The sequence below is a fragment of the Mesorhizobium sp. P160187 genome (assembly GCF_057766425.1).
The window spans coordinates 223,314-277,257 of sequence record NZ_JBYMDX010000003.1; the positions used below are offsets into that span (position 1 = coordinate 223,314).

General features: G+C 63.0%; 61 protein-coding genes (1 of these 61 running past the window's edge). 35 read left to right on the top strand and 26 right to left on the bottom strand.

The features are described from left to right. The first annotated feature begins 20 nt into the window (after positions 1 to 20). The gene (locus tag AC3CCE_RS04355; protein WP_023672020.1) at positions 21 to 446 is read left to right on the top strand and encodes a BA14K family protein; all 426 of its coding nucleotides are present in this window, start codon (positions 21 to 23) and stop codon (positions 444 to 446) included. A gap of 65 nt (positions 447 to 511) precedes the next feature. On the opposite strand, the gene AC3CCE_RS04360 is transcribed toward AC3CCE_RS04355, so the two are convergent. From AC3CCE_RS04360 to AC3CCE_RS04370, 3 genes are all read right to left on the bottom strand, one after another. Continuing rightward, positions 512 to 1,150, bottom strand: coding sequence for an MBL fold metallo-hydrolase (locus AC3CCE_RS04360; RefSeq protein ID WP_023711154.1), 639 nt, complete (start codon positions 1,148 to 1,150; stop codon positions 512 to 514). Between the two features lie 230 nt (positions 1,151 to 1,380). Continuing rightward, positions 1,381 to 1,695, bottom strand: coding sequence for a hypothetical protein (locus tag AC3CCE_RS04365; RefSeq protein WP_023672022.1), 315 nt, complete (start codon positions 1,693 to 1,695; stop codon positions 1,381 to 1,383). Positions 1,696 to 1,840: 145 nt separating this feature from the next. Then, positions 1,841 to 2,734: a branched-chain amino acid aminotransferase gene (locus AC3CCE_RS04370; protein ID WP_488377105.1), complete on the bottom strand. Its 894-nt coding sequence runs from the start codon at positions 2,732 to 2,734 to the stop codon at positions 1,841 to 1,843. Positions 2,735 to 2,977: 243 nt separating this feature from the next. Here AC3CCE_RS04370 and AC3CCE_RS04375 point away from each other — a divergent pair, with 243 nt between their 5' ends. The 4 genes from AC3CCE_RS04375 to AC3CCE_RS04390 all read left to right on the top strand — a co-directional run bounded on the left by AC3CCE_RS04375 (position 2,978) and on the right by AC3CCE_RS04390 (position 6,967). Continuing rightward, positions 2,978 to 3,511, top strand: coding sequence for a MarR family winged helix-turn-helix transcriptional regulator (locus tag AC3CCE_RS04375; RefSeq protein WP_023683723.1), 534 nt, complete (start codon positions 2,978 to 2,980; stop codon positions 3,509 to 3,511). Continuing rightward, positions 3,498 to 4,217 (top strand): response regulator, encoded by a 720-nt coding sequence (locus AC3CCE_RS04380; RefSeq protein WP_023672025.1) that lies wholly within the window; start codon positions 3,498 to 3,500, stop codon positions 4,215 to 4,217. Before AC3CCE_RS04375 ends, AC3CCE_RS04380 begins: the two co-directional genes overlap by 14 nt. An 89-nt stretch (positions 4,218 to 4,306) precedes the next feature. Continuing rightward, entirely contained in the window at positions 4,307 to 5,722 is a 1,416-nt protein-coding gene (locus tag AC3CCE_RS04385; RefSeq protein WP_023672026.1) for an ATP-binding protein, read from the top strand. Positions 5,723 to 5,944: 222 nt separating this feature from the next. Then, a complete protein-coding gene (locus tag AC3CCE_RS04390; RefSeq protein WP_023683722.1) occupies positions 5,945 to 6,967 on the top strand; it encodes a glycosyltransferase family 4 protein in 1,023 nt (340 codons plus the stop codon). A gap of 10 nt (positions 6,968 to 6,977) precedes the next feature. Here the strand turns inward: AC3CCE_RS04390 and AC3CCE_RS04395 are convergent, their stop codons facing one another. The 3 genes from AC3CCE_RS04395 to AC3CCE_RS04405 form a co-directional block, all read right to left on the bottom strand. Continuing rightward, positions 6,978 to 7,337, bottom strand: coding sequence for a tRNA-binding protein (locus AC3CCE_RS04395; protein WP_352626096.1), 360 nt, complete (start codon positions 7,335 to 7,337; stop codon positions 6,978 to 6,980). Between the two features lie 6 nt (positions 7,338 to 7,343). Beyond that, entirely contained in the window at positions 7,344 to 7,844 is a 501-nt protein-coding gene (locus AC3CCE_RS04400) for a type III secretion system chaperone family protein (protein WP_006202532.1), read from the bottom strand. 316 nt (positions 7,845 to 8,160) lie between these two features. After that, the gene (locus AC3CCE_RS04405; RefSeq protein WP_352626095.1) at positions 8,161 to 8,463 is read right to left on the bottom strand and encodes an accessory factor UbiK family protein; all 303 of its coding nucleotides are present in this window, start codon (positions 8,461 to 8,463) and stop codon (positions 8,161 to 8,163) included. A gap of 154 nt (positions 8,464 to 8,617) precedes the next feature. Here AC3CCE_RS04405 and AC3CCE_RS04410 point away from each other — a divergent pair, with 154 nt between their 5' ends. From AC3CCE_RS04410 to AC3CCE_RS04460, 11 genes are all read left to right on the top strand, one after another. Continuing rightward, positions 8,618 to 8,776 carry a hypothetical protein gene (locus tag AC3CCE_RS04410; RefSeq protein WP_352626094.1) on the top strand — a complete coding sequence of 53 codons (159 nt, stop codon included), beginning with the start codon at positions 8,618 to 8,620 and terminating at the stop codon, positions 8,774 to 8,776. Between the two features lie 85 nt (positions 8,777 to 8,861). Continuing rightward, positions 8,862 to 9,101 carry a BrnA antitoxin family protein gene (locus tag AC3CCE_RS04415; RefSeq protein WP_023683720.1) on the top strand — a complete coding sequence of 80 codons (240 nt, stop codon included), beginning with the start codon at positions 8,862 to 8,864 and terminating at the stop codon, positions 9,099 to 9,101. A 103-nt stretch (positions 9,102 to 9,204) separates the two neighbouring features. Next, a complete protein-coding gene (lgt, locus tag AC3CCE_RS04420; protein ID WP_023686116.1) occupies positions 9,205 to 10,089 on the top strand; it encodes a prolipoprotein diacylglyceryl transferase in 885 nt (294 codons plus the stop codon). Then, positions 10,086 to 11,150: a class I SAM-dependent methyltransferase gene (locus tag AC3CCE_RS04425; RefSeq protein ID WP_352626093.1), complete on the top strand. Its 1,065-nt coding sequence runs from the start codon at positions 10,086 to 10,088 to the stop codon at positions 11,148 to 11,150. Before lgt ends, AC3CCE_RS04425 begins: the two co-directional genes overlap by 4 nt. A gap of 151 nt (positions 11,151 to 11,301) precedes the next feature. Then, positions 11,302 to 12,096 (top strand): peptidoglycan editing factor PgeF, encoded by a 795-nt coding sequence (gene pgeF, locus AC3CCE_RS04430; RefSeq protein WP_023695793.1) that lies wholly within the window; start codon positions 11,302 to 11,304, stop codon positions 12,094 to 12,096. Continuing rightward, complete coding sequence (locus AC3CCE_RS04435) at positions 12,096 to 13,247, top strand: M24 family metallopeptidase (RefSeq protein WP_023683716.1); 1,152 nt, start codon at positions 12,096 to 12,098, stop codon at positions 13,245 to 13,247. Before pgeF ends, AC3CCE_RS04435 begins: the two co-directional genes overlap by 1 nt. A gap of 55 nt (positions 13,248 to 13,302) precedes the next feature. Next, positions 13,303 to 13,899 carry a hypothetical protein gene (locus AC3CCE_RS04440; protein ID WP_023713943.1) on the top strand — a complete coding sequence of 199 codons (597 nt, stop codon included), beginning with the start codon at positions 13,303 to 13,305 and terminating at the stop codon, positions 13,897 to 13,899. 141 nt (positions 13,900 to 14,040) lie between these two features. Continuing rightward, positions 14,041 to 14,976 carry a ribose-phosphate pyrophosphokinase gene (locus AC3CCE_RS04445; RefSeq protein ID WP_023686119.1) on the top strand — a complete coding sequence of 312 codons (936 nt, stop codon included), beginning with the start codon at positions 14,041 to 14,043 and terminating at the stop codon, positions 14,974 to 14,976. A gap of 93 nt (positions 14,977 to 15,069) precedes the next feature. Beyond that, a complete protein-coding gene (locus AC3CCE_RS04450) occupies positions 15,070 to 15,318 on the top strand; it encodes a hypothetical protein (RefSeq protein ID WP_488377106.1) in 249 nt (82 codons plus the stop codon). Then, entirely contained in the window at positions 15,315 to 15,584 is a 270-nt protein-coding gene (locus AC3CCE_RS04455; RefSeq protein ID WP_488377107.1) for a hypothetical protein, read from the top strand. The genes AC3CCE_RS04450 and AC3CCE_RS04455 overlap by 4 nt, the downstream gene beginning before the upstream one ends. 146 nt (positions 15,585 to 15,730) lie before the next feature. After that, entirely contained in the window at positions 15,731 to 16,702 is a 972-nt protein-coding gene (locus AC3CCE_RS04460; protein ID WP_023683714.1) for a Bug family tripartite tricarboxylate transporter substrate binding protein, read from the top strand. Between the two features lie 35 nt (positions 16,703 to 16,737). Here AC3CCE_RS04460 and AC3CCE_RS04465 read toward each other — a convergent pair whose 3' ends face one another. After that, on the bottom strand, positions 16,738 to 17,610 hold the full coding sequence (locus AC3CCE_RS04465) for an AraC family transcriptional regulator (RefSeq protein WP_023825359.1): 873 nt from the start codon (positions 17,608 to 17,610) through the stop codon (positions 16,738 to 16,740). Positions 17,611 to 17,814: 204 nt separating this feature from the next. Here AC3CCE_RS04465 and AC3CCE_RS04470 point away from each other — a divergent pair, with 204 nt between their 5' ends. Together AC3CCE_RS04470 and AC3CCE_RS04475 are read left to right on the top strand one after the other, a co-directional pair. Next, entirely contained in the window at positions 17,815 to 19,059 is a 1,245-nt protein-coding gene (locus AC3CCE_RS04470; RefSeq protein WP_023670046.1) for an MFS transporter, read from the top strand. A gap of 141 nt (positions 19,060 to 19,200) precedes the next feature. Next, entirely contained in the window at positions 19,201 to 20,115 is a 915-nt protein-coding gene (locus AC3CCE_RS04475) for an alpha/beta fold hydrolase (protein ID WP_023817450.1), read from the top strand. A gap of 98 nt (positions 20,116 to 20,213) precedes the next feature. On the opposite strand, the gene AC3CCE_RS04480 is transcribed toward AC3CCE_RS04475, so the two are convergent. Further along, on the bottom strand, positions 20,214 to 21,056 hold the full coding sequence (locus AC3CCE_RS04480; RefSeq protein WP_155923213.1) for an alpha/beta fold hydrolase: 843 nt from the start codon (positions 21,054 to 21,056) through the stop codon (positions 20,214 to 20,216). A gap of 150 nt (positions 21,057 to 21,206) precedes the next feature. Here AC3CCE_RS04480 and AC3CCE_RS04485 point away from each other — a divergent pair, with 150 nt between their 5' ends. Continuing rightward, the gene (locus tag AC3CCE_RS04485; protein ID WP_023828119.1) at positions 21,207 to 21,638 is read left to right on the top strand and encodes a MarR family winged helix-turn-helix transcriptional regulator; all 432 of its coding nucleotides are present in this window, start codon (positions 21,207 to 21,209) and stop codon (positions 21,636 to 21,638) included. Between the two features lie 22 nt (positions 21,639 to 21,660). Here AC3CCE_RS04485 and AC3CCE_RS04490 read toward each other — a convergent pair whose 3' ends face one another. The 4 genes from AC3CCE_RS04490 to AC3CCE_RS04505 form a co-directional block, all read right to left on the bottom strand. Continuing rightward, positions 21,661 to 22,422, bottom strand: coding sequence for a glutamine amidotransferase (locus AC3CCE_RS04490; RefSeq protein WP_352626092.1), 762 nt, complete (start codon positions 22,420 to 22,422; stop codon positions 21,661 to 21,663). A 79-nt stretch (positions 22,423 to 22,501) separates the two neighbouring features. Continuing rightward, entirely contained in the window at positions 22,502 to 23,503 is a 1,002-nt protein-coding gene (locus tag AC3CCE_RS04495; RefSeq protein WP_023701576.1) for a rhamnose ABC transporter substrate-binding protein, read from the bottom strand. 46 nt (positions 23,504 to 23,549) lie between these two features. Further along, the gene (locus AC3CCE_RS04500) at positions 23,550 to 24,539 is read right to left on the bottom strand and encodes an ABC transporter permease (protein WP_352626091.1); all 990 of its coding nucleotides are present in this window, start codon (positions 24,537 to 24,539) and stop codon (positions 23,550 to 23,552) included. Continuing rightward, positions 24,536 to 27,097 (bottom strand): ATP-binding cassette domain-containing protein, encoded by a 2,562-nt coding sequence (locus AC3CCE_RS04505; protein ID WP_352626090.1) that lies wholly within the window; start codon positions 27,095 to 27,097, stop codon positions 24,536 to 24,538. The genes AC3CCE_RS04500 and AC3CCE_RS04505 overlap by 4 nt, the downstream gene beginning before the upstream one ends. Before the next feature lie 240 nt (positions 27,098 to 27,337). Between AC3CCE_RS04505 and AC3CCE_RS04510 the strand changes: the two genes are divergently transcribed. The 7 genes from AC3CCE_RS04510 to AC3CCE_RS04540 all read left to right on the top strand — a co-directional run bounded on the left by AC3CCE_RS04510 (position 27,338) and on the right by AC3CCE_RS04540 (position 33,615). Then, on the top strand, positions 27,338 to 28,570 hold the full coding sequence (locus AC3CCE_RS04510; RefSeq protein WP_352626089.1) for an ROK family transcriptional regulator: 1,233 nt from the start codon (positions 27,338 to 27,340) through the stop codon (positions 28,568 to 28,570). Positions 28,571 to 28,833: 263 nt separating this feature from the next. After that, a complete protein-coding gene (locus AC3CCE_RS04515; RefSeq protein WP_023686131.1) occupies positions 28,834 to 29,478 on the top strand; it encodes a 50S ribosomal protein L25/general stress protein Ctc in 645 nt (214 codons plus the stop codon). 21 nt (positions 29,479 to 29,499) lie between these two features. After that, positions 29,500 to 30,240, top strand: coding sequence for an aminoacyl-tRNA hydrolase (pth, locus tag AC3CCE_RS04520; RefSeq protein WP_023741063.1), 741 nt, complete (start codon positions 29,500 to 29,502; stop codon positions 30,238 to 30,240). A gap of 95 nt (positions 30,241 to 30,335) precedes the next feature. Continuing rightward, on the top strand, positions 30,336 to 31,439 hold the full coding sequence (gene ychF / locus AC3CCE_RS04525) for a redox-regulated ATPase YchF (RefSeq protein ID WP_023686133.1): 1,104 nt from the start codon (positions 30,336 to 30,338) through the stop codon (positions 31,437 to 31,439). A gap of 200 nt (positions 31,440 to 31,639) precedes the next feature. Next, positions 31,640 to 32,614: a magnesium/cobalt transporter CorA gene (gene corA, locus AC3CCE_RS04530; protein ID WP_352626088.1), complete on the top strand. Its 975-nt coding sequence runs from the start codon at positions 31,640 to 31,642 to the stop codon at positions 32,612 to 32,614. 78 nt (positions 32,615 to 32,692) lie between these two features. Beyond that, on the top strand, positions 32,693 to 33,154 hold the full coding sequence (locus AC3CCE_RS04535; RefSeq protein WP_023670033.1) for a MaoC family dehydratase: 462 nt from the start codon (positions 32,693 to 32,695) through the stop codon (positions 33,152 to 33,154). Then, positions 33,151 to 33,615, top strand: coding sequence for a MaoC family dehydratase (locus tag AC3CCE_RS04540; protein ID WP_023828124.1), 465 nt, complete (start codon positions 33,151 to 33,153; stop codon positions 33,613 to 33,615). Before AC3CCE_RS04535 ends, AC3CCE_RS04540 begins: the two co-directional genes overlap by 4 nt. Positions 33,616 to 33,815: 200 nt before the next feature. Here AC3CCE_RS04540 and AC3CCE_RS04545 read toward each other — a convergent pair whose 3' ends face one another. The 5 genes from AC3CCE_RS04545 to petA all read right to left on the bottom strand — a co-directional run bounded on the left by AC3CCE_RS04545 (position 33,816) and on the right by petA (position 38,518). After that, entirely contained in the window at positions 33,816 to 34,361 is a 546-nt protein-coding gene (locus AC3CCE_RS04545; protein WP_013529989.1) for an adenine phosphoribosyltransferase, read from the bottom strand. A gap of 9 nt (positions 34,362 to 34,370) precedes the next feature. Next, a complete protein-coding gene (locus AC3CCE_RS04550) occupies positions 34,371 to 35,516 on the bottom strand; it encodes an alpha-hydroxy acid oxidase (protein ID WP_352624343.1) in 1,146 nt (381 codons plus the stop codon). Between the two features lie 185 nt (positions 35,517 to 35,701). Beyond that, positions 35,702 to 36,574: a cytochrome c1 gene (locus tag AC3CCE_RS04555; protein WP_023670029.1), complete on the bottom strand. Its 873-nt coding sequence runs from the start codon at positions 36,572 to 36,574 to the stop codon at positions 35,702 to 35,704. A gap of 23 nt (positions 36,575 to 36,597) precedes the next feature. Beyond that, positions 36,598 to 37,941 (bottom strand): cytochrome b, encoded by a 1,344-nt coding sequence (locus AC3CCE_RS04560; protein ID WP_023670028.1) that lies wholly within the window; start codon positions 37,939 to 37,941, stop codon positions 36,598 to 36,600. Between the two features lie 16 nt (positions 37,942 to 37,957). Continuing rightward, the gene (petA, locus tag AC3CCE_RS04565; protein WP_023670027.1) at positions 37,958 to 38,518 is read right to left on the bottom strand and encodes a ubiquinol-cytochrome c reductase iron-sulfur subunit; all 561 of its coding nucleotides are present in this window, start codon (positions 38,516 to 38,518) and stop codon (positions 37,958 to 37,960) included. Positions 38,519 to 38,832: 314 nt separating this feature from the next. On the opposite strand from petA, the gene AC3CCE_RS04570 reads away from it, so the two are divergent. Beyond that, entirely contained in the window at positions 38,833 to 39,177 is a 345-nt protein-coding gene (locus tag AC3CCE_RS04570) for a cupin domain-containing protein (protein ID WP_023683696.1), read from the top strand. A gap of 20 nt (positions 39,178 to 39,197) precedes the next feature. Here the strand turns inward: AC3CCE_RS04570 and AC3CCE_RS04575 are convergent, their stop codons facing one another. Genes AC3CCE_RS04575 through AC3CCE_RS04595 form a run of 5 tightly spaced genes read right to left on the bottom strand, consistent with a single transcriptional unit; the run spans position 39,198 to position 44,212 of the window. After that, positions 39,198 to 39,506: a DUF6665 family protein gene (locus AC3CCE_RS04575; protein ID WP_023670023.1), complete on the bottom strand. Its 309-nt coding sequence runs from the start codon at positions 39,504 to 39,506 to the stop codon at positions 39,198 to 39,200. A 1-nt stretch (position 39,507) separates the two neighbouring features. Next, positions 39,508 to 39,984, bottom strand: a complete 477-nt coding sequence (locus tag AC3CCE_RS04580; RefSeq protein WP_023733361.1) for a GNAT family N-acetyltransferase — start codon at positions 39,982 to 39,984, stop codon at positions 39,508 to 39,510. 3 nt (positions 39,985 to 39,987) lie between these two features. Then, positions 39,988 to 41,871 (bottom strand): ABC transporter ATP-binding protein, encoded by a 1,884-nt coding sequence (locus tag AC3CCE_RS04585; RefSeq protein ID WP_352510478.1) that lies wholly within the window; start codon positions 41,869 to 41,871, stop codon positions 39,988 to 39,990. Positions 41,872 to 41,881: 10 nt separating this feature from the next. Continuing rightward, complete coding sequence (locus AC3CCE_RS04590) at positions 41,882 to 43,777, bottom strand: ABC transporter ATP-binding protein (protein WP_352510477.1); 1,896 nt, start codon at positions 43,775 to 43,777, stop codon at positions 41,882 to 41,884. A gap of 27 nt (positions 43,778 to 43,804) precedes the next feature. Then, complete coding sequence (locus tag AC3CCE_RS04595; protein ID WP_023728260.1) at positions 43,805 to 44,212, bottom strand: hypothetical protein; 408 nt, start codon at positions 44,210 to 44,212, stop codon at positions 43,805 to 43,807. Between the two features lie 445 nt (positions 44,213 to 44,657). Between AC3CCE_RS04595 and AC3CCE_RS04600 the strand changes: the two genes are divergently transcribed. Together AC3CCE_RS04600 and soxR are read left to right on the top strand one after the other, a co-directional pair. Then, positions 44,658 to 45,116 carry a tRNA (cytidine(34)-2'-O)-methyltransferase gene (locus tag AC3CCE_RS04600; RefSeq protein WP_352510476.1) on the top strand — a complete coding sequence of 153 codons (459 nt, stop codon included), beginning with the start codon at positions 44,658 to 44,660 and terminating at the stop codon, positions 45,114 to 45,116. A 146-nt stretch (positions 45,117 to 45,262) separates the two neighbouring features. After that, positions 45,263 to 45,709 (top strand): redox-sensitive transcriptional activator SoxR, encoded by a 447-nt coding sequence (gene soxR, locus AC3CCE_RS04605; RefSeq protein ID WP_023691595.1) that lies wholly within the window; start codon positions 45,263 to 45,265, stop codon positions 45,707 to 45,709. On the opposite strand, the gene AC3CCE_RS04610 is transcribed toward soxR, so the two are convergent. Further along, the gene (locus tag AC3CCE_RS04610; protein ID WP_023683688.1) at positions 45,706 to 45,963 is read right to left on the bottom strand and encodes a hypothetical protein; all 258 of its coding nucleotides are present in this window, start codon (positions 45,961 to 45,963) and stop codon (positions 45,706 to 45,708) included. The two genes, soxR and AC3CCE_RS04610, sit on opposite strands and share 4 nt — an antisense overlap. Positions 45,964 to 46,238: 275 nt before the next feature. Between AC3CCE_RS04610 and hemF the strand changes: the two genes are divergently transcribed. From hemF to AC3CCE_RS04625, 3 genes are all read left to right on the top strand, one after another. Continuing rightward, positions 46,239 to 47,153 carry an oxygen-dependent coproporphyrinogen oxidase gene (hemF, locus tag AC3CCE_RS04615; RefSeq protein ID WP_023695814.1) on the top strand — a complete coding sequence of 305 codons (915 nt, stop codon included), beginning with the start codon at positions 46,239 to 46,241 and terminating at the stop codon, positions 47,151 to 47,153. A gap of 215 nt (positions 47,154 to 47,368) precedes the next feature. Next, on the top strand, positions 47,369 to 47,629 hold the full coding sequence (locus tag AC3CCE_RS04620; protein ID WP_023686144.1) for a DUF1344 domain-containing protein: 261 nt from the start codon (positions 47,369 to 47,371) through the stop codon (positions 47,627 to 47,629). A 233-nt stretch (positions 47,630 to 47,862) separates the two neighbouring features. Next, entirely contained in the window at positions 47,863 to 48,048 is a 186-nt protein-coding gene (locus AC3CCE_RS04625; protein ID WP_023670013.1) for a DUF1059 domain-containing protein, read from the top strand. Positions 48,049 to 48,054: 6 nt separating this feature from the next. Here AC3CCE_RS04625 and AC3CCE_RS04630 read toward each other — a convergent pair whose 3' ends face one another. From AC3CCE_RS04630 to AC3CCE_RS04640, 3 genes are read right to left on the bottom strand one after another with little or no spacing between them, the layout of a single operon-like run. Then, the gene (locus AC3CCE_RS04630; protein ID WP_352510475.1) at positions 48,055 to 49,326 is read right to left on the bottom strand and encodes a CCA tRNA nucleotidyltransferase; all 1,272 of its coding nucleotides are present in this window, start codon (positions 49,324 to 49,326) and stop codon (positions 48,055 to 48,057) included. Then, positions 49,323 to 49,955, bottom strand: a complete 633-nt coding sequence (locus tag AC3CCE_RS04635) for a CoA pyrophosphatase (RefSeq protein ID WP_023683684.1) — start codon at positions 49,953 to 49,955, stop codon at positions 49,323 to 49,325. The genes AC3CCE_RS04630 and AC3CCE_RS04635 overlap by 4 nt, the downstream gene beginning before the upstream one ends. After that, on the bottom strand, positions 49,955 to 50,584 hold the full coding sequence (locus AC3CCE_RS04640; RefSeq protein ID WP_023670010.1) for a DUF1285 domain-containing protein: 630 nt from the start codon (positions 50,582 to 50,584) through the stop codon (positions 49,955 to 49,957). Before AC3CCE_RS04640 ends, AC3CCE_RS04635 begins: the two co-directional genes overlap by 1 nt. Positions 50,585 to 50,728: 144 nt before the next feature. Between AC3CCE_RS04640 and AC3CCE_RS04645 the strand changes: the two genes are divergently transcribed. The 3 genes in view from AC3CCE_RS04645 to AC3CCE_RS04655 are tightly spaced (each overlapping or abutting the next) and all read left to right on the top strand, a layout consistent with a single transcriptional unit that may run on beyond the window. Further along, complete coding sequence (locus AC3CCE_RS04645; protein WP_352624138.1) at positions 50,729 to 51,733, top strand: AAA family ATPase; 1,005 nt, start codon at positions 50,729 to 50,731, stop codon at positions 51,731 to 51,733. Next, the gene (locus tag AC3CCE_RS04650; RefSeq protein ID WP_023683683.1) at positions 51,733 to 52,647 is read left to right on the top strand and encodes a DUF58 domain-containing protein; all 915 of its coding nucleotides are present in this window, start codon (positions 51,733 to 51,735) and stop codon (positions 52,645 to 52,647) included. The genes AC3CCE_RS04645 and AC3CCE_RS04650 overlap by 1 nt, the downstream gene beginning before the upstream one ends. Further along, positions 52,644 to 53,944: the 5' portion of a DUF4159 domain-containing protein gene (locus AC3CCE_RS04655; RefSeq protein WP_352624140.1), read on the top strand. The gene runs 1,525 nt beyond the window's last position; the window shows 1,301 of its 2,826 coding nt (coding positions 1–1,301); it begins with the start codon at positions 52,644 to 52,646; its stop codon lies off the right edge, out of view. The genes AC3CCE_RS04650 and AC3CCE_RS04655 overlap by 4 nt, the downstream gene beginning before the upstream one ends.

Genomic DNA, 53,944 nt, shown 5'->3' on the forward strand with positions numbered 1-53,944 from the left:
CCGGCACGAAGGAGACCAAAATGAATCGCATTTTCAAGACCGCCATCCTGGGCGCCGCTCTCGCCGCGACCACCCTCGCCACCTTGCCTGCCGCCAATGCCAAGGACTGGAACCGCTGGCATCATGGCCATGGTCGTCATCATAATGGCGACGCGCTTGCGGCCGGTGTCGTCGGCCTTGCGGCCGGCGCTCTGATCGCCGGTGCGCTGAGCAACCCGCAGCCGCGCTACAGCAGCTATGACGACGACTATGACTATCGCGAAGTGCGGCCGGCGCCGGTGCGCCGTTACTATGCCGAACCGCGGGTCGTCTATGCCGACCGCTATGCCGAGCCGTGGACCCGCGACTGGTACGAATACTGCTCGGACCGCTACCGGAGCTTCAATGCCCGCAGCGGCACGTTCACCGGCAATGACGGTGAGCAGCATTTCTGCGTCGCGAATTGAGCTTCCCTGTCCCACAAAAAGCGCTGACCGCAAGGCCAGCGCTTTTTTTTGGCAGAAAGACATCGCTAAGTCAGGAAGGGATTGGTCCGCCTCTCCTCGCCAAAGCGGCCACCCGGGCCGTGGCCGCAGATGAAGCCGATCTCGTCACCGAGCGGCAAAAGCTTGTTCTTAATCGAGGCGATCAGCGCCGCATGGTCGCCGCCCGGCAGGTCAGTGCGCCCGACCGAGCCGCGAAACAGCACGTCGCCGACATGAGCGAACTTCGCCGCGCGATTGTAGTATACGACATGGCCGGGCGCATGGCCGGGGCAGTGCAGCACCTCGAACATATGTGAGCCGAACGAAACCGTCTCGCCCTCTGCGAGAAACCGGTCGGGGACGCAGTTGCGCACCCCGGTAATGCCGTAGCGCTGGCCCTGGTTCTCGAGATTGTCGAGCAATAGCTTGTCGGCTTCGTGCGGGCCGACGATCTCGATGCCGAGTGCTTCCTTTAGCTCCATGGCGCCGCCGGCGTGATCGATGTGGCCATGGGTGATCCAGATCGCAGCGGCGGTGATCGCATTGTCCTTCAGCACCGCCAGCACCTTGTCGATGTCGCCGCCCGGATCGACGACGACGCCATGCTTGTCATCCATGTCGAACAGGATGGTGCAGTTCTGCTGGAAAGGCGTGACCGGCACGATGCCGGCATTGAGCTGACCCATGATTGTCCTTTCGCTGTTCCAGCGTGATGTAGAGGCGCGGGCGAAGGCCGTCCACTGCTGAAAGGCAAACAGTCCGTCCCAAAACAGAAATGGGCGGCCCAACGGCCGCCCATTTGACGAAGCCTGAGTCTCGAGCAATTCCAGGAAAAGTGTAAAGCGGTTTTCCGTCCGGAATTGGGTAAAACAACAAACTAGATCATTCGCCGTGAAACGGTGAATGATCTAGAGGCTTACTTCTTCATCGCGCCCATGACCGCACCGATGATGCCGGTCAGGATGGCGCCGCCGCCGGCGCCGCCGAGCAGGTTTTTGAGGTTCAGCGTATCGCCCAATCCGCCCGCTGCCGTTGCAGCCGCTGCCGGGTCGGCCGTGCCGCCGAGCAGGCTGCCGAGGATCGCCGCCCCGCCAACGCCGCCAACCGCGCCGCCGAGGATTTTGGTCAACTGGCCCATCGCCGCATTCTTCAGCGCAACGCCGACCGCCTGACCACCGACAACACCTGCAATTACCTGTACAACGAGCGCAATGAGCGTATTCGTATCCATGTACCTAGTCCCTCCATAGCTGCCAGCCTCCCGGGCCGACACCATCATGAGACGCTGAATTGTACGAAAGTCAAATGCACAGATGCTGAAATAAAGGGGCCGGCCTCAAAACCGCCCCTGCTTGCGAAAAAAGCTGTGACTTTCGTTATTCTGCGGCTATCGCATGCTTAGGTTGCACCGCAGCAGAATAGTCGTTCATCAAAGTCTTGGCGATCTCGCCAACCTCGAATCGGTACGGACCGATCTCGGAGACCGGCGTCACTTCCGCTGCCGTTCCGGTGAGGAAGCATTGTTCGAAGCCTTCGAGTTCCTCAGGCATGATGGCGCGCTCGACGACTTCAAGGCCGCGGTCCTTGGCGAGGCCGATGACGGTGCGGCGGGTGATGCCGTCGAGGAAGCAATCGGGCTTCGGCGTGTGGATCTTGCCATCCTTGACGAAGAAGATGTTGGCGCCCGTTGCTTCGGCGACCTGGCCGCGCCAGTCGAGCATCATGGCATCGGCATAGCCCTTGGCCTCGGCGGCATGCTTGGACATGGTGCAGATCATGTAGAGGCCGGCGGCTTTCGACTTCGACGGCGCGGTACGCGGATCGGGCCGGCGCCATTCCGCCAGATCGAGACGGATGCCCTTGAGCTTCTGCGCCGGGTCGAAATAGCTCGGCCATTGCCAGATGGCGATGGCGCAGTTGATGCGGCTGTTCTGCGCCGACACCCCCATCTGTTCGCTGCCGCGCCAGGCGATCGGCCTGACATAGGCGTCCTGGAAACCCTGCTTCTTCAGAAGCGTGGTCGAGGCGTCATTGAGCTCGGCCACGGAATGGGGAATATTGAAGCCGAGCAGGCGCGCCAATTCATGCAGACGCTCGGTGTGCTCATTGAGCTTGAAGATGGCACCGCCATAGGCGCGCTCGCCCTCGAAGACGGCGCTGGCATAGTGCAGGCCGTGGGTCAGCACGTGGATCTTGGCGTCGGCCCATTTGACGAACTCGCCGTTGATCCAGATGAAGCCGTCCAGTTGGTCGAAGGGAACGGATGCCATGGAAACCTCCCGCGGGCGGCGACCCGCATATCATTGGTGTTGTTTTTGTTGCGCGACAGCCGCGTCGGGCGGCCCTTGAAGCGTAAGCGGAGAATCGAACTCTGGCAAACTCAGGAAGTTCCGGAAAAACCGCACTCCCTTCCCTTTTCGTTCGCAATCCGCCCAAAAGCTTGCCAAAAATTACCATTGCAGGGGAATTACGTCAATAGTACTGACATATTTCCCTCTATGGACGGAGAAATGATGACGGATCGAAGCCCAGCTGCCGGAAAACCGATCAAGACGCCGATCACCGACGAGGACGGCATCGACTTCGCCATCATCGAACTGTTCTTCTTTGCGTATCGCGATTTCACTTCCGATCCGGACCAGATCCTGGCCGATTACGGCTTTGGCCGCGCCCATCACCGGGTGCTGCATTTCGTCAACCGCCGGCCGGGACTGACGGTCGCTGAACTGCTCGACGTGCTCAAGATCACCAAGCAGAGCCTGGCGCGGGTGCTCAAGCAGTTGATCGACACCGACCATATCGTGCAATTGCAGGGTCCGCGCGACCGCCGCCAGCGGGAGCTCTATCCGACAGCCAAGGGGCGCGCCCTGGCGCTGGCCCTGGCGCGGCCACAGTCACGCCGCATCCGTGCTGCATTGGAAGATTCCGGAGCCAGCGAGCGTCCCTTGATCGAACGATTCCTGGAAGCCATGGTCAATCCGGAACTAAGGGCGCAGATCGACATTGTGCCTGCAAACATGTCAGGGAAAAGCCATGGAGACCATTGAGAGGGTGGACCAGCCGACGGCGCCGGACGATGACGCGCCGCATCTGCTTGTGGTCGACGACGACACCCGCATTCGCAATTTGCTCAAGCAGTATCTGACCGAAAACGGTTTTCGCGTCACAGTCGCCGGAAATGCCGGCGAGGCCAGGCGAAAGCTTGCAGGACTCGACTTCGACCTCCTTGTCCTCGACGTCATGATGCCCGGAGAGACCGGCGTCGACCTCACCAAGGCGCTGCGGGCGGAGAAGAACGTACCGATCCTGATGCTCACCGCGCTATCGGAAACCGACAGCCGCATCACTGGGCTCGAGGCCGGCGCCGACGACTATCTGCCCAAGCCCTTCGACCCGCGCGAACTGATCCTGCGCATCAATAACATTCTGCGCCGCGGCGGCCCGGCGACGACGCCCAAGGTCGAGCAGCTGGTCTTCGGCCCCTACACCTTCCAGATCGCCAGGCGCGAGCTGAAGCGGGGCGGCGAGGCGCTGAAGCTGACCGACCGCGAGCAGGAGATCTTGGCGATCTTTGCCGCGCGGGCCGGCGAAACGATCCCGCGTCACGAGCTTGTCGGCGACGATTCGGAAGTCGGCGAGCGCACCATCGACGTCCAGATCAACCGCCTGCGCCGCAAGATCGAGCGCGATCCGTCCAATCCGGTCTGGCTGCAGACGGTGCGCGGTATTGGGTATCGGCTCAGCGTGGAATAGAATGCCGCTGACGGCCGCCCTTGGCCATAGATGTGTGGCCATCGACCAGCGGCCATCGACCAGCGGCCATTGACCCAGCGAAAGGACAAATGGCGACCACGCAACTGGAACGGCCGGAACAGGGCGGCTTTGGCGCGCGCGTATCACGCGCGCTGAAAGCAATGCCGCGTGCCTGGAAGCGGTTCTGGCGGCTGGTTGCGTTCTATATGCCCAAGCGGCTTTATGCCCGCTCGCTGATCATCGTCATCGCGCCGATGATCCTTCTGCAGTCGGTCGTCGCCTTCGACTTCATGGAACGCCACTGGGCAACCGTGACGCAGCGCCTGTCGCAGGCCACCGTGCGCGACATCGCCGCGATCATCGACATGATCGAGACCTATCCGCACGATGGCGACTACGCGAACATCATCCGCATCGCCCAGGACCGCATGCAGTTGAAGGTCGACCTCTTGCCGCCCGACCCGTTGCCGGCGCCTGGACCCAAGCCCTTCTTCTCGATCCTTGACGACGTCCTTTCCACCGAGATCACCCGCCAGATCAACCGCCCGTTCTGGATCGACACGGTCGGCAATTCCAACATCGTCGAGGTCCGCATCCAGCTCGAGGGCAAGGTGCTGCGCGTCTTCGTGCGCCGCAGCCAGGCCTATGCCTCCAACACCCACATCTTCCTGATCTGGATGGTCGGGACGTCACTGGTGCTGCTGACGATTGCCATCCCCTTCCTTCGCAACCAGATCCGGCCGATCCTGTCTCTGGCCGAGGCCGCCGAAAGCTTCGGCAAGGGCCGGCCGATGCCGCGCGATTTCCGCCCACGCGGCGCCGAGGAGGTTCGCCGGGCCGGCTTTGCCTTCATCCAGATGCGCGAGCGCATCGAACGCCAGCTGGAACAGCGCACCGCCATGCTGACCGGCGTCAGCCACGATCTCAGAACCATCCTCACCCGCTTCAAGCTGCAGCTGGCGCTGGCCGGCGGCAAGCCCGAGACCAAGGCCGCGCTCAACCAGGACATCGACGACATGCAGTCGATGCTGGAAGGCTATATCGCCTTTGCCCGCGGCGAAGCGTCGGAAGATGCCGGCCATTTCGATCTCGAGGCCTATTTCCAAAAGCTCGGCGAGGAGGCGTCGCTGCACAAGCGCAAGCTATCGACCGTGCTTGCCGGTGATCCGGACGTGCATGTGCGCCCGCACGCTTTCGCCCGGCTGTTGTCCAATGTCGCCGGCAATGCCTTGCGCTATGCCAAGACGGTGGAGATCAGCGCCGATCACGGCCGCGGCTCACTCGTCGTCACCATCGACGATGACGGTCCGGGCATCCCGCCGGAAAAGCGCGAGGACGTGTTCAAACCGTTCGTGCGGCTCGACGAGGCGCGCAACCTCGACGCCAGCGGCACCGGCCTTGGTCTCTCTATCGCCCGCGATATTGCCCGCAGCCATGGCGGCGACATCATGCTGGAAGACAGCCCGCTCGGCGGCCTGCGGGCGGTGATCAAGGTGCCCGCCTGACCAAAACATGATCTGGAAGGCGGGCTCGGCCAAAAACCACCTTCATCCGCGCGTCATGAAACCATGGTCAAGAGCGCGCATGAAGCGCGCGACCTCAGTTGATTCGGCTCAGCCGCCTTACTTCGACCTCGTGCCTGCCCGGGTGCGGTGGAGCGAAGGGAGGGCAGCCGGGCCGTACCGCTATCGCATCAAGGCAACCGTCGACCCGAGCAAAGGACCGCCATGCGCATCCTGATGGTCACCGACGCCTGGCGGCCGCAAGTCAACGGCGTCGTCCACACGCTGGAGCGGCTCACCGAAACGCTGAAAACCTTCGACGTTGCGGTCGACTTCCTGACCCCGAACATCTTTCGTACCTTGCCGTTGCCGACCTACCCCGACATCAGGCTGGCGCTGACCACGCCCGGCCATGTAGCGCGGCTGATCGAGGCTCGCAAGGCCGACCATATCCATATCGTCACCGAAGGCCCGCTCGGCATCATGGCGCGGCGCTATTGCCGCAATGCCGGCCGTCCCTTCACCACCAGCTATCACACCCGCTTTCCCGAATATCTCAGCGCCCGCCTGCCGGTGCCGGAGAGCTGGGCCTATCGCTGGCTGCGTGATTTCCACAATTCGGGACAAGGCACGCTGGTCGCCACCCAGTCGCTGGCGGAGGACCTTGCGTCGCGAGGCTTCACCAAGCTCAGGCCGTGGACGCGGGGCGTCGACACCGATCACTTCCGCCCGGACAAGAAGAAGGACCTCGGCTTTCCCGGCCCGGTATTCCTGTGCGTCGGCCGCGTCGCCATCGAGAAGAACCTGAGCGCCTTCCTCGATCTCGACCTGCCCGGCAGCAAGGTGATCGTCGGCGAAGGACCGGAACTGGCCAGGCTCAGGGCGAAATACCCGCAGGCGCATTTCCTCGGCCATCGCCCGAACGATGAGCTGGCCGAGATCTACGCCTCGGCTGATGTTTTCGTTTTCCCCAGCCGCACCGACACGTTCGGCAACGTCATCATCGAGGCGCTGGCCAGCGGCACGCCGGTGGCCGCCTATCCGGTCACCGGACCGATCGACATTGTCGGCGACGGCATCGGCGGCGCGGTGTCGACCGATCTGCGCGAGGCCTCGCTCGCCGCGCTCAATGTCGACCGCGCCGAGGCGCGCGAACGCGCCATGCGCTACAGTTGGAAAGCCTGCGCCGAAATGTTCATGGACACGGTCGAAGAGGCGCTGAGCACAAGGCGCAAGCTGGCCGCCTGACGCAATCTTCCTAAAACAACCTGCCGCCGTCCGGCACCTTGCGCTCGATGGCGCCAAGGACCACGGCGCCTTCCTCATCAGGGAAGCCGAGCGTGAGCACTTCCGACATGAACGGACCGATCTGGCGCGGCGGGAAATTCACCACCGCAAACACCTGCCGTCCCACCAGCGTTTCCGGCGCATAGTATTTCGTGATCTGTGCCGAGGATTTCTTCACGCCGATCTTAGAGCCGAAATCGATCTTCAGCTTGAAGGCGGGCTTGCGCGCCTCGGGGAAAGGCTCGGCCTCGACGATCGTGCCGGCACGGATGTCGACACGATCAAAATCGGCAAAGCTGATCTCGGGCTTGCGCGCGCTGCTCGAAGTCATGGAAGCTCAAGCGTTGCCATAGGTCTCGAACAGGACACCGGCCAGCGCATCCTTGGCCGAGGTTCCCGACCAGACAACGAACTGGAAGGCCTGGAAATAGCATTCGCAGGCTTCAAGCGCCGACGACAAAAGCACCTCGACCTGCTGGCTCGACGGTTCGACCCCGCCGGCGAGCAGCAGTGACTGGCGAAACATGATCGCGCCCTCCTGCTCCCAGAGATCGAAATGGCCAAACAGCATCTGCTCGTTGATCAGCGACAAAAGCCGCATCACTTCCAGCGCGCGGGCTTCCGGCACCTTGATGTCGAAAGCACAGGCCAGATGCAGCGCCTCGAAGTCCTCCATCCACGAGAAGGAGACGTGATAATCGGTCCAGCTGCCGGCAACCGAGATCGAGATTTCGTCATCGCCGGCCCGTTCGAAGGACCAGTCATTGTTATGGGCGACCTGCTCGATGACATCCACCGGATGGATTTCGCGGGAGAATTCGAGTTCGAGAAGTTCCATGGAATGCTTCCTGTGTTCAGGGGAGCGCCACACGCTCCGCGGGGCACACACGACGAACAATCTTGTCTTGAACTCGGACGGCCAGGACTTCACGACACAAAGACCCCGGACCGGACCCCACCGCCCGGCCGCATGACCCTGCTCCGAATCATGCAACAAATTCAGTCTATTGATCGGGAGTCGCGTGAACAGCCTAATTTTTCGCACTGCGTCATCAGCATGTGGAAAGGCGCTGTCACAAAGATTCATGCATTGCCGGTAAACGATTCACGGCAAAGCATTTTTTCGGATTGTGCTTTGTGGAAAAGTTCAAATTTTATTTTTTTGCTTTGGGCTTTGCCGCAGCCACAGGTGCGGCCTGTCCGGTCAATTCGGCAAGCCTGGCCTCGAGCGCATCGATGCGGGCGGCCAGCCTGGTGTTTTCTTCGCGGGCCTTGGCGGCCATCTCGCGGGCGGCCTCGAACTCTTCGCGCTGCACCACATCCATGGTGTTGAGGATGCGCTCGGCCTGTCCCTTGAAGGCAGTCTCGACCTCGCGACGCACGCCTTGCGCGGCGCCCGCGGCATCGGTCATCAGCTTGGCGAATTCATCGAGAATGCGGTTCGGTCCGGTCGACATGGCAAATCCTCGCTTGCTCGAGTTGACGTAGTGGCACTGCCTGCGGAATGCAAGAACGTTGAAGCTGGTGCGGCTTCATGTCGACGCGATTTGGCTCACGGTCCGGGAGACAGATTGCCATTAACGCAAATGGATTCTTGGAACGACGGTTGCCATGACGGACAGTGCGGACTTGGAGAAGCGCTTTGCAGCACTCGATGCAGCACTCGCAAAGGGCATTCCGGATGCCGGTGCGGGCCGGGTCAAGCCTGGCGACGAGGTGCTGGACAGGCTTGAAGCCAAATACAGGGCAATGGCAGAGAGAACCAAGTGAAGTTACTGGTCTTCACAGACCAGCGGCCTAGTGTTTTCCTCACGACTTGCTCCAGGCAAGAGTCACTCTCATTCAGGATCAACCAATGGCAACGCCCCCGCGCCGACCGACCAATCCGATGGAAGCCGCTGAAGCGGCCTTCAAGCCAGTCAAGAAACCCGCGCCTCCCATTCGCGAACCCTCCGCCGCACCAAACGTTCGCGAGCTTGTCTCGATCAGGATCGATCGCGCCGTACTCGACCATTTCCAGGAAGATGGCCCCGGCTGGCAGGACAGGATCAACGATGCGCTCAGGCAATTGGTCGCCGGCAAGCCGCAGGGTTGAGCCTTCCGTCTGCGACGATCAGGCTATCGCCAACTTGCCTTGACCCCGCCAAAACCCTGCCGCATGGTCCGCGCCCTAACGCGAGCCCTCCCGGGAGATCCTGTTGAACGACTATTTCCTGCTGCCGATGGCGTCGCTGTCCTTCCCCAACATCGACCCGATCCTGGTTCAGATCGGCCCGCTGGCGGTGCACTGGTACGGCATCGGCTATATCGTCGGCATCCTGTTCGCCTGGTGGTACGCCAAGCGGCTGGTCACCAACACAAGGCTGTGGCCTGATGGTGTCTTGCCGATGAAGCCGATCGACCTCGACGATTTCATCGTCTGGGCTGCCGTCGGCGTCGTGCTCGGCGGACGCACCGGCTATGTGCTGTTCTACGATCTCAAGCGCTATATCGACCACCCGCTCGACATCTTCGCCGTCTGGCAGGGCGGCATGTCGTTCCATGGCGGCCTGCTTGGCGTCATCCTCGCCATGACGCTATTTTCCCTCAAGCGCGGCATCCGCACCTGGACGCTGTTCGACGTGGTGGCAGCCGGCGTGCCGGTCGGGCTCGGCCTCGTCCGCATCGCGAACTTCGTCAATGCCGAACTCTGGGGTCGCGTGACCGACGTGTCGTGGGGCGTCGTCTTCTGCAACGAGCGTCTCCAGCAGACTGTGGCGGGTTGTGTCGCGGGCCTGGAGCCCCGCCATCCGAGCCAGCTCTACGAAGCGCTGCTCGAGGGCGCGGTGCTGTTCCTGGTCCTGCGCTTCCTCACCCATTCGCGGCTGAAGCTGAAGACGCCGCGCTTTGTCGGCGGCGCCTTCATTTGCGGCTACGGCCTGTCACGCATCTTCGTCGAGTTCTTCCGCGAGCCCGACCAGCAGCTCGGCTACCTCCTCGGCGGCTGGCTCACCATGGGCATGGTGCTGTCGCTGCCGATGGTGCTGGCCGGCATCTGGGCGATGGCCACAGCCAAACCGGCGCCGCAACCACAGCCGGCATGACACGGCTGAAGACCCGCATCGTCGACCTGATCGGCGCGCTCGGCCCCCTCCCCGTCAACGAGTACATGGCGCTCTGCCTGTTCGATCCCAGCGACGGCTACTACACCACACGCGAGCCGTTCGGCGCCGCCGGCGACTTCGTCACCGCACCCGAGATCAGCCAGATGTTCGGCGAACTCGTCGCCGTCTGGCTCTATCAAGCCTGGCTAGCGATCGGCCGACCCCTGCCGGTCACCATCGCGGAGATCGGGCCTGGCCGCGGCACGCTGATGAAGGACATGCTTCGCACCCTGACGCGGCTCGATCCGGCTATCGCCGCCGGAGCCTCCTTCGCTCTGGTCGAGACCAGTCCGCGGCTGACCGAAATCCAGAAGCAGACGCTTGCCGAAACTTCGGTTGAGCTCGGCTGGCACGAAACCATCGCCACACTACCGCAGGCGCCGTTGCTGATTGTCGGCAACGAATTGTTCGACGCTGTGCCGATCCGCCAGTTCATCCGCGCCGGCGCCGGCTGGCGCGAACGGGTGATCGGCCTCGATGTCTCAGACGAGTTGAGCTTCTTCGCCGGCGCCGGCTCGGTCGAGGCGACGCTGCTGCCGGAAGACGCCGCCGAGGCGCCACAAGGCTCTATTTTCGAAATAGCACCGGCCCGCGCGGCACTGATGGCGACCATTGCCGAACGCATAGCCGACCACGGCGGCGCCGGGCTGTTCCCTGATTACGGCCACCTCCAGCCCGGTTTCGGCGACACATTGCAGGCCGTGCGCAGGCACGCCCCAGAAGATGTGCTGGCCAATCCCGGCGAAGCCGATCTCACCGCCCATGTCGACTTCGCGGCACTGGCCGCCGTCGTGCGGGCGCATGGCCTCGATGTGGAATTGGCGACGCAGGGCGACTTTCTGCTTGGCATGGGATTGCTTGAGCGAGCTGGCCAGTTGGGCAGCCAGGCAAGCCAAGAGGCACGACAAACCATTGCCGATGCCGTCGAGCGCCTGGCCGGACCCGACGGCATGGGCACGCTGTTCAAAATCCTGCAAATCCTGCCGCATCAGCCAGTCTGACCCTCAGAGATCGTTACAAGCCGTCCCGCCATGTCGCTTGTGGTCGCATGCCTGCTTTTGGCCAATGCAAAGTCGACGCAGCAGCACTGTCGCAATCACTCGGCCGAACTTCGCCTTGACGAAAACGCCGGCGCGGACAACAAACCCATCCATGCTGAATCAGACCAAACCGGATCCTGTTCGCTCGCCGCTGCTGGAAGCGGCCAAGCCGCGAGGTATCCGCCATGGCTATTTCACCCGTATCGGCGGCGTCTCCGGCGGCATCTATCAGGGACTTAACATCGGCACCGGGTCGGATGACGATCAGATGCTGGTCGCCGAGAACCGCCGCCGCGTCGCTGCCTGGATGGGTGTGCCGGCCAGCCATCTCCTGACCGCGCATCAGGTCCACTCGCCCGATGTCGTTATTGCCAGGGAACCCTTTCCCGGCCCGCGGCCCAAGGCCGACGCCATCGTCACCGACCGGCCGGGCATCGCCATCGGCGCCTCGACGGCCGATTGCGGCCCGGTGCTGTTCGCCGATGCGCAAGCGCGCATCATTGGCGCTGCACACGCCGGCTGGAAGGGCGCTTTCACCGGTGTGCTTGAAAACACCATTGCCGCGATGGAAAGCCTCGGCGCCCGCCGTGAGCGCATCATTGCGGTTCTCGGTCCTTCGATCGGCCCCGACAATTACGAGGTCGGGCCGGAATTCGTCGCCCGTTTCGTCGAAGCCGATGCCGAAAACATCGGCTATTTCGCGCCTTCGGCCAATCCGGCGCATGCAATGTTCGATCTCAACCTCTATACGGTCGACCGGCTGAAGAAGGCTGGCGTGACCGCGCAGGGGCTTGGCCGCTGCACCTATGCCGAGGAGGATCTCTTCTTTTCCTACCGGCGCGCGACGCATCGCAAGGAACCGGACTACGGTCGGCAGGTTTCGGCAATTGTTTTGGAGAACGGATAATGGCGCTGCATTTCGAACGGTCGGAATTTGACGCCCGGCGTGACCGGTTGATGATCGAGATGACGGAAAAGAAGCTCGATGCTGTACTGCTTTTCGCCCAGGAGAGCATGTACTGGCTAACCGGCTACGACACGTTCGGCTTCTGTTTCTTCCAGTGCCTGGTTGTGAAGGCTGACGGCTCGATGGTGCTGCTCACCCGCTCGGCCGATTTGCGCCAGGCGCGCCACACATCGATCATCGACAACATCGTGCTGTGGACCGACCGCGACGGCGCCAACCCGGCGGTCGACCTGCGCAACCTGCTCAACGACCTCAATCTCCTCGGCGCCCGCATCGGCGTCGAATACGACACCCATGGCCTGACCGCCTTCAATGGCCGCCGCGTCGACGAGCAGCTGCAGACCTTCGGCCAGATCGCCGACGCCTCCGGTATTGTCGGCCGTCTGCGCCTGTTCAAGAGCCCGGCTGAAATCGCCAAGGCCGAAAAGGCCGCCAACCTTTCCGACGACGCGCTCGACGCGGCCCTGCCGCTGATCAAGCAGGGCGGCGACGAAGCGCTGATCCTTGCCGCCATGCAGGGCGCGGTGTTTGCCGGCGGCGGCGACTATCCGGCCAATGAATTCATCATCGGCTCGGGCATCGACGCGCTGCTCTGCCGCTACAAGGCCGGGCGCCGCAAGCTGACCAAGAACGATCAGCTGACGCTCGAATGGGCCGGCGTGTTCCATCACTATCACGCGCCGATGATGCGCACCGTGCTGACCGGCAAGGCGTCGAAGCGCCATCAGGAGCTGTTCGACGCCGCCCGCGCGGCTCTTCTGGCGGTCGAGAAGGCGATGACGCCCGGCAACACCTTCGGCGACGTCTTCGACGCGCATGCCCGCACGCTGGAGGCGCACAGCCTGACCAAGCATCGGTTGAACGCCTGCGGCTATTCCGTCGGCGCCCGCTTCACCCCGTCCTGGATGGATATGCCGATGTTCTACCAGGGCAATCCCGAGCCGATCGCGCCCAACATGACATTGTTCGCGCACATGATCATCATGGACTCCGAAACCGAGACGGCGATGACGCTTGGCCGCACCTACCTGACCACCGAATCCCAGCCGAAGCCGCTTTCACGCCATGATCTCGACTTGATCGTACAGTGAATCCATAATGGTTGGTCCACGCGGGGGCGTTCGCGACTAAGGAGTTTTCGGGCAGATGAGACGATCGCATGTGACGACCGTGTCATTGCTCGCAGCGCTTGTGCTGGCCGCTTGCACCAATGCCAAGGACGTCCTTGAGCCGTCCGCCATCACGCCGCCGGCAGCCTCGGCCCAACCGGCTCAGCCCTTGGCTGCCCCGGGCATCGCGCCCGCCGCCACACCAGCGCCGGTCGTCGGCGCCACGACACCCGCCAACCCCGCGCAGAGCGCCGCCGCTTTGTCGAAGACCCGGCTGCAGATCGCGCCGATCGTCGGCGCCTCCGTGGAAGCGGCAACGCCGCTGACGGCCGAACTGCAGACACGCGCCAAGCAGCGCGGCATCACCCTTGCCGGCAGCGCCGACCAGGCCGCCACCCATGTGCTGAAGGGCTACTTCTCGACCATGACGGAAGGCAAGGATACCACCGTTATCTATGTCTGGGACGTCTATGACCCCGCTGGCAACCGGCTACACCGCATCAATGGCCAGCAGAAGGCGCCCTCGGTCAATGCCGCCGAAGGCTGGCCCGCGGTTGCACCCGCTACCATGCAGGCGATCGCCGACCAGACGATCGACCAGTTCGCGGCCTGGCTCGGCGGCAGCGCCGGCTGATCCGCCTGTTACCGGCTTCCGTTCACTGTTGACGTTTTTGAGATTAGCCGGCGGATTCCCGTCAACGAGGCTTGCAATACCGGCACGGCTCGCTACAAGCCCGATTAAGAGGACCTCCCCATCCTTCGCCAGGAACGGTGCATGAAGCTTTTCGCGGGCAATTCCAACCGGGTGCTGGCCGAAGCGGTCGCCCGCTATCTCAATGTCCCGCTGGGCAAGGCCAGCGTCAGACGCTTCGCCGATCAGGAAATCTTCGTCGAAATCCAGGAAAACGTGCGCGGCGAGGATGTCTTCATCCTGCAGTCGACCTCGTTCCCGACCAACGATCATCTGATGGAACTGCTCATCATGATCGATGCCTTCATGCGCTCCTCGGCCAAGCGCATCACCGCGGTCATCCCCTATTTCGGTTACGCCAGGCAGGATCGCCGGGCCTCGGGCCGCACACCGATCTCGGCGAAGCTGGTCGCCAACATGATCACCCGCGCCGGCGTGGACCGCGTCTTGACGCTCGACCTCCATGCCGGCCAGATCCAGGGTTTTTTCGACATTCCGACCGACAATCTGTTCTCGGTGCCGGTGATGGCCCGCGACGTGAAGGCAAAATACAAACAGCTTGCCAATGTCGTCGTCGTCTCGCCCGACATCGGCGGCGTGGTGCGCGCCCGCGCGCTCGCCAAACGCTTCGACGCACAACTGGCCATCGTCGACAAGCGCCGCGAACGTCCCGGTGAATCCGAAGTGATGAACATCATCGGCGCGGTCGCCGGCAAGGATTGCCTGCTGATCGACGACATCGTCGATTCCGGCGGCACGCTGTGCAATGCCGCCGATGCGCTGCTCGCCAACGGCGCTACCAGCGTCACCGCCTATATCACCCACGGCGTGCTGTCGGGCGGTGCGGTCGCCCGGATCAGCGGCTCGAAGCTGCAGGAACTGGTGATCACCGATTCCATCCAGCCGACGCAAGGCGTGCTCGACGCCCCGAATATCCGCGTCATCTCCATCGCCGACCTGATGGGCGAGGCGATTTCGCGCACAGCGACCGAAGAGTCCGTGTCGAGCCTGTTCGATTAATCCATGTTGCCCAAAAGCGTGCCCCCAGGCCTGGCTCGGGGGTAATCTCGTTTTTGGAATCTGCCCCAAACCGTCGTGAAAGGAGCGCAGCTGATGCGCAATCGAATCAAGGCTGCAGGCATCGCAGGAATGCTTCTCGCAATCGGCATCGCCAGCGCGGCCTATGCGCCGACAATCGCTCCGGTTTCGACCGCGCAGGCGCAAACGGAATATCTTCCCACCGAAAAGGATTTCATCGGCAAATGGAGCATCGCAGGGTCCGCAATCCGGCCACCGCGTGATCTGAAGAGCCGGCGAAGCCCGACCAGGAAGCGGCTGCGACCGAATTTCAGCAGACTGTGACCGCCTTTTATGGCGCCTTCGACTATCTGGAGATCACGGCGGACGGCCGCTACAATTTTCACCAACCGGGTGACCCGGCATCGGGGCCTTGCGTCTGGTGCGGGACATGGTCGTTCAAGAACGATTCCCTGTGGCTCGAACTGGACACGGCGCCCAGGCTCGACATCTACGCCGAGGGCGGCGACATGCAGATGACCTACACGGCCGAGCCTGAAGAGACGTCACGATACAAATGGCTTGTTTTCAGCTGGACCAAGGCTGATTGAACTGAGGGGTGAGGCGTTCTCGCGCACGCCAACCGAAGCATCGGTGTCAAGCCCGATCTCCTGAGGCGGGCAGTCAGTCCATGGTTGCATTGTGCGAGGAGTTCACCATGGCCATACTTCCCCTCCAATCAACGGAGGAGTAGCAGATGCGGCGTAGGACTTTGCTCGGGCTCGCGGTTTCCATCGCAGCCACCCTTTCAGCACCGGCGGCTTGGGCCGCCGATTTTCCGGACCGGACCATCACCATGGTTGTCCCCTTTTCCGCCGGTGGCTCGACGGATCTGGTCGCGCGCCTGGTCGCCAACAAGATGTCCGAAAAGCTGGGCCAGCAGATTGTCGTCGAAAATGTCGGCGGCGCCGGGGGCAGCATCGGCGCTGCCCAGGTCGCCCGAGCCGAACCGGACGGCTACACGATCCTGATGGGCACGGTCGCAACCCACGCGCTCAACCCGCTGATCCTGAAGACAAAGCCCTACGATGCGGAGAAGGATTTTGCGCCGATATCGTTGCTCGTGCTGGTGCCAAACGTCCTGGTCGTAAACCCTGAATTCCCCGCCAAGGACGTCAAGGAACTGATCGAGATGCTGAAGAAGGACCCGGACAAATATGCCTACGCCTCATCAGGCAATGGCACCCCGCTGCATCTCTCCGGCGAGCTTTTCAAGACGATGGCCGGCGTCAGTATGCAGCACATTCCCTACAAGGGCGCCGGACCGGCCTTGAACGACGTTATCGGCAATCAGGTGCCGATGATGTTCGACAACCTCCCCTCTTCATCGGGCCATATCAAGAGCGGGACGCTGAGAGCGCTTGGCGTCACCACCAAGGAGCGCGTTCCCTCCTTCCCCGACATACCGGCCATTGCCGAAACCATTCCCGGCTATGAAACCTACAGCTGGAACGCTCTGTTCGCGCCCGCAGGCACGCCGCCGGAGGTCGTCGCCGTTCTTCAGAAGGCGGCAGTTGAAGCCCTGAAAGACCCTGATGTGATCGCCCGCATGGCCCAGTTCAGCGCCTCGATCGTGGCCTCCACCCCGGAAGAGCTTGGAGTGCATGTGAAGGCCGAACTCGCCAAATGGGAACCGATCGTCAAGGCCAGCGGCGTTCAGCTGGACTAGGGCCTACGACAAAGTGCTGCGGGCTTTTCCTGGCGCTACGGCGCCGGGGCCTCAAGCCGAGGCTGAGCCCGCCGCATGCCTTCGTCGCGGGCGCCGCGCATATAGCCGCGCGGCGAGGCGCCGAGCATGCGCTTGAACATGGTTATGAATGCCGGCACGCTGTCATAACCGAGGTCGAGCGCCACCCTGGTGATCGGCTCGCCGTCGGCGAGCCTGGGAAGTGCCGCGAACAGGCAGGCCTGCTGGCGCCATGTCGACAAGGACAGTCCGGTCTGGCGGTGGAAGGCACGGGTGAAGGAGCGCCGGCTCATCCCCGCGGCATCGGCCCACTCGTCGATCGTGGCATGCGGCGACGGTGCCGCCACGAAGCGTCGGCAGAGCGCCGCCAGCCTGGGATCAGACGGGAACGGCAGGCCGAGCGGCCGTTCCGGCAAGGTCGGGATCTCGTGCAGCAAGAGGTTCATGATCAACCCGCCGCGGCCTTCCAGTTCGCCGCCTTGCGGCAGCTTTTCCGATTCGACGATCAGGCTGTGCATCAGCTCGGTGATGCCGACGACGCGCAAACCTTCCGGCAGGCCCGGGATCGCGCCTGGCATGACATAGACCGAGCGCATCGAGACATCGCCCAGCATTTCGACGGAATGCTCGGTGCCGGCCGGTATCCACATTGCGTGGTCGGGTGGCACCATCCAGCGCCCGTACCTGGTCGTCACCAGCACGACACCGACCAGCGCATGCAGCAACTGGCTGCGGCTGTGACGGTGTTGCGGAACGTGGTAGCCGTCGGGATATTCGGTCGGCAAAGCCACCGCCGGCCCGGAAACCTCCTCCAGCCACTGCCAGCGGCTTTCGTGCAATCGGCCGAGATCGGCATTGCCGGCGCGGAAGATATCCCTGCGATGTGGCATCGGCTATGGCCCACTTGCGAAACTATTGGACCAAACCACGAAAGAAGTCGCCTCGCAAGCAGCTTATAAGGCAGCCATCCCCAAGGCGCTCCGCAGGGGCGTCGCCCCATGCGCTTCAGACGAGCGTCCTTAAGGCGGTCCGCGGGAGCGGCCGCCAAGCCAGCCCGCGGGCAAACACCCGCCAAAAAGACCTCGGAGCCTGCCTTGACCGATACGACAGCCACCAGCATTGCACCGCAGCCAAGCGCCAGCCTCCCTTCAGCCCAGGCGACCGCCTTCACCGTCATTCTGGCGGTGAGCTTTTGCCACGGCATCAACGACATCATGCAATCGCTGCTGCCGGCGATCTATCCGCTGCTGAAAGAGAATTACGGTCTCGATTTCTGGCAGATCGGTCTTCTGACCTTCACCTTCCAGGTCACGGCGTCGCTGCTGCAGCCGGTCATCGGCATGATCACCGACAAGCGGCCAATGCCCTATTCGCTGCCCTACGGCATGGCGTCCTCGCTGATTGGCCTGATCGTTCTGGCCTATGCCGGCCACTATGCGCTGCTTCTGGTCGGCGCCTCGCTGATCGGAATCGGCTCGGCGATCTTCCATCCGGAATCCTCGCGCATTGCCCGCTTTGCCTCCGGCGGCCGCTTTGGCCTGGCGCAATCTTTGTTCCAGGTCGGCGGCAATTTCGGCCAGTCGATGGGGCCGCTGCTCGCTGCCTTCATCGTCGTGCCCTTCGGCCAGACCAGCATTTCATGGTTCGCCGTCGGGTCTCTGATCGGCATCATCGTTTTGTCGCGGGTCGGCGGCTGGTACAGCCGGATGCGCGCCGCGCAGGGCAATCGCAAGGCGGCAAGCTTCGTCTCCCCCTTCCCGCGCAAGAAGGTGATGGGAGCGCTGGCGGTGCTGACGCTGCTGGTGCTGACCAAGAACGCCTACATCGCCTCGCTCTCCAGCTACTACACCTTCTATTCCATCCATAAGTTCGGCGTGTCGGTGCAGATGAGCCAGGTCATGCTGTTCCTGTTCCTCGGCGCCTCGGCGCTGGGCATCCTGCTCGGCGGACCGTTCGGCGACCGCTACGGCCAGAAGGCGATGATCTGGTTCTCGATCGTCGGCGTGCTGCCGTTCACGCTGGCGCTGCCCTACGCCAATTTCGAATGGACGATGGTGCTGACGGTGCTGATCGGCCTGATCCTGTCCTCGGCCTTCTCCAACATCGTCGTGTTTGCGCAGGAGTTGGTGCCGGGACGTGTCGGCACCATCGCCGGGATCTTCTTCGGCTTCGCCTTCGGCATGGGCGGCATTGCAGCCGCAGTGCTCGGCGTCGTCGCCGACATGAAGGGCATCGATTTCGTCTTCCAGATCTGCTCGTATCTGCCGCTGCTCGGCCTGCTGACGGTGTTCCTGCCCAACATGAAGGAAGCCAGGAAGGCGCAAGCGGCGGCCAGATAAAACCGGTCGATTTTGCGGATTTGACGCAGGGCGCGGCATTGCTGCGCCCTCTGTGATTCTTTCACCATGCGCTGGTTGAAAAGCCTGCTAGAGATAGTCATCAACGAAGGCTTGGGGCCTTCGACGTCTCTGGGGGATGACATGCGCAAGATCGTATTGGCCGTATTGGGTGTGCTTCTTGTTACCTTGCCGGCGACGGCACGCATCGTTCCCTTTCCGCCGGGTTTCAAGACGCAGTCCGTCGAAACCAACGGCACCAAACTCTATGTGCGCGTTGGCGGCAAGGGTCCCGCCGTCGTGCTGCTGCACGGCTTTGCCGATACCGGAGACATGTGGGGCGCCGCGGCCATCGCCCTCGCAAAGGACCACACCGTCATCGTGCCGGACCTGCGCGGCATGGGTCTGTCGGCCCACCCGGAAGCGGGCTACGCCAAGAAGAACCAGGCCGTCGACATCGCCGGCGTGTTGGATGCCCTGAAGATCGACAAGGCAGATCTCGTCACCCACGACATCGGCAACATGGTCGGCTATGCGCTCGCCGCTCAGTATCCCAAGCGCATCACCAAATGGGTTATCATCGACGCGCCGCTGCCCGGCATAGGCGACTGGGAAAAGATCAAGCAAAGCCCGCTGCTTTGGCACTTCAACTTCCGCGGCCCTGATATGGAGCGGCTGGTCGCGGGGCGCGAGCGCATCTATCTCGACCGCTTCTACAACGAGTTGTCGGCTGACCCCAAGAAGATCGACGAGGCGACGCGCAGGCACTACGCCAAACTCTATGCCCGCCCGCATGCGATGCATGACGCCTTCGAGCAGTTCAAGGCGTTTGACCAGGACGCGATCGACAACCAGGCGATGCTTGCCGCCGGCGGCAAACTGACCATGCCGGTACTGGCTGTCGGCGGTGAAAAATCCGCTGGCACTACGCAGGCCGATCTCCTGCGGCTTGTTGCGACCGATGTCACGGGCGGCATCGTGCCCGCTTCCGGACACTGGATCATGGAGGAAAACCCCGACGACACCGTCAAACTGATCACTGGTTTTCTCGATAAATAGGCACTGTCCCGCTGACATTTCGACGAAAGCAAATGCACCCGCCCGGCGGCGGGTGCCTTGCCTATCCAACTGGACGATGTCTATTCAACTGAACGATTCTACGCCTTGAAGAACGCCAGCAGGTCGGCGTTGATCACATCGGCGTGCGTGGTCGCCATGCCGTGCGGAAAACCCTTGTAGACCTTGAGCTCGCCCTTTTTGAGGAGCTTGACAGCCAGCAGCGCGGAGTCGGTGATCGGAACGATCTGGTCGTCGTCGCCATGCATGACCAGCACCGGCACGTCGATGGCCTTCAGATCGTCGGTGAAGTCGGTTTCCGAGAACGCCTTGATGCAATCATAATGCGCCTTGGTGCCGCCCATCATGCCCTGGCGCCACCAATTCTCGACGACAGCCTGCGATACCTGGGCGCCGGGGCGGTTGAAGCCGTAGAACGGGCCGGCCGCAATATCGTGGAAAAACTGGGCGCGGTTGGCTGCCTGGGCGGAGCGGAAACCATCGAACACCTCGATCGGCAGGCCACCCGGATTGGCCGCCGTCTTCAGCATGATCGGCGGCACCGCGCCGAGCAGTGCGGCCTTGGCGACACGGCCACCGGAACCGTACTTCGCGACATAGCGGGCCACTTCGCCGCCACCGGTGGAATGGCCGACATGGATCGCGTCCTTGAGGTCGAGATGCGCCGCAAGCTCCGCGACATCAGCGGCGTAGGTGTCCATCTCGTTGCCGGTATCGGTCTGGGTGGAGCGGCCATGGCCGCGCCGGTCATGGGCAATGACGCGATAGCCCTTGGACAGGAAGAACAGCATCTGGGCGTCCCAGTCGTCGCTGCTCAGCGGCCAGCCGTGATGGAAGACGATGGGTTGTCCCGTTCCCCAATCCTTGTAGAAAATTTCGGTGCCGTCCTTGGTGGTGATCGTGCTGCTGCCGGGCTTGGTCATCTCGCTCTCCATTGATTGCTTCCGCGATAATCAATATCGCGATAACCATACGACTAGCGCAGGTCCAAATCCTTGTCTACAGAAAATATGTATCGCGATATCATTTTTCGTGCTACATATTGATGTGCTCAGTCGGCAAAGGAATGCCTCGTGCCTCTCCCGTTGGACAACCAGCTCTGCTTCACGCTTTACGCCACCAGCATGGCAATCAATCGCACCTACAAGCCCATGCTGGACGAGATGGGCATCACCTATCCGCAATATCTCGTGCTGAACGCACTTGCCGAAGCCGGCGGGATGTCGGTCGGCTCGATTGCGCACAGGCTCGCTTTGGAATCGAGCACCATCACGCCGCTGTTGAAGCGCATGGAACAGGCCGGTCTCGTCACCCGCCAGCGCAGCCAGACGGACGAGCGCCAAGTGCAGGTCGACCTGACGCCTGCCGGCCGCGCGCTGCTCGTCCAGTGCAACTGCCTCAACGAAACCCTGATCGAACGCTCGGGCATGACGATGGCTGATCTCGATGCCTTGAATCGGCGGATCCAGGCGCTGCGCGAAGCGTTGAGCAGCAAGCCGGACTAGCTGCCCTACAAACACGCCAGGCTTAATCCTTGCCGGCCAGCCAGCGCACGACGTTGCCCATCAGCTTGCCGTAGAGCGGCCAGCCGAGAAAGTCCTGCGACAGCCAGTGCGGGCCGATATCCGTCGCCCAGGCGACAGTGCGGCCGTGGCCAACGCTGCGAGCAGCAAGCAGCGGCCAGTCGGTGCCACGATAATGGCAGGTCGCCAGAAGCTGGGACGAGCCATCGCGCCTGAAATCGAGTTTGTTCATGCCGAGGATCGGCGGCAACGGGCCCCCGACACCGGCAACGATTGGATGCGACGCCTGAAGGATCGACGGGTGCAGGCCTTGCGGCACTTCCAACCCATCCGAGAATGGCAGGCAGCGCACGGGCAGCACGTCCTCCACCGGCGTGTCGTGGAAACGCGCCGTGCCGAACATACCCTGGAATCCCATATAGCCTCCGGCCAGCATCAGCCCGCCGCCGCTTTCGACGTAGGCCTTGAGCACCTCGAGGCGGTTGACGCCAATGCGCCCGGCGCGGGCCTCCGGCGTGACCAGCAAGGTCAGCGCGCCGACATCGGAGATCACCACCGCCTGGTATTCGGCCAGCGCGTCGAGGTCATACGGAAATTCGGCCGCGCAGCGATCGCCACCGATCTGCGTCACCGCTATGCCCTCTGCGGCAAGGGCGGCATTGAAGGACGTCGCGCCATTCACCCATGTCGCACTTGTCAGAACGTCGCCGCCGGCAGCGACCGACGTCGTCGCCGCGAAGGTCTCGCCTGCCAGCAAGAGTTTCATCGTCGCCCTCACGCTTTTCGACTGACAATTGAACGAGCGGGCGCCGGCTTGAACCGGCGCCCGCCGGGCCTTGGGAGGCTTAGAACTTAAACTCGGCCAGGTTTTCCGGGGTCACGATCTTGGCCGGGCCAAGGATCAGTTCGCCGCTGGCCCCGATCGTGTATTCGCCGAGCCTGCCCGCCGTGAACTTCTCACCTTCCTTGCCGGTGATCTTGCACTGCGCCAGCGCCTGGGCCGCCTGATAGGTCAGGTAGCCGAGATCGGTGACATTCCACCAGATATCCTGGGCAGCGCCATCCTTGATGTATTTCGAAATCAAAGTGGCCGGCGCAAGGCCGGTCAGCTTGACCTTGCCGATCATGCCGGCTTCCTCGAGTGCGCGCGCGGCCGCCGGAAGGCCAATGCCTGCCGGCACGATGATCACCTTGAGATCCGGAAACGCCTGCACCAGCGCCAAGGCCTGCTGCTGGTTGACCTGCTCGCTCTCCTCGCCATAGGCGACCTGCACTAGTTTCATCTTGGCGTATTTCGGCTCTGCCGCCATCTTCGCCTTCATGAAGTCGATCCAGGCGTTCTGGTTGGTCGCCGTCGGCGTCGACGACAGGATGGCGAACTCGCCTTCGCCGCCGCTGAGGTTGAATGCGCTTTCCAGCATCATTTCGGCCAGACTGTCGCCCTTCACCTGGTTCACGAACACCGCGCGCGCATCGGCCGCGACGTCGGAATCGTACGATATCACCCGGACGCCTTGCTGAACGGCGCGCTTCAGCGCAGGCGCAACCGCATTGGCGTCGTTGCCGGCGATAGCGATGACCCCGACCTTCTGCGACACAAGGCTGTTGATGAATTCGATCTGTGCCTCGGCCGTCGCCTGCGACGGGGCGACCTGGGTGGCGGTGCCGCCAATTTCCTTCGCAGCCTCCTCGGCGCCGCCGAAAGCCACCTTGAAGTAGGGATCGGTGTCGAGCTTGGGCAGGAAGCCGACCGTTACAGGTTCCTTGGCGCATTCCTGGCTGTATGCCAGCGAGGCCGGCGCAAGCAGAACCGCGGATGCGAGCAGGGCTATTCTAAACGCTTTCATTGTGTCTCCTCCGTCAGAATTCGGGCTTGAAGAAAGGGGCCCGAGATCACCCCTTGGTTTCGCGCAGGACGCGCGATCTTGACAGCCGCTCCTCCAGGGAGCGCCAGTAGTTGGAGACCAGCAGCGAGCCGATCAGGAGCAGGCCGATGATCATGCCTTGGGCGTCGCCGCCGATCTGGTTGAGCGCCAGCACGTTGCGGATGATGGCAATCAAGAGCAGCGCCAGCATGACGCCGGTGAGCCGCCCCTTGCCGCCAAAGACACTGACGCCGCCGAGCAGCACGATGGTGATGACATCGAGCTCCATGCCGAGCGCATTGTTGGCGCGGGCGTTGGAGAGGCGCGCGGTATAGACGATGCCGGCGATGGCCGCGACCATGCCCGAAACGACGAACAGCTTCAGCACCATTTTGCGCGTATCGATGCCGGAATAACGCGCCACTTCGGGGCTGCCGCCGAGCGCATAGATGCGCTTGCCGGTCGGCGTCTTCTGCAGCACCACCGCGAAGATCGGCGCCAGCAGCAGGAACGGCACGATGGTCCACGGGATTTGTGTGCCCGGCAGATTGTTGATGCCGAAATCGACGACCGCCGGCGGCAATATGTTGACCGAACCGGTGCCGAGCAGGATGTAGCCAATGCCCCGATAGAGCGCCATGGTGCCGAGCGTCACCACCAGCGACTGCAGCCCCAGCCCTGAAACCAGATAGCCATTGAAGGCGCCGAGCAGGCCGCCGAAGACCAGCGTCAGCGGAATGGCCGCCAGCGTCGGCACGCCGCCCTGGACGAGCAGGCCAAACACCACGGATGTCAGCGCCAGCACAGAGGCGATCGACAGATCGATCTCGCGGGTGATGATGAGCAGCGTCATCGGCAGGATCAGCAACGCCTTTTCCGAGGCGCTCGCCGCCAGTTGAGAAAGGTTAAAGCCGGAAACGAAATTCGGCACGAAGACCGCCGCATAGATAAAGACGGCGAGGCAGGCGGTCGCCAGCAGCAGATCCCAGAAGTCGATCGAGCGGATAAACTTTCTCATCTCGCCCTCGCCTGTCTTGCCTGTTCGGCACGCCGCGCGATGAAGGTGTCGATGCCGATGGCAACCAGGATCACCAAGCCATAGACGCCCTGCAGCCAGAGCGGGTCGACACGCACCAGCGTCAGCCCGTTCTTGATGACCAAGAGCGTGAGCGCGCCAAGGATGATGCCGAGCAGCGTGCCCGAGCCGCCGCGGATGGCGACGCCGCCGACCACGGCGGAGGCGATCACCGTGAGTTCGAAGCCGAGCGCGACGCGGGCATCGATGGTGGCGTAGCGCGAAGCCCACAGGGCGCCGCACAGGCCGCCTAGCAGGCCGGCCATGCCGAAGGCCAGCAGGATGCGCCGGTCGACCGGAATGCCGATCAGCCTTGCGCCGTCCGGGTTGGAACCGGTGGCAAACAGCTCGCGCCCGGTTGCGGTGCGATAGAGCAGCACATAGCCGGCGCACAGGATGACAATAGCGATGATGACGATCAGCGGCACGCCTGCGATCTTCAGCCCGGTCATGTCGAGCCAGGCTTGCGTGACTTCGTCGGCGCTGACCTGGTCGCCCGCCGCCCAGATCGAGTTGAAACCGCGGAAGATCGACATCGAAGCCAGCGTAACGACGATGGCCGGGATCTTTCCCCTGGTAACGACAAGGCCGTTGAGCAGTCCGGCAAAGCCGCCGACCGCGCAGGCGGTGATCAGGCCGATGCCGATGTCCAATCCGGGATAGGCCTGAACCATGCTGGCCGCCATATAGGCGGAGAGGCCGATCACAGCTGCGATCGACAGGTCGATGTTGCGGGTGATCAGCACCAGCATCTGCGCCAGTGCGGCGACAATCAGCAAGGCCGCGTCCATCGACACAGCGGTGAGGTTCGCCGCGCTCACCATGCGCGGGTTGATGATGGTGACCGGAATGGCGACGGCGAGCATTGCCGCAAGCAGGCCGAATTCCCGCCGCTTCAGAAAATCGAACGGTCCTTTTGCCTTTTCCTCCTCGGCGGCGCGTTCTATCTGCGCTGCCTGGCCGGCACGTTCATCGGTCCTGGTCGCCGCTTCCAGTACTTTTTCCTGCGTGGCTTGCCCGCGCCAAAACTCGGCAGTCTGGCGGCCTTCGCGCAGCACGATAATGCGGTCGCACATGCCGATCAGTTCGGGCATCTCTGACGAGATCAGCAGGATCGCCATGCCTTGCGCGGCAAGGTCAGCGATCATTGCATGCACTTCCGCCTTGGTACCGACATCGATGCCTTGCGTCGGCTCGTCGAGGATGAGCACGCGCGGCTCGGTGCGCAGCCATTTGGCCAGCACCACCTTCTGCTGGTTGCCGCCGGATAACTCTTTCACCGGCTGTCCGTAACCGGAAAAGCGCAGCTTCATGCGCTTCAGCCAGTCCGCCACCAGACCGATGGCGCGGTCGGTGCCGTAGAGACCGCGAGGCGCGGCCTTGTCGAGGACCGGCAGCACCGCATTGTCGAGGATGGAAAAGTCCATCACCAGGCTCTGGCCCATGCGGTCTTCCGAGACATAGGCGATGCGCGCGTCCATGGCGTCGCGCGCCGAGGCGAAACGCACGGGCTTGCCGTCGATCAGGATTTCGCCGGTGTCGGGCCGGTCGATGCCAAACAGCACGCGTGCAATCTCGGTCCGCCCGCTGCCGACCAGGCCGCCAAGCCCCAGCACCTCGCCGGCGTGAAGCTTGAGGTCGATACCGACAAACCCGCCGGCGCGCGAAAGTCCCTTCCCCTCCAGCACCAGCGCGCCTGAGGCATGGCGCCGTTCGGGATAGAGGTCGGTGACTTCACGCCCGACCATCATGCTGATGGCGGCAGCGCGGCCAAGCTCGGCTTTCGGCTTGACGCCGATCAGGCGCCCGTCACGCAGCACCGCGATGCGGTCGGCGATGCGGAAGATTTCATCCATGCGGTGGCCGACGAACATCATCGCCACGCCGTGCAGCCTGAGATGGGCAACGACGGAAAACAGCCGCTCGACCTCGCGTTGTGACAATGCGGCCGTGGGCTCGTCCATGATCAGCACGCGGGCATCCAGCGACAGCGCGCGGGCGATCTCGACCAGTTGTTGTTCAGAGGTACGCAGTGTTCCCAGCCGCGTTGCCGCCGGCACGTCGAGCCCGACGGTGGCCAGCACCTTGCGGGCGCCGGCCAGCATGGCGGCATTGTCGATGCCGCCGAAGCGGTCGCGCGGCATGTGGCCGAGATAGATGTTCTCCGCCACCGACAGATCGGGAAACAGGCCAGGATGCTGGTGCATGACCGCAATGCCGGCCGCTTGCGCGTCGTGCGGCGAATGGAAGACGGCTGATTTGCCGTCAACCTCGACATGACCGCTGGTGGGAGAATGCACACCGGCCAGAAGCTTCACGCAGGTGCTCTTGCCGGCGCCGTTTTCGCCAAGCAGCGCCAGCACCTCGCCGGAGCGCAATTCGAAGGAGGCGTCCTTGAGCGCAATCGTGCCGCCGAAAGCCTTCGCCGCCTGAACCAGGGCAACAGGAACAGCCCGCACCACCGCAGCGTCGGCTTCGCTTTGTGTGCCCGAGTGCAGCACGTCTCCTCCCTGACTAGTTATTTTTTCAATTTGCTATATTAAATAGCGCAAAGGCGCAACGGCAAAATTGACTTCCATGGTTCCGACGCGCACTGTCGCCGCCAACATAGGCACCGCAGGGTGCGCTCGGCCGCAGGTGGTTTGCGGGCTTCGCGCCGGGAACGGGACATTTGGGGAGTGCGGGTTTTGTCAGGGAGAGGCAGCAATTCTGTCAAAGTTCGGCACTATAATGAGCGTTTCGTGCTCGACGCCATCCGTCGCCTCAAGGAAGCCTCCAAGTCCGATCTGGCGCGCGCGGCCAGCCTGACGCCGGCGGCCGTCGCTGCCATCGTCGACGGCTTGGAATCATCCGGATTCGTAAAGCAAGTGGGAAAAAGGTTCGGGCAACGCGGATCGCCCTCCACGCTTTACCGGCTGACACCGGAACGCATCTACAGCGTCGGCATCAAGATCGGCCGGCGTGCGCTTGAAGCCGTTCTGGTCGACTTCGCCGGTGAAATCCGCGCAAGAGAGTCGCACGAATACCGCTTCCCCGATCCTGATCTGGTGCTGAAGGCCGGCAACATGGCGCTGGCCACCTTCGAAAAGCTGGTGGATGGGCTTGGCGATGCCAGCATCGTCGGCGTCGGCATTGCCTCACCCTATTTCCTCGGCGGCTGGAGCGAGGAACTCGGCTTTCCCGACGATCTCGGCAGCCGCTGGGAGGCGATCGACCTGACGACATGCTTTGCCACGCCGGCGAAGACGCCGGTGTTCGTGGAAAACGACGCCACGTCGGCGGCGCTGGCCGAACTTGTCCAGGGCGCCGGCGCCCGCTTCCGCGATTTCATGCACATCTCGATCGACACTTTTGTCGGCGGCGGCCTGGTGCAAGGCGGCAGGGTCCATACCGGGCCGCATGGCAACAGCGCTGCCCTCGGACCCTTGCCGGTCTCGCCCTCAAGCCTCGATTCGGTGGCGGCGAAGCCTGCGCGCTACCAGAGCCTGCTGCATCGCGCCTCGATCTATGTGCTGGTCAATCACCTGAGGTCGCGCGGCGTGGTGATCAACCGCGTGCGAGAGCTCGATCCGTTGCCGCCCGAGGCGCGCGCGCCCTTGTTCGAATGGATCGACGATTGCGCGAGCGCGCTGGTCGAGGCGATCATCGCCATCACCTCCATCATCGATATCGAGGCCATCGTTCTCGACTCGATCCTGCCCAGGCCGATCCATCTCGAACTGCTGGCAAGGGTGCAGGCCCAGTTCAACCAGGCCAGCGCCATCGGCATCGTGGCGCCGGAGATCGTGCCGGGGCAATTCGGCCCCGAAGCGTCCTCGATCGGCGCCGCCATGCTGCCGTTCTCGGCGCTGCTGGCGCCCGACAGCGGCGTGCTCATGATCGGCAAGGACCGGACGAAACTGCTGAGCGCTCTGTCCACGCTCGGTGGCGCCAAGGGAAACGGATCAAATCCGCCCACCGACCTGCCGGCCTGAGCGCAATGCGGCGCCCAACGCAGGCATCGGCCACCCTTGCCCGCCATGGCTTGCACCCTTTCCCGCCTTCCGCTATAGAGCCGCCACCCGCGTAGACACCCTTGGAGGCAACGCGGCGGAAGGCTGCCTTCCCTTGTGATCCCGAACAAAGCTCCGCGTATGCGGTTTCTGGCATTCGGACATCCAGGCCTGGCGGCTTTCGACGTTTACGGTCCAGGCACACTGCCACCGCAAACGCTCCATAAAACGCGAAAGGAAATGCCATGAGCCACGATACTTACGAGCTCAAGGCCGAAGCGCGCGAACAGGTCGGTAAGGGGTCCGCCCGTGCAGTTCGCCGCAACGGTAAAGTGCCTGCAGTTATCTACGGCGACAGACAGCCTCCCCTGGCGATTGCGCTGAACTACAAGGACGTCTTCTACAAGATCCATGGCGGCGGGTTTTTGACCACGATCGCCACGATCGATGTCGACGGCAAGAAAATCCAGGTTCTGCCCAAGGATTTCCAGCTCGACCCGGTCAAGGATTTCCCGGTCCATGTCGACTTCCTGCGCATCGGCAAGGACACCGAGGTCAACGTCGACGTGCCCGTGCACTTCATCAATGAAGACAAGTCGCCCGGCATCAAACGCGGCGGCGTGCTCAACATCGTGCGTCACGAAGTCGAGTTCCACTGCCCGGCCAATGCGATCCCGGAATTCATCACCGTCGATCTCACCGGCGCCGACATTGGCGATTCGATCCACATCTCGGCGGTTACATTGCCGGCCGGCGTCAAGCCGGTGATCTCCGATCGCGACTTCACCATCGCGACCATTGCCGGCTCCTCGGCGATGAAGCCGGAGACGGAAGAGACGGCGGAAGCGGCAGCCCCCGAAGCGGCGGCTCCTGCTGCCGAAGAGAAGTAATTTTCGAGCCCGGAGCGCACGATGCTTGTCTTTGCAGGCCTCGGCAATCCGGGCGCGAAATACGCTGATAACCGGCACAATGTCGGCTTCATGGCGGCGGACGCAATTGCCCGCCGCCATTCCTTTTCGCCCTGGTCGAAGAAGTTCCAGGGCCTGATCGCCGAAGGCACGATTGCCGGCGAGAAGATTCTCCTGATCAAACCGCAGACCTTCATGAACCTGTCGGGACAGCCGGTCGGCGAAGCCTTGCGCTTCTACAAGCTCGGCCCCGAGGCGCTGACCGTCTTCTACGACGAGATCGACCTGCCGGCCGGCAAATTGCGGGTCAAGGTCGGCGGCGGCGCCGGCGGCCACAACGGCATCCGCTCGCTCGACCAGCATGTCGGCAAGAATTTTCGCCGCGTGCGCATCGGCGTCGGCCACCCCGGTGTCCCGGAAATGGTGCACGGCCATGTCCTAGGCGACTTCGCCAAGGCCGACCGCGGGTGGCTGGACGTGCTGCTCGACACCATCGCCGACGATGCCGGACTGCTGGCCAAGGGCGAAGACAGTTCCTTCATGAACCGCATCACGCTGGCGCTTCGCGACAAGCTCGTGCCGACCAGCGACGACGACCGCCCGCCGCCCAAGGCGCCGAACACGCAGAGCCCGAAAGCCCAGAGCCACATCCGCCAGGCACGGCCACAGCAGGCGCCGGCCAAGCTGCCGGAAAGCGGCCCTATGGCCGCTATGCTGAAGAAACTGTTCGGCAAGAAGGACTGAGCGTCGATAGGATCGGGACTGCGGGGCTTGACGTTGCTCACCCCTATCGCCCATAGCCCTCATCAAATTTCTAGTTTCCCGATAGGACCGGACACATGGGTTTCAAATGCGGCATCGTTGGCTTGCCCAACGTCGGCAAGTCGACGCTTTTCAACGCATTGACCAGGACGGCGGCGGCGCAGGCCGCCAACTATCCGTTCTGCACCATCGAACCGAACACCGGCGAGGTGGCGGTGCCTGATCCGCGGCTGCAGAAGATCGCCGCAATCGCCAAGTCTAAGGAGATCATCCCGACCCGCATCTCCTTCGTCGACATCGCCGGCCTGGTGCGCGGCGCCTCCAAGGGCGAAGGGCTGGGCAACCAGTTCCTCGCCAACATCCGTGAGGTCGACGCCATCGTGCATGTGCTGCGCTGTTTCGAGGATGACGACATCACCCATGTCGAGGGCAAGATCGACCCTGTCGCCGACGCCGATACGGTCGAGACCGAGCTGATGCTCGCCGACCTCGACAGCCTCGAGCGCCGCATCGTGCAGATCCGCAAGCGCGCCGGCAGCAAGGACAAGGAAGCAACCACCGTGCTGCCGATGATGGAGGCCGCACTCGAGCTCCTCCAGGCCGGCAAGCCGACCCGCATCCTGCTCAACGGCATTTCAGCGGAAGACCTGCGCATCCTGCAGGGACTGAACCTCTTGACCTCGCACCCCGTGCTCTATGTATGCAACGTCGCCGAAGCCGACGCCGCCACCGGCAACGAGCACACCAGGGCCGTGGAAAAGATGGCGACCGCGCAGGGCGCCGGCACCGTGGTGATCTCAGCCGCGATCGAAGCCGAAGTCGCCCAGCTCTCCGACGAGGAAGAGATGGAGTTCCTGTCCTCGCTCGGCCTCGACGAACCTGGCCTCAACAAGGTCATCCGCGCCGGCTACGATCTGTTGCATCTCATCACCTATTTCACCGCCGGGCCGAAGGAGACCCGCGCCTGGACGATCCACAAGGGCGACAAGGCCCCGCAGGCGGCCGGCGTCATCCACACCGATTTCGAGCGCGGCTTCATCCGCGCCCAGACCATCGCCTATAACGACTACGTCACACTGGGCGGCGAAGTGGCGGCCAAGGAAGCCGGCAAGGCGCGCGACGAAGGCAAGGAATATGTCGTCCAGGATGGCGATGTCCTGCTGTTCAAGTTCAACACCTGAGGCGCCGCGGCTGGCGCGCTGACGGCGACCGATCACGGCTTCGTCAAGTGGAGGAGCCGGCATGCCGCTTCGCTTGACTGCCCTTGGCACCGGGTCTATGGCCGTTTGCATGCGACTTGGCCATCCCCGTGGGAACGGCGGCGCGTGCAAGACCCATCGCTATTAAACGAAACCTTGGGCTCAACCAACGGAGACCGGCGATGATCAAGGCCTTCGTCGTCGACAATGATCGCCTGCGCCTCGCCGACGATCTCGTGGCCAATGGCGATCAGGTCGTCTGGGCCGACCTTCTCAACCCGACCAAGGAAGAAGAAACAACGATCGAGACCTGGCTCGGCGTTGCCATCCCGACGCGCGAGGAGATGGAGGAGATCGAGATTTCGAGCCGCCTCTACATCGAGGACGGCGCCTACTTCATGACCGCCACCTTGCCGGCGCAGACCGAAGTCGATGATCCCTTGATGTCACCGGTTACCTTTGTGCTTGCCGGCCCGAGACTGGTCACCATCCGCTATCATGAGCCGAAGGCGTTCAAGACCTTCCCCCTGCGCGCCGAGAAGGTGGCGACAGGCTGCACCACCGGCAACACCATCCTGATCGGCCTGCTGGAGGCGATCGTCGATCGCCTAGCCGATATTCTCGAACGCGCCGGCCGTGACATCGAGACGATCTCGCGCGACATCTTCGAGGCGCGGTCGACCAAGGTGAACAAGCGCAATCGCGATTTCCAGGAACTGCTCAAGGCCATAGGCCGCAAGGAAGACATTGCCTCCTCGATCCGCGACAGCCTGATCTCGCTGCAGCGCCTCACCGGCTTCCTTGCCCACGTCGCGACCCAGATCAAGATGAGCAAGGACGTCCGCGCCCGCATCAAGACAGTATCGCGCGACGTGCTGTCGCTCGCCGACCATGCCACCTTCCTGTCGCAGAAGATCTCGTTCCTGCTCGACGCGACGCTCGGCATGATCTCGATCGAGCAGAACGCCATCATCAAGATCTTCTCGGTCGCCGCCGTCATCTTCCTCCCGCCGACGCTGGTGGCTTCGATCTACGGCATGAATTTCGACGTCATCCCGGAGCTGAAATGGGAGCTCGGCTATCCCTTCGCCATCGGCCTGATGATCCTGTCGGCGATCCTGCCGTTCTGGTATTTCCGCCGCCGCGGCTGGTTGTAGGCCCAATAGAATTCGCTTGACCAAACGCCGCCCGGACGGCATCCGGATGCCCGGTGATCGTACAACCGGATTGGGATCATGACCGCAAAAAGCTGGGCCTACGAGGATTTCACCGAGGGCGCATCGATCGACCTCGGCGCCAAGCAGGTGAGTGCGGCCGAAATCATCGAATTCGCCACCGAATTCGACCCGCAGCCGATGCATCTCGACGAAGCCGCCGGCAAGGCCAGCATCCTTGGCGGCTTGGCCGCCTCCGGCTGGCACACCTGCGCGATCTTCATGCGCATGCTGTGCGACGCCTTCCTGCTCGACTCGACCGCGCAAGGCGCGCCCGGCATCGACCAGGTCAAATGGAAGAAGCCGGTGCTGGCCGGCGACACACTGGCCGGCAGCACCAGCGTGCTTGCCAGGCGCCTGTCGAAATCCAGGCCTCAGCTCGGCCTCGTCACCTTGCGCAGCGAACTGTTCAACCAGCGCGGTGAAAGCGTCTTCGAACTTGAGAACACTGTCATGTTCTTGACCCGCGAGGCCGGCGCATGAGCCTCGACGCGTTCTTCCGCATCGGCGATACCATCAACCTCGGTTCGCACACATTCGAAACCGAGGCGATCAAGGCGTTCGCCTGCAAATACGATCCACAGGTCTTTCATGTCGACGAGGAGGCCGCAAAGAAAAGCGTGTTCGGCCGCCTCTGCGCCTCAGGCTGGCACACCGCGGCCACCTGGATGAAGCTCAATCTCAAAAATCCTATGGACGCTTCTCAATGGACCGGACCCGGCCCGGTACCAGAATTCGGCCCCTCCCCCGGCTTCAGGAACCTGAAATGGCCAAAGCCGGTCTATGCCGGAGAAACCGTCACCTTCATGCGCACGGCCCTGTCCCACCGCCCGCTCGCCACCCGCCCCGGCTGGCGGCTGCTCGCGCTGCGCTCGGAAGGATTCGATTCTACGGGCGACAAGGTGCTGGAGTTCGACAGCGCGGTGCTGGTGAAGGCTGGGTAGGGGGTAGGTTTTAGGCAGTAGGGATTAGGCAGCAGTGGGTGCTGCTCCTTGCACGGAATGCGGAGCTTCCCTCCCTACTCCCTACTCCCTACTCCCTACTCCCTACTCCCTACTCCCTACTCCCTACTCCCTACTCCCTACTCCCTACTCCCTACTCCCTACTCCCTACTCCCTACTCCCTACTCCCTACTCCCTACTCCCTAATGCCCCTCAAACCCGATCAACGTCCGCACCGGCACGCCCAGCGCTTCGAGCTTCGCCCGTCCGCCGAGATCCGGCAGGTCGATGACGAAGCACGCGGCAAGAATATCGGCGCCGATCTGCCTCAGCAGCTTGACCGCCGCCTCCGCCGTGCCGCCGGTCGCGATCAGGTCGTCAACCAGGATCACCTTCTCGCCCGGCGCAACGCCGTCCTTGTGCATCTCCATCTCGTCCAGCCCGTATTCCAGGCTGTAGGCGACGCGTACCGTCTCGTAAGGCAGCTTGCCCTTCTTGCGGATCGGCACGAAACCGGCCGAAAGCTGGTGCGCGACCGCACCGCCGAGGATGAAGCCGCGTGCCTCAATGCCGGCGATCTTGTCGATCTTCTGCCCGGCATAGGGATGCACCAGCTCGTCGATGGCCCGGCGGAAGGCGCGCGCATTGCCGAGCAAAGTGGTGATGTCGCGAAACAGGATGCCGGGCTTGGGGTAGTCCGGAATGGTGCGGATCGCGGCGAGCAGCGTGTCTTCGAGCGAGGATTTCATGGGTCGAGATTACCTGAAACGGAGGTTGTTGCGCGACAATTGTTCGATCGAACTGCAGCCCATCAGCTTCATGCCGCGCTCGATCTCGATCCGCATCTGCTCCAGCGCCCGCTCGACGCCCGGCTGTCCGGCCGCCGCCAGGGGGAACAGATAATAGCGGCCGACGCCAACAGCCTTGGCGCCGAGCGACAGCGCCTTCAGCACATGGGTGCCGCGCTGCACGCCGCCATCCATGATGATGTCTATTCTGTCGCCGACGGCATCGACGATCTCGGCCAGTTGGTCGAACGCCGCCCGCGAGCCGTCCAGCTGCCGGCCGCCGTGGTTGGACAGCACAATGCCGCTGCAGCCGATCTCGACGGCGCGCTTGGCATCCTCCACCGACATGACGCCCTTGAGACAGAACGGACCTCCCCACAGTCTGACCATCTCGGCAACATCGTCCCAGGTCATCGACGGATCGAGCATCTCGGTGAAGTAGCGGCTGATCGACATCGTGCCGCCGCCCATGTCGACATGCTCGTCGAGCTGCGGCAGCTTGAACCCCTCATGGGTGAAATAGTTGATCGCCCAGCCCGGCTTCAGCGCGAACTGCAGCATGCCGGCAAGGTTGAGCTTGAAGGGGATGGCAAAGCCGGTGCGCTTGTCGCGCTCGCGGTTGCCTCCGGTGATGCTGTCGACGGTCAGCATCATCACTTCGACTCCAACCGCTTTCGCCCGCTGCATCATCGCCCGGTTGAGGCCGCGATCCCGGTGGAAATAGAACTGGTAGACCTGCGGGCTGCTGCTGATCTTGCGCAATTCCTCAAGACTGACAGTGCCGAGCGAGGACACGCCGAATATCGTGCCGAATTTGGCCGAAGCCTTGGCCACCGCGCGCTCGCCTTGATGATGGAACAGCCGCTGCAAGGCGGTCGGCGAGCAATAGACGGGCATGGCCAGCTTCTGGCCCATCACCGTCACCGACATGTCGATCTCGCTTACCCCGCGCAGCACGTTGGGAACGAGGTCGCAGCGCTCGAAACTCTCGGTGTTGCGGCGATAGGTGACCTCGTCGTCGGCCGCGCCATCGATGTAGTTGAAGATTGGGCCCGGCAACCGCTGCTGGGCCATGCGCCGGAAATCGGAAAAGTTGTGACAGTCGCGTAGCCGCATCATCGATCCAAATGCCCCTCTAGCCGGCGATCCGCCGGGCGCGCGTGCAATACCAATCGCATGGCGCCGTGCCAACGGACTTCTTACTGGACGGCTGCTGCGCCAAGATGCGAACCATGTCCGGTTTGGCAAGCAAAAAGGGCGTCCGAAGACGCCCTTTCCATTTCCGAGGAATAAGATGCGGCTTAGTGCGCCACGCCTTCCCATACCTTGCGCTTGGTCAGATACATCAGCGCCCCGAACAGAAGCAGAAACACCAGAACGCGGAAGCCGGTCTTCTTGCGGTCTTCCATATGCGGCTCGGCCGCCCACATCAGGAACGCCGAGACGTCGCGCGAATACTGGTCGATCGTCTGCGGCGAACCGTCATCGTAGGTCACCTGGCCGTCGGAGAGCGGCTTAGGCATCTTCAGCGACACGCCGGACATGAAGTATGGATTGTAGTGGGTGCCTTCGGGGATCACCATGCCGGCAGGTGGCGTCTCGTCGTAGCCTGTCAGCAGAGAATGGATGTAGTCCGGGCCGCCCTGCGCATATTGCGTGAAGATGTCGAAGACGAAACGCGGGAAGCCGCGCTCGACGCCGCGCGCCTTGGCCAGCAGCGACATATCCGGTGGGGCAGCGCCGCCGTTGGAAGCGGCAGCCGCCTCCTCATTGGCGAACGGCGCCGGGAAATGGTCGGACGGCTTGCCCGGGCGGTCGAACATGTCGCCGGCATCGTTGGGTCCATCATGGATGGTGTACTCAGCCGACAGCGACTTGATCTGCGCTTCCGAATAGCCGAGGTCCTCTAGCGTGCGGAACGCCACCAAATTCATCGAGTGGCAGGCCGAGCAGACTTCCTTGTAGACCTTCAAGCCACGCTGCAGCTGCGCCTTGTCGTAGGTGCCGAACGGACCGGCAAAAGTCCAGTCCATCTCCTTCGGCTCGTGGATCGGGAAATGCGTCGGTGCCGCCGCGTTGTGCGCCTCTTCAGCGGCGATCGCCACACTGCCGACGGCTCCGATGCCAGCGGCAAACACGCCTAGCAGGGCGAGCGAGGTGAGAATCTTTTTCATGCCAAATCCCCTTAGATTCTCACTCAGCCTTTGGTTTCCGGCGCCGCGGTCGCACCGGCCGGATGTCCCCCTCCGGCACCCTTGTTCTTCTCCAGCACCGCCTCGGTGATCGAATTCGGCAGTCTGCGTGGCGTCTCGATCAGGCCAAGCACCGGCAGGATGACGAGGAAGAAGGCGAAGTAGAACAGTGTCGCCGCTTGAGCGTAGCCAACGTAGTTGCCCGAGACCTCACCTATCAGGAGGGTCAACAGACCGCCACCTTCCGCCGGCTGCGAGCCAAGCCAGCCAAGCAGGACAGCGTCGGCGACGAACAGCCAGAAGAACAGCTTGTACCAGGGCCGGTAGACCGCCGAGCGCACCTTGGAGGTGTCGAGCCACGGCACCAGGAACAGCATGACGATGGCGCCGAACATGCACAGCACGCCACCGAGCTTGGAGTTGATCGGCCCGATGTTGAAGGTGATCGCGCGCAGGATCGCGTAGAACGGCAGGAAGTACCATTCCGGCACGATGTGGGCCGGCGTCTTCAGCGGGTTGGCGATCGTGTAATTGTCCGGATGGCCGAGAAAGTTCGGCAGGTAGAAGACGAAATAGGCGAAGAAGAACAGGAACACGATCATGCCGAATGCATCCTTGATGGTCGCATAGGGCGTAAAGGCAACGGTGTCGGTTTTCGATTTCACCTCGATGCCGGTCGGGTTCGACTGGCCGACCACATGCAGCGCCCAGACGTGCAGCACGACGACGCCGGCAATCATGAACGGCAGCAAATAGTGCAGCGCAAAGAAGCGGTTGAGCGTCGGGTTGTCGACGGCGAAACCGCCGAGCAGCAGTTCCTGGATCCAGTTTCCGACCAGCGGAATGGCGCTGAAGAAGCCGGTGATGACGGTGGCGCCCCAGAAGCTCATCTGACCCCAGGGCAGCACATAGCCCATGAAGCCGGTCGCCATCATCAGCAGATAGATGATGCAGCCGAGGATCCACAGCAGCTCGCGCGGCGCCTTATAGGAGCCGTAATAAAGCCCGCGGAAGATGTGGATGTAGACGGCGACGAAGAAGAACGAGGCGCCGTTGGAATGCATGTAGCGCAACAGCCAGCCCGAATTGACGTCGCGCATGATCTTCTCGACCGAATTGAAGGCGAGGTTGGTGTCGGCGGTATAGTGCATGGCCAGCACGATACCGGTCAGGATCTGCGCCACCAGCATGATCGTGAGGATGCCGCCGAAGGTCCACGCATAGTTAAGGTTGCGCGGCACCGGATAAGCGATGAAGCTGTCATAGACCATGCGCGGCAGCGGCATGCGGGCGTCGAACCAGCGTTCGATACCGGTCTTGGGCGTATAGGTCGAGTGTCCCTCGCTCATCGAAATATCCCCTGCCTCAACCGATAAGGATTTTGGTATCGGAAATGAACTTGAATACCGGCACGGCCATATTTTCCGGCGCCGGGCCTTTGCGGATGCGGCCGGCGGTATCGTACACCGAACCGTGGCACGGGCAGAACCAGCCGCCGAAATCGCCTTCCTGGCCAAGCGGAATGCACCCCAGATGCGTGCAAACCTGCACCATCACCATCCAGGCTTCCTTGCCGGGCGTGGTGCGGTTGGCGTCGGTCGCCGGCGCATCGGCGGGCAGATTGGCGTTGCGGGCAATAGGATCCTTGAGGTCGGCAAGGTTCACGGCCTCGCCGTCCTTCATCTCCTGCTCGGTGCGGTTGCGCACCACGACCGGCTTGCCGCGCCATTTGACAATCAGCGACATGCCAGGCGTGAGCGAGGCGACATCAACCTCGACCGAGGCGAGCGCCAGCGTCGAGGCATCGGGGCGCATCTGGTCGATGAACGGCCAGGCAACGGCGCCTGCGCCAACGACTGCGGCCATGCCGGTGGCGACGTAGAGAAAATCACGACGGTTGGGATCCTGGGTGTCGGTTGCGCTCACGGGTGCCTGATCCTTTCGCCTCTTCCGAGCCGGCGGCCGAGCTTTGTCCCCGCTCCATCGCGCCGGCCCGACAGCGCATGGCGAACAAGCTAGCGAATTCCTCCGGCATTTGGATTTCGGTTTATGCGTGAAGCCCGTTTTTGTCCAGCGGGCTGAAGCCACAAGGGCAGATTGTCGCGGGGACAGAACAGCGCGTCAGTTGGCCAGATGCCCAAAGGTCGGCAAAGGCGGCTAAACAACAGGGAAATATCAGCAAATCCGAGGCTCCCCGCCTGTCTCGACAGGACAGGTTGCCGTGATCTAGTCTCGCCGGCATGGCACATATTATCGACCGCGAGACCTGGACCAGGACGCCCGGCCGCTGGCAGGGCGAACTGCAATGCGGCGCCTACGACTCCAACTCCTGCCTGATTTTCAACTATCAGGAAGAGATTGGCGGCGGCCCGCGCCTGCACACGCATCCCTATTGTGAAATCTTCATCATCCGGCAAGGCACCGGCCTGTTCACGATCGGCGACCAGCAGATAGAGGCCACGGCCGGCCAGATCCTGATCGTGCCGCCCGATACGCCGCACAAATTCACCAATCTTGGCCCAGGCCCGCTCGAAACGACCGACATCCACGAAAACGGCAGCTTCATCACCGAATGGCTGGAATGATTGTTGCCGGCTGGTGACCTCTAGCTTGCACCGAGCCTGACCAGCACGGCCCTTGGGATATCGTATTCGCGGATGGCCGACTCATGCCGGCGCAGGCCGCAGAGTTCACGCTGGATGAAATAGGCGTGCACCGCCGCGGCAGCCTCCTTGAGCAGCCGCGGTCGCTGCTCCTCGTCGCCGTTGTTCTGACGGAGCTTGGCCAGCGTTTCCTCGACCCGTTGGCCGGCACGGCCGAGCGCTGCGGCCTTTTCAGCCAGTATCTCATGGCCGAGGGCGTCGAACGCGGCTTCGGCAGCCGAGGCGCCTAGGGATGGCGGACGCAGTGACATCTCAGCCTCCTTTTATGTCTTGAGAGAGCATCATGCGGTGCGTGACGAATTCTTCGCTCACCACCGGCTGGAAACCAAGCCGTTCATAGAACCCAAAGGCTTCTTGTGGCGCGCGGGTGTTCAGCACGGCAAAATGCTGACGTGCCCTGTCAATGACGGTCTCGACCAGCATGCGGCCAATGCCGCTGCGGCGATGACGCGCGCTGACGAACAGGTGCCTGACCCGGCCGTGGTCCCTGCCTTCGAAATAAGGATCGATGTTCAACCCGCACACACCAGCGAGTTCTCGGCCATGCCATGCACCAAACAGCGCCTCGCCTCGTTTCAGGAACTTGTTGCGGCCGCCCGCCCAGCCATCCGCCAGCCGCACCAGCATCCAGTAGCCTTCCAGCCGGCTCTCCTCCTTCAGCGCATCGAAGGCCGGCGCGGTTGGCCGCAGCCGCTTGAGGACGTAGCCGATATCAGGCGACGCTGCCATGCCCTACTCCGCCGGCCGTGTCTCTTCCAGCACGCTTTCCTCGTGGTAGAGGAAGCCGCCGGACTGCCGCTTCCACAGCCGCGCATAGAGCCCGTCGAGCGCCACCAGCTCGTCATGCGTGCCCTGTTCGACGATGCGGCCTCCGTCCAGCACCACAAGACGGTCGAGCGCGGCGATGGTCGACAGCCGGTGCGCTATGGCGATGACCGTCTTGTTCTCCATCAGCCTGGCCAGATTCTCCTGGATCGCCGCCTCGATGTCGGAATCGAGCGCCGAGGTCGCCTCGTCGAGGATCAGGATCGGCGCATCCTTGAGGAAGACGCGGGCGATCGCGACGCGCTGGCGCTGGCCGCCCGACAGTTTCACGCCGCGCTCGCCGACAAAAGCCTCGTAGCCGGTACGGTCCCGGTTGTCGCGCAGGCCCAATATGAACTCGTGCGCCTCGGCCTTCTTCGCCGCCGCGATCACCTCGGCGTCAGTTGCATCCGGCATGCCGAGCTTGATGTTGTCGCGTAGCGAGCGGTGGAACAGCGCCGTGTCCTGGCTGACCACGCCGATATTGGCGCGCAGCGAGTTCTGCGTCACCTCGGCGACGTCTTGCCCGTCGATCAGGATTTTCCCGCTCTCGAGGTCGTAGAGGCGCAGGATGAGATTGGCTAAGGTCGTCTTGCCCGCACCGGACGGCCCGACCAGCCCGACCTTCTCGCCAGGCTTGACCACAAGGTCGATGCCATTCAGCACGCCAAAACCCTTGCCGTAGTGGAACTCGACATTCTTCACCTCGATGCGGCCGCCGGCGACGACAAGCTCTTTCGCATCCGGCGCATCGACAAGGCCAAGCGGCTGCGAGATCAGCGCCTTGGAGTTTTCCAGGACGCCGAGATTTCGCAATATGCCGTTGAGCTGCATCATCACGCGCCCGAGCAGCATGTTGAGCCGCAAGACCAGCGACAGCGTGAACGCGACGGCGCCGACGGTGATCGACCCTTCGACCCAGAGATAGACGGCAAAGCAGCCAATCGCGGTGATCATGATGCCCGACAGCGTCGTCAGCGCCATGCGCACGCCGGTCAGCCGGCGGGTGAAGGGCCGTAGTGCATCGAGATAGATGTCGAAGCCGTTCTTGATGTAGCGGTCGTCGCCGTCGGCCGAGAATAGCTTCAGCGTCTGCACGTTGGAATAGGAATCGATGATGCGCCCATTGATCATCGAGCCCGCTTCAGCCGTGGCCTCGGCATGCCTGCGGATCGAGGGCAGATAGAGCTTGGCCAGCCAGGCGAAAGCGAGAATCCAGATCACCACCAGCACGGCCAGGCGCAGATCCAGCCCGGCGACCAGCGCCAAGGTCGTCACCGTATAGATGAGCATGAACCAGATGACCTCGATGAAGCTCTCCATCAGGTCGCCGGTCGCCTGCCCCGCCTGCCAGACTTTTGTCGCGATACGGCCGGCGAAATCGTTTTGGAAGAAAGTGTAGGACTGGCGCGATACGTGCCGGTGCGCCTGCCAGCGCACCAGATTGTAGAAGCCCGGCGTAATCGTCTGTTCGTTGACCAGCGCCGACAGGCCGACGACGACGGTGCGGATGACCAGCACCACTGCGATCATGAAAACAAGCTCAGGCCCGGCGGCGGTCCACAGCGCGTGCCAGCTGCGCTCGCCAGGAAGCTGGTCGAGAATATCGACCAGCCGCCCGACGAAGTAGAAAAGCCCGGCCTCGATCAGCGGCGCGATGCCGCCGATGACAAGCATGGCGAAGAAGGCGAACTTCGCCTGGCCGACATAGTGCCAGAGGAAGCCGCCGACGCTTGACTGCGGCCGAAGGTCCGCCGGCTCCCTGAACGGATAGACCCAGTTCTCGAACCAGCGATAGACGGCTGTCATCATGCTGACGTCATCACTCTGCGGCTTCACCCTTCACGCCGATGTCGTTGGCAACAGCGTCATTGGCGGCATCGACCGGACCGTCGTCGAGCAGGAACCCGCCCGACTGGCGCTGCCAGAGCTGCGCGTAGAGCCCGCCGCTGGCGACGAGTTCCTCGTGCGACCCCTCCTCGATGACACGGCCCTTGTCGAGGACGACGAGCCTGTCCATCGCCGCGATGGTCGACAGCCGGTGCGCAATGGCGATGACGGTCTTGCCTTGCATGAGCTTGTAGAGATTCTCCTGGATGGCGGCCTCGGCTTCGGAATCCAGCGCCGACGTCGCTTCGTCAAGGATAAGTATCGGTGCGTCCTTCAACATAACGCGAGCAATGGCGATGCGTTGCCGCTGGCCGCCGGACAATTTGACGCCGCGGTCGCCGACATGAGCGTCGAGCCCTTTACGTCCGGTGTGATCCGAAAGCCTGCCGATAAACTCCAGCGCCTCGGCCCGCCCGGCTGCCTCGATAACCATTTCCTCCGTCGCATCGGGCCGCCCGTAAAGGATATTGTCGCGCACAGAACGATGCAGCAGCGAAGTGTCCTGCGTCACCATGCCGATCTGCGCGCGCAGCGAATCCTGCGTCACCGAAGCGATCTCCTGGCCGTCGATCAGGATCCGGCCGTTCTCGAGGTCGTAGAACCGCAACAGGAGATTGACCAGCGTCGACTTGCCCGCGCCCGAGCGCCCGACAATGCCGACTTTCTCGCCGGGCTTCACCGTCAGCGACAGGTTCTCGATGACGCCCTTCTGCTTGCCATAGTGGAAACGAATGTCGTCGAAGCGGATCTCGCCCTTGGTGACGGCAATGTCCTTCGCCCCCGGCCGGTCTTCGACCAGGCGCGGCAGCGAGATCGAGGCGATACCGTCTTGCACCGTGCCGATGTTCTCGAACAGGCTCGACATTTCCCACATGATCCACTGCGACATGCCCCACATACGGAGCACGAGGCCGATGACCACGGCGACGGCGCCGATCGTCACCGCCTGGCCGAGCCACAGCCACAGCGCCGTCGCCGTCACCGAAAACAGGAGCAGCGCGTTGAGGATATAGAGCAGGCCGTAAAGCACCGTCACCAGCCGCATCGACCGGTAGACCGTGTCGAGGAAGCCTGCCATGCCTTCTTTGGCGAACGTTGCTTCGCGCCGTGCATGGGAAAACAACTTGACCGTCTGGATGTTGGTGTAGCTGTCAACGACGCGGCCGGTCATAGTCGAGCGCGCATTGGCCTGCGCCTCCCCGACCTTGCCCAGCTTCGGGATGATATAGCGCAACAACCCGATATAGCCGAGCAGCCAGACGCCGAGAGGTGCCGCCAGCCGCAAGTCGGCCGAGCCGACGATGAACAGCATGCCGAGGAAATAGACGATTACGTAATTGAGCACCTCGATCACCTTGATGACGCATTCGCGCACGGCGAGTGCCGTCTGCATCAGCTTGGTGGCGATGCGGCCGGCGAATTCGTCCTGGTAGAAGCTCATCGACTGCTTCAAGAGATAACGATGCACCTGCCATCGGATGCGCATGGGGTAGTTGCCCATCAGCGTCTGCTGGTTGAGCAAAGAATGCAGCCATACTGTACCTGGCAGCGCGAACAGCACGACGAAGGCCATGCCGGCGAGCTTCCAGCTCTCGGTCTGCAGGAAGGTTTCGCGGTTCTGCCCGGACAGCCAGTCGACGATGTGGCCCATGAAGCCGAACATCCACACTTCCGCGATGGCAATCGCCGTCACCAGCACCGCGTCCAGGATGATGTATGGCCAGGCGCCGCGCGTATAATGCACGCAGAAGGCAACCAGCGTCTTCGGCGGCTCGACCGGTTCCGCTGCGGGGAACGGATCGAGCCTTCTTTCAAACCAGCTAAACATAGTGATGCTCACAAAACTTTTGTCCGCTCATGCGGCGCGGGAAAAATCCCCGGGGCGCTCCGCGTCCCCAGACCGTACGTCGGCGGGGACCGACGGCCCGGAATCACCCGGGCCATCGGTCCTGCTTCGCGCAATATAGGGACTTGCGGGCTTTTCACCGACAGAAGCCTTCGACTGAGCTGACGGCACGCCGCCGCCAGTCCGGTTTTTCGCGCCCGGCCGGATCAGCCGGATGATCCGGCGCACCAGCGACGGCCGGCTGTGGTCGGGAACCGCACGCGAGAAATCGACATCCGGCAACATGCCGCGATGCGGACGCCGGCGCATCTGGGCGTGAACCGCCGACGAATACGTCTCGCCGACCAGCAACGCCCAGGTCGCCGTCTTGCGTTCGTGCAGGCTTCTTGAACCCGGTATCTTATAGGGATCGAACATCGGTCCGTCCTCCGTGTGAAAATAGACATAAAAAGGCGAAGCAATGTCGTGCGCCGGCCTTCGGCCGGAGGCACGGATTGCATCCGTCGGGACACGACGATAGGCCTCGGTCGCGACATGCTCAGCTGGGGCGCTTGGCCCCTTTAACGGTTTGAAAAACATCGCAGGATTCCTTCGAGAGCCGAAAATTGGGTTCGGCGGGAATCGGTGCGATCAGATCTAAGAAATCAGGTAAATCGTCGTACCGAAACCGCCGGCGGGCAGGTAAGCCCACGGGAGGGGCGCTGGATGTGCATGGTCATCATGAAATACCCCTCCATCGGTTCGGGTTGACAATGCGTGCGGTATAATCGACTTCGCAGAAAATGGCCACCCGCAGGTCCAGCAATTTCCAAAACCAGCCACCCGCTGTGGCCGATCTGCCACTTATTAGAAAGACGCGGAAATGAACCACCGTCTCCGCATCGCCCTCTACCAGCCTGACATCGCCGGCAACACCGGAACAATCCTGCGCTTCGCCGCCTGCCTCGGCCTTGGCGTCGACATCATCGAACCAGCCGGCTTTCCGCTCTCCGACAAAGCGCTCACGCGCGCCGGGATGGACTACCTCGAAATGGCTGCCCTGACCCGGCATGTCGACTGGAACGCCTTCGAGGATTGGCGCAAGGGCCAAGCCTGCCGGCTGGTGCTGCTCACCACCAAAGCCGCGACCCCCTATACGGGCTTCAGCTTCGCCCAAGGCGACATCCTGCTGTTCGGCCGCGAATCCGCCGGCGTGCCGGATCCTGTCCATCAGGCGGCGGATGCGCGGCTGACGATCCCGATGCAGCCGGGCACGCGCAGCATCAACGTCGCGCTGTCCGTCGCCATGGTCGCCGGTGAAGCCATCCGGCAACTCGGCTAGAACCTTCAACGCGTTGTCGTCATCGCCAACGGCCCTTGCGTCTTGCATCATTCTCACCCAGGCGCACATCGCCTTCTCCTCAATTGCCCTATCGACATTTCCTGGCTACAAGCTCAACTTAAGTTGAGGTCAAGCGGAAAATCGAGATGGCTCCGGTAAAGGAATTGACGGTCGGCCAGTTGGCCATGCGCAGCGGCGTGGCGGTGTCGGCGCTGCATTTCTACGAGGCGCGCGGGCTGATCCGCAGCCACCGCACGTCGGGCAACCAGCGGCGCTATGGCCGCGACGTGCTGCGGCGGGTGGCGATCATCCGGATCGCCCAGGAGGTCGGCATCTCGCTGGCCGAGATCGGCGCCGCACTTGAATCGCTGCCAGAAGGCCGTACCCCGACGCGCGAGGACTGGAACCTGTTGTCGACCGGCTGGCGCGACGACCTCGATCGCAAGATCACTCAGCTAAAGAAGCTGCGCGACGGCCTTACCGACTGCATCGGCTGCGGCTGCATGTCGATCGACAAATGCCCGCTGCGAAACAGGGAAGATCGCTTGAGTGCGCAAGGGCCGGGCGCAAGGCGACTGCTTGTGGAATCCTAATCCGCCGCGGGCAGCCGCCGTATGGTGAATTCGATTACGTCGCCCGGCCGCTCGAACCAGCTTTCGATCTCGGTCCAGTAGGCCTGCTTGGGAAAACGCTCGAACCATTCCTTGGCCTTGAGCCGCGCATCCGGGCGCGGCAGGACGAAGGTCTCGCGCAAAAACCCGTCACGCGGCATGCGCTCGCGCTCGGCGCGTGAACGATCGAGCCTTTTCTTCAGGCCATGCAGCGGCGGTCTTGCCGGCGTGCGCATGAAAGAACTCCTGGGCCGAACCAGATGACACTTGACCCTTGCCCCTAAGAGATTAGGGATCGCGCCCGGAAAAGGCTAGTGGTCCGATTCCAACATTCGCCTCCCTAATCCCCAGGCGCCGTTGCGAATGTTGGAATCACAAGGACCGCTAGCAAGTTTATGTTTCTGGTGGAGTTTTCGAATTTGACATTTGCATCGTGCCCTGCGCCACGCTGTGTGCAAATGTCAAATTCACTCCACTAGGTCCTTTGTCGGCCGCGACCGGAGACAGCATTTTGGAACGACCAGAAATACCGGCAGGCCTGCCACCCGACATCGAACAGAAGAAAATGAAGGCCAGGCTCTGGTTCGAGACGCTGCGCGAGCGCATTTGCACAACCTTCGAGCAGATCGAACAGGAACTGCAGGGACCACTGGCCGAATGGTCGCCCGGCAGCTTCGAGAAGACGCCGTGGGAACGCGACAATGGAAAGGGCGGCGGCGGCGCCATGGCGATGATGCGCGGCCGCGTCTTCGAGAAGGTCGGCGTCCATACTTCGACCGTCTATGGCGAATTCTCGCCCGAATTCAGGAAGCAGATGCCCGGCGCCGAGGAAGACCCGAGCTTCTGGGCATCAGGCATTTCGTTGATCGCGCATCCCTGGAACCCCAACGTGCCGGCCGTGCACATGAACACCCGCATGGTCGTGACGTCGCGCCACTGGTTTGGCGGCGGCGCCGATCTGACGCCGGTGCTCGACCGCAACCGCACGGAAGATCACCCCGACACGGTCGCCTTCCATCGAGCCATGCAGTTCGCCTGCGAGAAGAACGCTGCGATCGCCGACCACCCCAAATTCAAGGCCTGGTGCGACGAGTATTTCTATCTGCCGCACCGCCACGAGCCGCGCGGCGTCGGCGGCATCTTTTTCGACTGGCTGCATTCGGGGGAGGAGAAAGGCGGCTGGAATGCCGATTTGAACTTCGTCCAGGATGTCGGGCGTTCTTTCCTTGTCGTCTACGGACACCTGGTTCGCGCCCATTTCAACGAGAACTGGACCGATGATGACCGCGACGAGCAGCTCATTCGCCGCGGCCGTTACGTCGAATTCAACCTTCTTCACGATCGCGGCACCATCTTCGGCCTGAAGACCGGCGGCAATGTCGCTTCGATCCTGTCCAGCCTGCCGCCGGAGGTCAGGTGGCCGTAAAAAATCGGTGAGCGAAACGTGAGCCGCATTGACGTCAATGTGGCATCGCCATTATCTTTTTCGTCTAATAGGCGATTGAAATAAAACGACTATTTGTCGTTTCGGGCCGGGAAGCGCCGGCGGTTCAGTCCCGAACCGCGACACGACGCTACCGGACGGCCCTGAACAAGGCGGAGCATTTTCCAAACGGATGCCCGCATTTCCAGGAGTATTACATGCGAAAGCTCATTGTTTCGGCAGCCGCCGCTGCCCTTCTCGCTTCCGGCTCGATTGCCTTTGCCGCAGTCAAGCACACCACGGGCACGGTTAAGACCTATGATGGCACGGCCATGAGCCTCGTTCTGGACGATGGATCGACCTTTACGCTGCCCAAGACCTTCAAGGATCCTGGCCTGAAGGCAGGCGAAAAGGTCCGCGTTTCCTGGGACATGAGCGGCAAGAACAAGGTTGCCGAGTCCGTCAAGATCGAGAAGTGATCGGGACAAGACCGAACGTTCTCGCCTTGGCTTAGCCTGGCAAGAGGGGGGCGGAGCAGCGCTGCTCCGCCTTTTTCGCCCCCACGGCAACCAAACTCGTGGAACCGTGTTATGCTAACTCCCCCGTGCGCGCCCCCGAAACCGACTGCTGTGACAGGGCGCGGAACAGAGATGGCGGAGCTTCGTGTGCCCATGAGAGGCACAGGCTCCAAGGAGGAAAAGGAGAAAATCCCATGAAGGAATTCCATTGCGGCTCGCTGGTTCCCGGCTGTGAGTGGCACACCCGTGCCGGTGAGGAAGCCGAGGTCATGCGCCGCGCCGTCGACCATATGCGCGAGACACATGGCGAAACGGTCATTCGCGAGACGATGATCGAGGCGATCCGCTCGCGCATCGAGAAAGTTCGCGACGCGGCCTGAGCAGTCCTATCTGGCCTTCAAGGCTTCCGCGGCGCGCTCCAGCAGCGCGTCGCGATCAAGCGCAAAGCCGGACCCGATCCATTCCTTTTCCAGGTTTTTCAGGATCGCACCGAGTATTGGCCCCGGCGACGCGCCAAGCGCCGTCAGATCGCCGCCCTTGACTGGGAACACCGGTTTTTCCCATTTCAGGGCAAAAGCGAGCAGGCGCGAAAACCCGCCGGCCTGAACCAGCGCGTCATTGTCCTCGAGAGCCCGCGCTCGCGCCGACGCCAGCGACAGCCGCAGGCGATCGAGAAAACCCTGGCGCTCCCCGGAATAGAGTTTCTTGGCCAGTTCCGCTTCGCTTGTCTTGGGCTCGACGGCAGCCGTCAGCGCCCAGTGGCGCAGGCGCTCCGCCTCAGTGGTCGAAAGTTTCAGCCGCTTGGCCAGTGTCTTCATCCTCTCCGCATCGGGCGGCACGATCGCCTCCAGCCTGAGCAGCGGGTCCGGCGCCCAGCCCAGATCCTTTTCTGTCTTGGTCAGCCCATGAATGGCATCGATGCCCCATTTCTCGCTTTCCGGCAGGGCGCTGGTGAGCACGCCGGCCTGGCGCATCCACAGCAAGGCGCGCGACGGATCTGGGGCCGATAACAACTTCTTCAGCTCGGACCAGATGCGTTCGGCCGAGAGATGGGCGAGACCGTCCTTGAGCCGGGCGCAGGCCTTCAATCCCTCGGCATCGGGCCGACCCTCGCCATACCAGGCGAAAAAGCGGAAGAAACGCAGGATGCGCAGATAGTCTTCGCGGATCCGCTGCTCGGCATCGCCAATGAAGCGCAGCCTTCGTGCCTCGATATCGCCGACGCCGCCGACCAGGTCCACGACCGTCCCGTCAGCCTCCGCATAGAGCGCGTTGATGGTGAAATCGCGCCGTTCGGCGTCGGCCTTCCAGTCGCGGCCGAACGACACTTTGGCGCGGCGGCCATCGGTCTCGATGTCGGCGCGCAGCGTGGTGACCTCATAGGGCGCGCCGCCGGCAATCACCGTGATCGTGCCGTGCTCGATGCCGGTCGGCACCGCCTTGAAGCCCGCCGCCTCGGCGCGGCGAACGGTTTCCTCGGGCAGGCAAGTGGTAGCAACGTCGATATCGGCGACCAGCTGCCCAATCAGCGCATTGCGCACCGCGCCGCCCGCGATGCGGGCTTCCTCGCCGCCCTGCGCCAGCACGGCAAGCAGCCGCTGCAGATGCTTTTCACCCAGCCAGTCGGCTCTGCCCGCCAGCGATATCGGATCACTCAAGCATAGAGCCTTTCATAGAGCGTGCGGATGATGCCGGCGGTGACGCCCCAGATGCGCTGGCCGCCATAGGGCATATCGTAGAAGAACCATTCCAGGTCGTTCCACATGCGGCTGTCCCTGGTGTGGTTGGCCGGATCCATCAGGAACGAAAGCGGCACTTCGAAGGCGGCGTCGACCTCGTCGGAATTGAGCGACAGCGTAAAACCGGGCTCGACGATCGCCAGCACCGGCGCGATGCGATAGCCGCTGCCGGCGACATAATCGGGCATGCGGCCGATGATCTCGATGCGGTCATGGCCGAGGCCGATCTCCTCGAAGGTCTCGCGCAAGGCCGCTGCTTCCGGGGTCGCATCGGTGGGATCAATGGTGCCGCCAGGAAAAGCCACCTGCCCGGAATGGCTGCGCAGTTTTTCCGCCCGCTTGGTCAAAAGCACGGTCGCATCGCGTCCATGATCGACGACCGGGATCAGCACCGCGGCGTCGCGCAGCGCTTTGAGCTGCGTCAACCGTGGATGGCCGGGGTTGAAGCGATGATCGCCATAATCGTCGCCGGCATGGGCTTCAGCTTGCGCGGCGACCCGCGCGCGAAAATCCGCTGTGGAAAACGGCGGCGGCCTCACCTGATCCATCATGCGCTCAGCCGCTTCAGTTTTTCCGCCGGCATGATCGGATAGATTTCGCCTTTCGAGCGCACGGCAAACATCGTCTTGCCGCCGATATCGATCTCCTCGCCATGCTCGACCAGTTCGTACATCACCGGCCGCGCCACCAGCGCTTCCAGCCTCCCGCGCACCAGCACATAGGGCTTCAGGCCGCCGGTCTCGTTCTCGTCGACGAAGCGCAGCGGATGGCCAGGTCCGGCCTCGACGACATCGCCGACATTGGTGCGGAAAGTGATGGTCTGCTCGGCGCCGGCGCCGGAAACATCCATTTCAACCGCGATGAAAGGCGCGTCCACGACGCGGATGCCGACCCGTTCGACCGGCGTCACCAGATAGGTCCTGCCATCCTCGTCCTTGCGCAGCACGCTGGAAAACAGCTGCACCAGCGGCATGCGGCCGATCGGCGTGCCGAGATAGAACCACGTTCCGTCTTGTTTGATCTCCATGTCGAGATCGCCGCAAAAGTCGGGATTCCAGCGCTCCACCGGCGCCGCGCCCTTGCCGGCGCGAGCCGCACGCGAGATCAACGCTTCGAGACCGCGCGCCTCGGTTGCGGCAGCAAGGCTGTGTTCGCGATGTTCGGAGCGTTCCGTCATGGTCACGAAATAGTCACTGTTGTTCCGCTTGTCAGCCTAAGTCTGTGATTTAAATTCATTCGTAGGCGCCAGGCGAAGCCGAATCGCGGCATTCTAAGGCTCTACAGTGCAAGCCGGTACTTCCAGCACAAGGATCGATGCGGCATGAGCGTAATGGTCAAGGAAAGCCCAATCAGCGAAAAGGACATGATCGCCCAGGCCGAGACGGCGCTGGCCGATATTTCCAGGGTGCGCGACGGCGTCGGCCGCGTCATTTTCGGCCAGGAAGTGGTGGTCGAGCGCACGCTGGTGGCGCTGCTTGCCGGCGGCCATGCGCTGCTGGTCGGCGTGCCCGGCCTTGCCAAGACCAAGCTGGTCGAAACGCTCGGTGTCGTGCTCGGCCTCGATTCGCGCCGCATCCAGTTCACACCCGACCTGATGCCGTCGGACATTCTCGGCTCAGAGGTGATGGAACAGGACGAGGCCGGCAAGCGCTCCTTCCGCTTCATCTCCGGCCCGATCTTCGCGCAATTGCTGATGGCCGACGAGATCAACCGCGCCTCGCCGCGCACCCAGTCGGCGCTGCTGCAGGCGATGCAGGAATATCACGTCACCATCGCCGGCATTCGCCACGACCTGCCCGCGCCCTTCCATGTACTGGCGACGCAAAACCCGCTGGAGCAGGAAGGCACCTATCCCCTGCCCGAAGCGCAGCTCGACCGCTTCCTGATGCAGGTCGACATCCTTTATCCCGAAATCGAGGCCGAGCGGCGCATCCTGCTCGAAACCACCGGCATCGAGGACGCCAAGGCGCAAAACGTGCTGCAGCCGGCGCGGCTGAGGGAAATCCAGACGCTGATCCGCCGTATGCCGGTGCCCGAAACCGTCGTCGACGCCATCCTCAAACTGGTGCGTTCGGCGCGTCCCGGCCAGGGCAATGCCGAGACCGACAAGCATGTCGCCTGGGGTCCCGGCCCGCGCGCCAGCCAGGCGCTGACGCTGTGCGCCCGTGCGCGCGCGCTTTATGACGGGCGGCTGGCGCCGTCGTTGGACGACATCCGCGCGCTGGCCGAACCGGTGCTGCAGCACCGCATGGCGCTGACCTTTGCCGCCCGCGCCGAGGGCACGACCGTGCGCGACGTGGTAGCGAAACTGGCCAAAGGAATCTGATGGCGCGTATCGGCGAAGTCCAGGCACCGGCAGCGACGCGCGACGCGCTCGCCAGGGGCCGGTTGCGGGCTTCGCTGGTGCCGGACCTGCTGGTCGAGGCACGCCGTATCGTCAATACGGTAATTGCCGGCTGGCATGGCCGCCGCAAGCGCGGCATCGGCGAGAATTTCTGGCAGTTCCGCCCCTATGTCGAAGGCGATTCCTCGCGCATCGACTGGCGCCGTTCGGCCCGGGACGACCACACCTATGTGCGCGACCGCGAATGGGAAGCAGCCCACACGGTGTGGCTTTGGGCCGACCCATCGCCCTCCATGCTCTACAAATCGACTGGCGCCAGCGTTTCCAAGGAATCGCGCGCGCTGGTGCTGGCACTGGCCATGGCCGAACTTTTGTCGCGCAGCGGCGAGCGCATCGCATGGCCCGGCCTGACAGATCCGTTCACCGCCCGCAACGGCGCCGAGCGCATCGCAGCGCAATTGATGCACGCCGCGGACCTGCCAGCAAAGCCTGACCTGTCCGCCATCCGCCGCTTCTGCGACATCGTCGTCGTGAGCGATTTCCTCGACCCGGTCGAGGAGACCATGGAATGGCTCGATGTGCTGGCGCGGCATGGCGTGCGTGCGCATCTGATCGAGGTTGCCGATCCGGCGGAGGAGACCTTTCCTTATGCCGGCCGCACCGAATTCACCGATCCCGAGACCGGCGACAAGTTGACCGCCGGCCGCGCCGAAATGCTCGGCGACGAATACCGCCTGCTCTACACCGCCCGCCGCCAGGAGATGGCCAGCTGGTGCAAGCGCCTCGGCTGGAGCTACACCGTCAACCACACCGATCGCCTCGCTTCCGAGGCGCTGGTGCGCATCCACATGGCGATGACCGCCGATGGCGCATTCGTGGGAAGGGCCGGCGCATGAGCTGGCTGCCGCTCTCCTTTGGCGCTCCCATGGTGTTGTGGGGCCTGCTCGCGCTGCCGGTGATCTGGTGGCTGCTCAGGCTCACACCGCCCAAGCCGCAGTCCGAAATGTTTCCGCCGCTGAAGATCCTCGCTCGCGTGCTGAAGCGCGAGGAAACGCCGCAGCAGAGCCCGTGGTGGCTGACGCTGCTGCGGCTGTTGATGGCAGCCCTTGTCGTCGCGGCATTAGCCGAACCCGTTTTCAATCCGCGCGAAAAATTGCCGGCCGAGGGCGCCGCCCTGGCGCTCGTCATCGACAATGACTGGGCGAGTGCCGCCGACTGGGGCAAGCGCGTCGCCACCGCCCAGCGGCTGATCGCCGATGCCGGTTCGAACGGCGTACCGGTCGTCATCGCCTTCACCGCCGAAAAGCCGAACGCCGAGATCGGCCCCTTCGATGCCGCGGCTGCCCTCGACCGGCTGCGCGCCGCCAAGCCGAGGCCGATCCCAACCGACCGACCCGCCGTCTATGCCCGCGTCGCCGGCGTGCTGGAAACCTTGCCCGGCGCCAGCGTTGCCGTTCTCGCCGACGGCCTTGCAGCAAAGGGCGACGAGGCCGCCTTCAACACACTGCTGTCGAAAAATGCCGCCCGTGTCGTCTGGGCCAATTCCGACCGGCTGGCGCTGACTGGGCTCACTGGCGCCGAAAATCAGGTCGACGGCTTCGCCCTGACCGCCATCCGCGCGCCCGGCGACCCGGCGCCGGCACAAGTCACCGCCGGCGCCTTCGACGACAAGGGCCGCCGCATCGCCGACGCGACGCTGACCTTCGCGCCGGGTGAGACCACCGCCACCGGCACGATGGCGGTGCCGTTCGAACTGCGCAACGACTTCGCCTCGATCGCGCTCGACGGCGAACGCCAGGCAGGTGCGGTGCGCGTGCTCGACGAAAGCTCCAAGCGCCGCCGCGTCGGACTTTTATCGCAGGCCGAGGCCGACCAGGCGCAGCCGCTTCTGTCGCCGCTCTATTACATCAGGCGCGCGCTGCAGCCTTTCGCCGATCTGGTCGAACCGTCGAGCGTCGATCTCGCCGACCCCATCCCGCAGCTTCTCGACCAGAAGCCGGCGATGATCGTCATGGCCGATATCGGTACCATTCCGCCGCAGGTCCATCAGCGGCTGGTCGACTGGGTCGACAATGGCGGCACGCTGGTGCGCTTTGCCGGTTCGCGGCTGGCCGCCGCCGGCAACGACGATGATCTGTTGCCGGTCAGGCTGCGCACCGGCGAGCGCTCGCTTGGCGGCGCGCTGTCATGGAC

Excerpts from the sequence above, each read along its gene's own strand:
- AC3CCE_RS04440 (WP_023713943.1), top strand. The coding sequence starts at position 13,303 with ATGAGACGATCGCATGTGACGACCGTGTCATTGCTCGCAGCGCTTGTG.
- AC3CCE_RS04405 (WP_352626095.1), bottom strand. The coding sequence starts at position 8,463 with ATGTCGACCGGACCGAACCGCATTCTCGATGAATTCGCCAAGCTGATG.
- AC3CCE_RS04480 (WP_155923213.1), bottom strand. The coding sequence starts at position 21,056 with ATGACCAAGCCCGGCAGCAGCACGATCACCACCAAGGACGGCACCGAA.
- AC3CCE_RS04535 (WP_023670033.1), top strand. The coding sequence starts at position 32,693 with ATGACCGCAAAAAGCTGGGCCTACGAGGATTTCACCGAGGGCGCATCG.
- AC3CCE_RS04475 (WP_023817450.1), top strand. The coding sequence starts at position 19,201 with ATGCGCAAGATCGTATTGGCCGTATTGGGTGTGCTTCTTGTTACCTTG.
- AC3CCE_RS04365 (WP_023672022.1), bottom strand. The coding sequence starts at position 1,695 with ATGGATACGAATACGCTCATTGCGCTCGTTGTACAGGTAATTGCAGGT.
- pth (WP_023741063.1), top strand. The coding sequence starts at position 29,500 with ATGCTTGTCTTTGCAGGCCTCGGCAATCCGGGCGCGAAATACGCTGAT.
- AC3CCE_RS04640 (WP_023670010.1), bottom strand. The coding sequence starts at position 50,584 with ATGACGGAACGCTCCGAACATCGCGAACACAGCCTTGCTGCCGCAACC.
- AC3CCE_RS04400 (WP_006202532.1), bottom strand. The coding sequence starts at position 7,844 with ATGGAACTTCTCGAACTCGAATTCTCCCGCGAAATCCATCCGGTGGAT.
- AC3CCE_RS04515 (WP_023686131.1), top strand. The coding sequence starts at position 28,834 with ATGAGCCACGATACTTACGAGCTCAAGGCCGAAGCGCGCGAACAGGTC.
- soxR (WP_023691595.1), top strand. The coding sequence starts at position 45,263 with ATGGCTCCGGTAAAGGAATTGACGGTCGGCCAGTTGGCCATGCGCAGC.
- AC3CCE_RS04410 (WP_352626094.1), top strand. The coding sequence starts at position 8,618 with ATGACGGACAGTGCGGACTTGGAGAAGCGCTTTGCAGCACTCGATGCA.
- AC3CCE_RS04490 (WP_352626092.1), bottom strand. The coding sequence starts at position 22,422 with ATGAAACTCTTGCTGGCAGGCGAGACCTTCGCGGCGACGACGTCGGTC.
- AC3CCE_RS04445 (WP_023686119.1), top strand. The coding sequence starts at position 14,041 with ATGAAGCTTTTCGCGGGCAATTCCAACCGGGTGCTGGCCGAAGCGGTC.
- AC3CCE_RS04465 (WP_023825359.1), bottom strand. The coding sequence starts at position 17,610 with ATGCCACATCGCAGGGATATCTTCCGCGCCGGCAATGCCGATCTCGGC.
- AC3CCE_RS04620 (WP_023686144.1), top strand. The coding sequence starts at position 47,369 with ATGCGAAAGCTCATTGTTTCGGCAGCCGCCGCTGCCCTTCTCGCTTCC.
- AC3CCE_RS04555 (WP_023670029.1), bottom strand. The coding sequence starts at position 36,574 with ATGAAAAAGATTCTCACCTCGCTCGCCCTGCTAGGCGTGTTTGCCGCT.
- AC3CCE_RS04375 (WP_023683723.1), top strand. The coding sequence starts at position 2,978 with ATGACGGATCGAAGCCCAGCTGCCGGAAAACCGATCAAGACGCCGATC.
- AC3CCE_RS04650 (WP_023683683.1), top strand. The coding sequence starts at position 51,733 with ATGGCGCGTATCGGCGAAGTCCAGGCACCGGCAGCGACGCGCGACGCG.
- AC3CCE_RS04425 (WP_352626093.1), top strand. The coding sequence starts at position 10,086 with ATGACACGGCTGAAGACCCGCATCGTCGACCTGATCGGCGCGCTCGGC.
- AC3CCE_RS04590 (WP_352510477.1), bottom strand. The coding sequence starts at position 43,777 with ATGTTTAGCTGGTTTGAAAGAAGGCTCGATCCGTTCCCCGCAGCGGAA.
- AC3CCE_RS04385 (WP_023672026.1), top strand. The coding sequence starts at position 4,307 with ATGGCGACCACGCAACTGGAACGGCCGGAACAGGGCGGCTTTGGCGCG.
- AC3CCE_RS04645 (WP_352624138.1), top strand. The coding sequence starts at position 50,729 with ATGAGCGTAATGGTCAAGGAAAGCCCAATCAGCGAAAAGGACATGATC.
- corA (WP_352626088.1), top strand. The coding sequence starts at position 31,640 with ATGATCAAGGCCTTCGTCGTCGACAATGATCGCCTGCGCCTCGCCGAC.
- AC3CCE_RS04610 (WP_023683688.1), bottom strand. The coding sequence starts at position 45,963 with ATGCGCACGCCGGCAAGACCGCCGCTGCATGGCCTGAAGAAAAGGCTC.
- AC3CCE_RS04570 (WP_023683696.1), top strand. The coding sequence starts at position 38,833 with ATGGCACATATTATCGACCGCGAGACCTGGACCAGGACGCCCGGCCGC.
- AC3CCE_RS04560 (WP_023670028.1), bottom strand. The coding sequence starts at position 37,941 with ATGAGCGAGGGACACTCGACCTATACGCCCAAGACCGGTATCGAACGC.
- AC3CCE_RS04550 (WP_352624343.1), bottom strand. The coding sequence starts at position 35,516 with ATGCGGCTACGCGACTGTCACAACTTTTCCGATTTCCGGCGCATGGCC.
- AC3CCE_RS04575 (WP_023670023.1), bottom strand. The coding sequence starts at position 39,506 with ATGTCACTGCGTCCGCCATCCCTAGGCGCCTCGGCTGCCGAAGCCGCG.
- AC3CCE_RS04540 (WP_023828124.1), top strand. The coding sequence starts at position 33,151 with ATGAGCCTCGACGCGTTCTTCCGCATCGGCGATACCATCAACCTCGGT.
- AC3CCE_RS04435 (WP_023683716.1), top strand. The coding sequence starts at position 12,096 with ATGGCGCTGCATTTCGAACGGTCGGAATTTGACGCCCGGCGTGACCGG.
- AC3CCE_RS04460 (WP_023683714.1), top strand. The coding sequence starts at position 15,731 with ATGCGGCGTAGGACTTTGCTCGGGCTCGCGGTTTCCATCGCAGCCACC.
- AC3CCE_RS04360 (WP_023711154.1), bottom strand. The coding sequence starts at position 1,150 with ATGGGTCAGCTCAATGCCGGCATCGTGCCGGTCACGCCTTTCCAGCAG.
- AC3CCE_RS04390 (WP_023683722.1), top strand. The coding sequence starts at position 5,945 with ATGCGCATCCTGATGGTCACCGACGCCTGGCGGCCGCAAGTCAACGGC.
- AC3CCE_RS04500 (WP_352626091.1), bottom strand. The coding sequence starts at position 24,539 with ATGAGAAAGTTTATCCGCTCGATCGACTTCTGGGATCTGCTGCTGGCG.
- AC3CCE_RS04395 (WP_352626096.1), bottom strand. The coding sequence starts at position 7,337 with ATGACTTCGAGCAGCGCGCGCAAGCCCGAGATCAGCTTTGCCGATTTT.
- AC3CCE_RS04370 (WP_488377105.1), bottom strand. The coding sequence starts at position 2,734 with ATGGCATCCGTTCCCTTCGACCAACTGGACGGCTTCATCTGGATCAAC.
- AC3CCE_RS04625 (WP_023670013.1), top strand. The coding sequence starts at position 47,863 with ATGAAGGAATTCCATTGCGGCTCGCTGGTTCCCGGCTGTGAGTGGCAC.
- AC3CCE_RS04380 (WP_023672025.1), top strand. The coding sequence starts at position 3,498 with ATGGAGACCATTGAGAGGGTGGACCAGCCGACGGCGCCGGACGATGAC.
- ychF (WP_023686133.1), top strand. The coding sequence starts at position 30,336 with ATGGGTTTCAAATGCGGCATCGTTGGCTTGCCCAACGTCGGCAAGTCG.
- AC3CCE_RS04580 (WP_023733361.1), bottom strand. The coding sequence starts at position 39,984 with ATGGCAGCGTCGCCTGATATCGGCTACGTCCTCAAGCGGCTGCGGCCA.
- AC3CCE_RS04635 (WP_023683684.1), bottom strand. The coding sequence starts at position 49,955 with ATGGATCAGGTGAGGCCGCCGCCGTTTTCCACAGCGGATTTTCGCGCG.
- AC3CCE_RS04355 (WP_023672020.1), top strand. The coding sequence starts at position 21 with ATGAATCGCATTTTCAAGACCGCCATCCTGGGCGCCGCTCTCGCCGCG.
- AC3CCE_RS04585 (WP_352510478.1), bottom strand. The coding sequence starts at position 41,871 with ATGATGACAGCCGTCTATCGCTGGTTCGAGAACTGGGTCTATCCGTTC.
- AC3CCE_RS04450 (WP_488377106.1), top strand. The coding sequence starts at position 15,070 with ATGCGCAATCGAATCAAGGCTGCAGGCATCGCAGGAATGCTTCTCGCA.
- AC3CCE_RS04415 (WP_023683720.1), top strand. The coding sequence starts at position 8,862 with ATGGCAACGCCCCCGCGCCGACCGACCAATCCGATGGAAGCCGCTGAA.
- AC3CCE_RS04595 (WP_023728260.1), bottom strand. The coding sequence starts at position 44,212 with ATGTTCGATCCCTATAAGATACCGGGTTCAAGAAGCCTGCACGAACGC.
- AC3CCE_RS04495 (WP_023701576.1), bottom strand. The coding sequence starts at position 23,503 with ATGAAAGCGTTTAGAATAGCCCTGCTCGCATCCGCGGTTCTGCTTGCG.
- pgeF (WP_023695793.1), top strand. The coding sequence starts at position 11,302 with ATGCTGAATCAGACCAAACCGGATCCTGTTCGCTCGCCGCTGCTGGAA.
- AC3CCE_RS04600 (WP_352510476.1), top strand. The coding sequence starts at position 44,658 with ATGAACCACCGTCTCCGCATCGCCCTCTACCAGCCTGACATCGCCGGC.
- AC3CCE_RS04545 (WP_013529989.1), bottom strand. The coding sequence starts at position 34,361 with ATGAAATCCTCGCTCGAAGACACGCTGCTCGCCGCGATCCGCACCATT.